This window comes from Pseudonocardia sp. DR1-2 (assembly GCF_023717215.1).
In the GTDB taxonomy this organism is placed as follows: Bacteria; Actinomycetota; Actinomycetes; order Mycobacteriales; family Pseudonocardiaceae; genus Pseudonocardia; species Pseudonocardia alni.
In genome coordinates this window covers 287,737-345,407 of record NZ_JAMQOF010000003.1, presented here as the reverse complement: position 1 = coordinate 345,407, position 57,671 = coordinate 287,737, and the positions used below count along the sequence as shown (strand labels likewise).

General features: G+C 75.2%; 47 protein-coding genes (2 of these 47 only partly in view). 23 read left to right on the top strand and 24 right to left on the bottom strand.

What is annotated here, in order from left to right; genetic code table 11:
• Nucleotides 1-56 carry the 3' portion of a protein meaA gene (locus ND486_RS10415; protein ID WP_062397343.1) on the top strand. The gene continues 1,963 nt to the left of window position 1, outside the view, so only the last 56 of its 2,019 coding nucleotides appear in the window; the start codon falls outside the window, past its left edge; it ends in the stop codon at nucleotides 54-56.
• Nucleotide 57: 1 nt separating this feature from the next.
• Here ND486_RS10415 and ND486_RS10410 read toward each other — a convergent pair whose 3' ends face one another.
• The 5 genes from ND486_RS10410 to ND486_RS10390 are packed head-to-tail and all read right to left on the bottom strand — an operon-like array spanning nucleotide 58 to nucleotide 5,610.
• Entirely contained in the window at nucleotides 58-1,965 is a 1,908-nt protein-coding gene (locus tag ND486_RS10410; RefSeq protein WP_251784120.1) for a serine/threonine-protein kinase, read from the bottom strand.
• Complete coding sequence (locus ND486_RS29010) at nucleotides 1,962-2,699, bottom strand: FHA domain-containing protein (RefSeq protein WP_285898499.1); 738 nt, start codon at nucleotides 2,697-2,699, stop codon at nucleotides 1,962-1,964. The genes ND486_RS10410 and ND486_RS29010 overlap by 4 nt, the downstream gene beginning before the upstream one ends.
• Before the next feature lie 19 nt (nucleotides 2,700-2,718).
• Nucleotides 2,719-3,873: a hypothetical protein gene (locus tag ND486_RS10400; RefSeq protein ID WP_251784118.1), complete on the bottom strand. Its 1,155-nt coding sequence runs from the start codon at nucleotides 3,871-3,873 to the stop codon at nucleotides 2,719-2,721.
• A gap of 34 nt (nucleotides 3,874-3,907) precedes the next feature.
• Nucleotides 3,908-4,813, bottom strand: a complete 906-nt coding sequence (locus ND486_RS10395) for a transporter substrate-binding domain-containing protein (RefSeq protein ID WP_062397335.1) — start codon at nucleotides 4,811-4,813, stop codon at nucleotides 3,908-3,910.
• Between the two features lie 23 nt (nucleotides 4,814-4,836).
• Nucleotides 4,837-5,610, bottom strand: coding sequence for an enoyl-CoA hydratase-related protein (locus ND486_RS10390; protein ID WP_251784115.1), 774 nt, complete (start codon nucleotides 5,608-5,610; stop codon nucleotides 4,837-4,839).
• 102 nt (nucleotides 5,611-5,712) lie between these two features.
• Here ND486_RS10390 and ND486_RS10385 point away from each other — a divergent pair, with 102 nt between their 5' ends.
• Both ND486_RS10385 and ND486_RS10380 read left to right on the top strand, forming a co-directional pair.
• The gene (locus ND486_RS10385) at nucleotides 5,713-6,432 is read left to right on the top strand and encodes a TetR/AcrR family transcriptional regulator (protein WP_251784113.1); all 720 of its coding nucleotides are present in this window, start codon (nucleotides 5,713-5,715) and stop codon (nucleotides 6,430-6,432) included.
• A 29-nt stretch (nucleotides 6,433-6,461) separates the two neighbouring features.
• Nucleotides 6,462-7,700, top strand: a complete 1,239-nt coding sequence (locus ND486_RS10380) for a cytochrome P450 (protein ID WP_251784111.1) — start codon at nucleotides 6,462-6,464, stop codon at nucleotides 7,698-7,700.
• 58 nt (nucleotides 7,701-7,758) lie between these two features.
• Here ND486_RS10380 and ND486_RS10375 read toward each other — a convergent pair whose 3' ends face one another.
• A complete protein-coding gene (locus ND486_RS10375) occupies nucleotides 7,759-8,253 on the bottom strand; it encodes an NUDIX hydrolase (protein WP_285898572.1) in 495 nt (164 codons plus the stop codon).
• 87 nt (nucleotides 8,254-8,340) lie between these two features.
• Between ND486_RS10375 and nucS the strand changes: the two genes are divergently transcribed.
• From nucS to ND486_RS10355, 4 genes are all read left to right on the top strand, one after another.
• On the top strand, nucleotides 8,341-9,000 hold the full coding sequence (gene nucS, locus ND486_RS10370) for an endonuclease NucS (protein WP_251784096.1): 660 nt from the start codon (nucleotides 8,341-8,343) through the stop codon (nucleotides 8,998-9,000).
• Between the two features lie 62 nt (nucleotides 9,001-9,062).
• Entirely contained in the window at nucleotides 9,063-10,595 is a 1,533-nt protein-coding gene (locus ND486_RS10365; RefSeq protein ID WP_374231396.1) for an aldehyde dehydrogenase family protein, read from the top strand.
• A gap of 140 nt (nucleotides 10,596-10,735) precedes the next feature.
• Nucleotides 10,736-12,520: a 3-hydroxybutyryl-CoA dehydrogenase gene (locus ND486_RS10360; RefSeq protein ID WP_251784094.1), complete on the top strand. Its 1,785-nt coding sequence runs from the start codon at nucleotides 10,736-10,738 to the stop codon at nucleotides 12,518-12,520.
• A 113-nt stretch (nucleotides 12,521-12,633) separates the two neighbouring features.
• Entirely contained in the window at nucleotides 12,634-12,870 is a 237-nt protein-coding gene (locus tag ND486_RS10355) for a hypothetical protein (RefSeq protein ID WP_083474308.1), read from the top strand.
• 112 nt (nucleotides 12,871-12,982) lie between these two features.
• Here the strand turns inward: ND486_RS10355 and ND486_RS10350 are convergent, their stop codons facing one another.
• The 3 genes from ND486_RS10350 to mce all read right to left on the bottom strand — a co-directional run bounded on the left by ND486_RS10350 (nucleotide 12,983) and on the right by mce (nucleotide 16,439).
• Nucleotides 12,983-14,329 carry a hypothetical protein gene (locus ND486_RS10350; RefSeq protein ID WP_251784092.1) on the bottom strand — a complete coding sequence of 449 codons (1,347 nt, stop codon included), beginning with the start codon at nucleotides 14,327-14,329 and terminating at the stop codon, nucleotides 12,983-12,985.
• Nucleotides 14,330-14,459: 130 nt separating this feature from the next.
• Nucleotides 14,460-15,791 carry a crotonyl-CoA carboxylase/reductase gene (gene ccrA, locus ND486_RS10345; RefSeq protein ID WP_062397321.1) on the bottom strand — a complete coding sequence of 444 codons (1,332 nt, stop codon included), beginning with the start codon at nucleotides 15,789-15,791 and terminating at the stop codon, nucleotides 14,460-14,462.
• A gap of 189 nt (nucleotides 15,792-15,980) precedes the next feature.
• Entirely contained in the window at nucleotides 15,981-16,439 is a 459-nt protein-coding gene (mce, locus tag ND486_RS10340) for a methylmalonyl-CoA epimerase (protein WP_062397320.1), read from the bottom strand.
• 138 nt (nucleotides 16,440-16,577) lie between these two features.
• Here mce and ND486_RS10335 point away from each other — a divergent pair, with 138 nt between their 5' ends.
• Nucleotides 16,578-17,765, top strand: a complete 1,188-nt coding sequence (locus tag ND486_RS10335; protein WP_251784090.1) for an acetyl-CoA C-acetyltransferase — start codon at nucleotides 16,578-16,580, stop codon at nucleotides 17,763-17,765.
• Between the two features lie 75 nt (nucleotides 17,766-17,840).
• Nucleotides 17,841-18,833: a methylmalonyl Co-A mutase-associated GTPase MeaB gene (gene meaB / locus ND486_RS10330; protein WP_251784088.1), complete on the top strand. Its 993-nt coding sequence runs from the start codon at nucleotides 17,841-17,843 to the stop codon at nucleotides 18,831-18,833.
• A gap of 13 nt (nucleotides 18,834-18,846) precedes the next feature.
• Here the strand turns inward: meaB and ND486_RS10325 are convergent, their stop codons facing one another.
• Nucleotides 18,847-19,950: a hypothetical protein gene (locus ND486_RS10325; RefSeq protein WP_251784086.1), complete on the bottom strand. Its 1,104-nt coding sequence runs from the start codon at nucleotides 19,948-19,950 to the stop codon at nucleotides 18,847-18,849.
• An 84-nt stretch (nucleotides 19,951-20,034) separates the two neighbouring features.
• Between ND486_RS10325 and ND486_RS10320 the strand changes: the two genes are divergently transcribed.
• Nucleotides 20,035-20,229 (top strand): hypothetical protein, encoded by a 195-nt coding sequence (locus ND486_RS10320; RefSeq protein WP_145983083.1) that lies wholly within the window; start codon nucleotides 20,035-20,037, stop codon nucleotides 20,227-20,229.
• Between the two features lie 10 nt (nucleotides 20,230-20,239).
• Here the strand turns inward: ND486_RS10320 and ND486_RS10315 are convergent, their stop codons facing one another.
• Nucleotides 20,240-20,743, bottom strand: a complete 504-nt coding sequence (locus ND486_RS10315) for a MarR family winged helix-turn-helix transcriptional regulator (protein ID WP_062397315.1) — start codon at nucleotides 20,741-20,743, stop codon at nucleotides 20,240-20,242.
• A 65-nt stretch (nucleotides 20,744-20,808) separates the two neighbouring features.
• Here ND486_RS10315 and ND486_RS10310 point away from each other — a divergent pair, with 65 nt between their 5' ends.
• Nucleotides 20,809-21,123, top strand: a complete 315-nt coding sequence (locus tag ND486_RS10310) for a thiamine-binding protein (RefSeq protein ID WP_020623304.1) — start codon at nucleotides 20,809-20,811, stop codon at nucleotides 21,121-21,123.
• Nucleotides 21,120-21,923 (top strand): alpha/beta fold hydrolase, encoded by an 804-nt coding sequence (locus ND486_RS10305; protein WP_251784084.1) that lies wholly within the window; start codon nucleotides 21,120-21,122, stop codon nucleotides 21,921-21,923. The genes ND486_RS10310 and ND486_RS10305 overlap by 4 nt, the downstream gene beginning before the upstream one ends.
• A gap of 163 nt (nucleotides 21,924-22,086) precedes the next feature.
• On the opposite strand, the gene ND486_RS10300 is transcribed toward ND486_RS10305, so the two are convergent.
• Nucleotides 22,087-22,332 (bottom strand): hypothetical protein, encoded by a 246-nt coding sequence (locus ND486_RS10300; protein WP_062397308.1) that lies wholly within the window; start codon nucleotides 22,330-22,332, stop codon nucleotides 22,087-22,089.
• A 473-nt stretch (nucleotides 22,333-22,805) separates the two neighbouring features.
• On the opposite strand from ND486_RS10300, the gene ND486_RS10295 reads away from it, so the two are divergent.
• From ND486_RS10295 to ND486_RS10285, 3 genes are all read left to right on the top strand, one after another.
• On the top strand, nucleotides 22,806-23,753 hold the full coding sequence (locus tag ND486_RS10295; RefSeq protein ID WP_251784082.1) for a tetratricopeptide repeat protein: 948 nt from the start codon (nucleotides 22,806-22,808) through the stop codon (nucleotides 23,751-23,753).
• Between the two features lie 117 nt (nucleotides 23,754-23,870).
• A complete protein-coding gene (locus ND486_RS10290; RefSeq protein ID WP_251784080.1) occupies nucleotides 23,871-25,190 on the top strand; it encodes a glycosyltransferase family 87 protein in 1,320 nt (439 codons plus the stop codon).
• 43 nt (nucleotides 25,191-25,233) lie between these two features.
• Nucleotides 25,234-26,490 carry an aromatic acid/H+ symport family MFS transporter gene (locus ND486_RS10285; RefSeq protein WP_251784078.1) on the top strand — a complete coding sequence of 419 codons (1,257 nt, stop codon included), beginning with the start codon at nucleotides 25,234-25,236 and terminating at the stop codon, nucleotides 26,488-26,490.
• A 262-nt stretch (nucleotides 26,491-26,752) separates the two neighbouring features.
• Here ND486_RS10285 and glgB read toward each other — a convergent pair whose 3' ends face one another.
• The 6 genes from glgB to ND486_RS10255 form a co-directional block, all read right to left on the bottom strand.
• Nucleotides 26,753-29,341 (bottom strand): 1,4-alpha-glucan branching protein GlgB, encoded by a 2,589-nt coding sequence (gene glgB, locus ND486_RS10280; protein WP_251784076.1) that lies wholly within the window; start codon nucleotides 29,339-29,341, stop codon nucleotides 26,753-26,755.
• 87 nt (nucleotides 29,342-29,428) lie between these two features.
• Nucleotides 29,429-30,529 carry a glycosyltransferase family 1 protein gene (locus tag ND486_RS10275; RefSeq protein WP_208823512.1) on the bottom strand — a complete coding sequence of 367 codons (1,101 nt, stop codon included), beginning with the start codon at nucleotides 30,527-30,529 and terminating at the stop codon, nucleotides 29,429-29,431.
• Nucleotides 30,526-31,389: an alpha/beta fold hydrolase gene (locus ND486_RS10270; protein ID WP_251784074.1), complete on the bottom strand. Its 864-nt coding sequence runs from the start codon at nucleotides 31,387-31,389 to the stop codon at nucleotides 30,526-30,528. Before ND486_RS10270 ends, ND486_RS10275 begins: the two co-directional genes overlap by 4 nt.
• Nucleotides 31,386-32,633 (bottom strand): glycosyltransferase, encoded by a 1,248-nt coding sequence (locus tag ND486_RS10265; RefSeq protein ID WP_224401580.1) that lies wholly within the window; start codon nucleotides 32,631-32,633, stop codon nucleotides 31,386-31,388. Before ND486_RS10265 ends, ND486_RS10270 begins: the two co-directional genes overlap by 4 nt.
• The gene (locus tag ND486_RS10260) at nucleotides 32,621-33,268 is read right to left on the bottom strand and encodes a hypothetical protein (protein WP_208823506.1); all 648 of its coding nucleotides are present in this window, start codon (nucleotides 33,266-33,268) and stop codon (nucleotides 32,621-32,623) included. The genes ND486_RS10265 and ND486_RS10260 overlap by 13 nt, the downstream gene beginning before the upstream one ends.
• 168 nt (nucleotides 33,269-33,436) lie before the next feature.
• Nucleotides 33,437-34,792 carry an aminoglycoside phosphotransferase gene (locus tag ND486_RS10255; RefSeq protein WP_251784072.1) on the bottom strand — a complete coding sequence of 452 codons (1,356 nt, stop codon included), beginning with the start codon at nucleotides 34,790-34,792 and terminating at the stop codon, nucleotides 33,437-33,439.
• A 394-nt stretch (nucleotides 34,793-35,186) separates the two neighbouring features.
• Here ND486_RS10255 and treS point away from each other — a divergent pair, with 394 nt between their 5' ends.
• A complete protein-coding gene (gene treS, locus ND486_RS10250) occupies nucleotides 35,187-37,505 on the top strand; it encodes a maltose alpha-D-glucosyltransferase (RefSeq protein ID WP_251784070.1) in 2,319 nt (772 codons plus the stop codon).
• 88 nt (nucleotides 37,506-37,593) lie between these two features.
• Here treS and ND486_RS10245 read toward each other — a convergent pair whose 3' ends face one another.
• Nucleotides 37,594-39,585 (bottom strand): alpha-1,4-glucan--maltose-1-phosphate maltosyltransferase, encoded by a 1,992-nt coding sequence (locus ND486_RS10245; RefSeq protein WP_251784068.1) that lies wholly within the window; start codon nucleotides 39,583-39,585, stop codon nucleotides 37,594-37,596.
• 257 nt (nucleotides 39,586-39,842) lie between these two features.
• On the opposite strand from ND486_RS10245, the gene glgP reads away from it, so the two are divergent.
• Nucleotides 39,843-42,416 carry an alpha-glucan family phosphorylase gene (glgP, locus tag ND486_RS10240; protein WP_251784066.1) on the top strand — a complete coding sequence of 858 codons (2,574 nt, stop codon included), beginning with the start codon at nucleotides 39,843-39,845 and terminating at the stop codon, nucleotides 42,414-42,416.
• Here glgP and ND486_RS10235 read toward each other — a convergent pair.
• From ND486_RS10235 to glgX, 4 genes are all read right to left on the bottom strand, one after another.
• Nucleotides 42,413-43,072 (bottom strand): hypothetical protein, encoded by a 660-nt coding sequence (locus tag ND486_RS10235; protein WP_251784064.1) that lies wholly within the window; start codon nucleotides 43,070-43,072, stop codon nucleotides 42,413-42,415. The genes glgP and ND486_RS10235 overlap by 4 nt on opposite strands.
• 161 nt (nucleotides 43,073-43,233) lie before the next feature.
• Complete coding sequence (locus ND486_RS10230) at nucleotides 43,234-43,737, bottom strand: hypothetical protein (RefSeq protein ID WP_251784063.1); 504 nt, start codon at nucleotides 43,735-43,737, stop codon at nucleotides 43,234-43,236.
• A 90-nt stretch (nucleotides 43,738-43,827) separates the two neighbouring features.
• The gene (locus ND486_RS10225) at nucleotides 43,828-44,055 is read right to left on the bottom strand and encodes a zinc ribbon domain-containing protein (RefSeq protein WP_251784060.1); all 228 of its coding nucleotides are present in this window, start codon (nucleotides 44,053-44,055) and stop codon (nucleotides 43,828-43,830) included.
• A gap of 64 nt (nucleotides 44,056-44,119) precedes the next feature.
• Complete coding sequence (gene glgX, locus ND486_RS10220; RefSeq protein ID WP_251784059.1) at nucleotides 44,120-46,141, bottom strand: glycogen debranching protein GlgX; 2,022 nt, start codon at nucleotides 46,139-46,141, stop codon at nucleotides 44,120-44,122.
• A gap of 100 nt (nucleotides 46,142-46,241) precedes the next feature.
• Here glgX and ND486_RS10215 point away from each other — a divergent pair, with 100 nt between their 5' ends.
• The 5 genes from ND486_RS10215 (at nucleotide 46,242) to mycP (ending at nucleotide 55,008) form a co-directional block, all read left to right on the top strand.
• Nucleotides 46,242-47,012, top strand: coding sequence for an ABC transporter ATP-binding protein (locus ND486_RS10215; RefSeq protein ID WP_251784429.1), 771 nt, complete (start codon nucleotides 46,242-46,244; stop codon nucleotides 47,010-47,012).
• Between the two features lie 191 nt (nucleotides 47,013-47,203).
• Complete coding sequence (locus ND486_RS10210) at nucleotides 47,204-49,204, top strand: hypothetical protein (RefSeq protein WP_251784447.1); 2,001 nt, start codon at nucleotides 47,204-47,206, stop codon at nucleotides 49,202-49,204.
• Between the two features lie 1,144 nt (nucleotides 49,205-50,348).
• A complete protein-coding gene (locus ND486_RS10205; protein ID WP_208823527.1) occupies nucleotides 50,349-51,203 on the top strand; it encodes a MinD/ParA family protein in 855 nt (284 codons plus the stop codon).
• A gap of 125 nt (nucleotides 51,204-51,328) precedes the next feature.
• Nucleotides 51,329-53,716, top strand: a complete 2,388-nt coding sequence (locus tag ND486_RS10200) for a hypothetical protein (protein WP_251784057.1) — start codon at nucleotides 51,329-51,331, stop codon at nucleotides 53,714-53,716.
• Between the two features lie 131 nt (nucleotides 53,717-53,847).
• Nucleotides 53,848-55,008 carry a type VII secretion-associated serine protease mycosin gene (gene mycP, locus ND486_RS10195; protein ID WP_251784055.1) on the top strand — a complete coding sequence of 387 codons (1,161 nt, stop codon included), beginning with the start codon at nucleotides 53,848-53,850 and terminating at the stop codon, nucleotides 55,006-55,008.
• Between the two features lie 83 nt (nucleotides 55,009-55,091).
• On the opposite strand, the gene ND486_RS10190 is transcribed toward mycP, so the two are convergent.
• A complete protein-coding gene (locus tag ND486_RS10190) occupies nucleotides 55,092-56,525 on the bottom strand; it encodes an aspartate ammonia-lyase (RefSeq protein ID WP_251784428.1) in 1,434 nt (477 codons plus the stop codon).
• A gap of 116 nt (nucleotides 56,526-56,641) precedes the next feature.
• Here ND486_RS10190 and ND486_RS10185 point away from each other — a divergent pair, with 116 nt between their 5' ends.
• Nucleotides 56,642-57,671 carry the 5' portion of a dicarboxylate/amino acid:cation symporter gene (locus ND486_RS10185; protein ID WP_251784054.1) on the top strand. Its footprint extends 482 nt past the window's final position, so the window shows 1,030 of its 1,512 coding nt (coding positions 1-1,030); it begins with the start codon at nucleotides 56,642-56,644; its stop codon lies off the right edge, out of view.

The window sequence follows — 57,671 nt, the reverse complement described above, 5'->3', positions numbered from 1 at the left end:
CCGGGATGATGGACGAGATCGTCACCCTGATCCGGCGGTCCCAGGGTCTGGACTGAGTCAGCCCAGCCGCGTGCGCGCGGTACCGGCGAGGCGGGCGGCCAGGTCGCACAGCTCGCCGGTACCGAGGCCGCCCTCGGCGGTCTTGACCCGCAGCACCTCCGACATGGGCCGCCCGTTGGTGCCGACGAAGTCCCGGACGGGCACCTCGGCGTTGCAGGCGGTGTCGCCGTCGGCGCGTGTCCAGGTGTCGGTGCCCGGGCCCCGGCGGGCGTCGGTGCCCCGCGGGTCGTCGTAGCGGTCGAAGGACAGGGTGATCTGCAGGGCGTCGACGGCGTCGCCCGCGTCCCAGTCGCACCGCCAGCCCGCCACGTCGCGGAAGAACTCCGAGCGGTTCGGCCCGGGCAGCACGGTCAGGTCCTCGGGACGCAGCAGGGTGCACGCGTCCGCGGCCCACAGTGCGCTCGACGTGGGCGGGGTGCGGCGGGGCACACCGCGGGCCAGGGTGGCCGCCGCCGACGCCGCGGCCGCCTCGGCGGGGGCGCACGGGTCCGGGGCCGCCTGTGCCGCGGCCGACGGGGCGAACCCGCTCTGCACCTGCACCACGGTGCCGTCGGCCAGCCACAGGTAGCGCTCGCAGTCGGTGCCCTCGGCGGGGCGCCGGATCACGGTGAGCTCGCCGCGGCGTTCCCGTGCGCCGTCGGGCGGGTCGTCGGTGCGCTGCTGGTAGCGGACCGACACCCCCACGGTGTCGGTGCCCTCGCGGAAGGCGTCGACGTCGCAGGAGGCGAAGCCGCCGTAGTCGGGGACGGTCTGCGGCGCACCCCACGGCGCCAGCACGGCCGGGTCCACCAGGCAGGGATCGGCGGTGCGCTGGTCGCCGACGGCCAGGGCCGGTACGGCCTCCGGGAACCCGCCGGGTGCGGCGGTGGTGTCCGGCCGGTCGCCGGGGAGCACCAGGGTCGTGCCGACGACCGCGGCCGCGGCGAGCACCACGGCCGCGCCGACCAGCAGGGCCCCGCGTCGTCGCGGCCGCGGGTCCGCGACGCCGTGATCGGGCCCGGCGGTGACGTCGTCGGGACGGGTCGGGGACCCGTCGCCCGGCGCGGGTGCGGCCGGTACCGGCTCGGGCCGGTCGGCGAGCGCCCACAGCGCCCGTGCCGCCTCGGCCGCGGTCGGCCGGGCCGCGGGGTCGGTGGCCGTCATCGCGGTCAGCAGCTCCGGTACCGGACCCCGGCCCGACGGGGCCGGTACCGGCTCCTCGGCGATCCGCCGGATGAGCGCGAGCGGGCTGTCCTCGGCCCAGCCGTAGGGTGGCTCGCCCTCGGTCAGCACCCGGAGCGTGGCCCCGAGGGAGTAGACGTCGGCGGGCGGGGCGGGGTCCGCGCCGCGGGCGGTCTCGGGTGCGAAGTACGCGGGGGTGCCCAGGGCGCCGACCGTGTGCGCGTGCCGGGTGGGGATGAGCGCGATCCCGAAGTCGGTGAGCTTCACCGGGCCGTCGGCGGAGACCAGGACGTTCGCGGGCTTGACGTCGCGGTGCACGATCCCGTTCTCGTGCAGTGCCGCGAGTGCCTCGGCCACCTGCGCCCCGATGCGGGCGGCGACGCCGGACGGCAGCGGTCCGGATCGGAGGAGCAGCGCCGCGAGGCTCTCCGCGGGCACGTACTCCATGACCAGCAGCGGGCCGCCGTCGAGCTCCAGGACGTCGAAGACGGTGACGATCCGGCCGTGGTGCAGCTGCGCGGCGACCGCGGCCTCCCGGCGCAGCCGCCGGGTCGCCGCCGGACCGGCCCCGTCGGACCCGCCCGGGTGGCCGTCGTCGGGGAGCAGGACCTGCTTGAGCGCGACGTCGCGCTGCAGCACGGTGTCCCGGGCCCGGTGCACGAGGCCCATCCCGCCGGCGCCGAGCCGCTCGCCGACGGTGTAGCGCCCGGCGACGACGGCGCCCGGGACCAGGACCGTGCTCACGGTGTCTCCCGGTCCAGTGCGTCGAGGTCGGCCGCGGTGATCGAGCGGCTGCGGACGAGCTCGGCGACGAGGTTCTCGTTCAGCGCGTTGCCGACCGGCGGCTCCACCTCCTCGGCGAGCAGCCCGGCGACACCCGCGGCGGAGAGCCGCTCGCGGACCGCACGCACGGTGTGCTCGGCCCGTCGGTGGGTCCAGCCCGCCTCCGGGTCCAGCGCCTGCATGCCCTCCCCGACCTGCCGCCAGCTCTGGGGCGTGGGGCGGGAGTCGCCCTGCAGGTAGCGCCGGGCCAGCAGTACGACGACCCGGCGCTCGTCGGGGTCCAGCGGCCAGACCGGGGGCTCGTAGGTGTGCGCGTCGGGTGGGAGGGCGCCGGTGCCACCCGGTTCCGGGCCGCTCACCCGGACCTCCAGGGCGTGCTCGCGCCCGGGGGAGCCGAGCACGGTCAGCAGCGTGTAGCCGGCCGCCAGCGGCACGGGGGGATCGCCCGGGCGCAGCTCCGTGCCCGAGGGCAGCCGGATCGCGGTCCGGCCGCCGTTGTGCACCCACCACCGGCCGTCGTCGAAGCGCAGGAGGCCGTGCTCACGGCTGATCCGCAGGTCGTCGACGCCGAGCGCCAGGTGCACCAGCGGCCGGTTGCGGCCGAAGACGACCTCACGGCCCTGGCGCGGACCGAACGTCGCGCTGCTCTCGAGGGTCCGTGCGTACAACGTCTGCTCGCCGCAGGTCCGGTCCACGCCCCGTCCTCCCGGTGGGTCAGCTCTCGTCCTTCTCACTGCCCCGGCGGCTCAGCAGCTTGAAGCCGGGGATCCCGATGATCGCCTGCCGGACCTCCTTGAGCACGTCCAGGAGCTCGTGCACGTCCGGTCCGACACGGTCGAGCGTCGTGAGGATCGGCATGATGTCCTCCTCCATGTGCTCGGTGAACTTCGGCAGCTGGTCCACCAGCCGGATCGCGGCGCGCACCTCCTCCTCGGAGAGCTCGTCGACGAAGCGCTGGGCCAGCGGGGCCGCCCGGCGGGCCAGCGGGCCGTAGAGGTCCAGCAGCTCACCGGCCTGCTCGCTGGCGCCCGCGGCCTGCCCGACGACTTCGCCCGCCCGGTCGGACACCGCCTTCGCCGCGGTGACGACACCGGTCGCGTCGGTGGTGACGGTCTCGACCTGCCCGATGAGGCCGCCGGCGCGCTCGCTGATCTCGCCGACGGTCCGGATGAGCCCGCCCGCCTCGCCGGTGACGGTGTCGACCCGCGCGAGCAGCCCGCTCGCGTTCCCGGTGACCACCGACACCTGCTCGACGATGCCCTCGGCGTTCTGCGAGACCGTGGTGACCCGCCGGACCAGGTCGCCCGCCTCCTCGGAGACGGTGGTGACCCGGCGGACCAGGCCGTCGGCCTGCTCGGACACGGTGGTGACCTTGCGGACCAGGGTGTCGGCCTCGTCGGCGACCCCGCCGACCCGCGCGACCAGCTCCTCGGCGTTCCCGGCGACGCCGGTGACCCGCCCGACCAGCTCCTCCGCGTTCCCGGCGACGCCGGTGACCCGCCCGACCAGCTCCTCCGCGTTCCCCGCGACGCCGGTGACCCGGGCGACGAGCGCCTCGGCCTGCTCCGCGACCGGGCGGACCCGGGCCACGAGCCCGGTCGCCTCCCCGGCGACGGTGTCGACGGTCCCGATCAGCCCCTCGGCCCGGTCGACGACGCCGTCCACCCGGTCGAGCAGCTGCTCGGCGCGGGTCGCGATCGTGCCGATCCGGCCGACCAGCGAGCCGACCTCCTCCAGCAGCTCCCCGGCCCGGGCGGGCAGCCCGGCGACGGTCCCGGCGAGGTCGCCGGTCGCCTCGACCACGGAGGCCGCGCCGGAGAGCAGGTCGGACGGGCCGGGAACGTCGATACCCGCGATGCGCAGCGCCATGGCCCGGATCATTCCAGTCCGGCGGCCGCGCGGCTCAGGAGTCGGGGGTGCGGGCGCAGAGCTCGTCGACGGTGAGGTCGCGTGGCGGCAGGTTCGCCGCGGTGAACCCGAACGGCGCGGCGAGCTCCAGCCAGCGCCCGGAGTCCTGCAGCGCGGTGAGCCCGCGGTCGAACTCGTCGCGGAAGGCACCGTCGGCGGGGCGGAACGCGAACGCCCCTGCCCCGACGACCGGTCGTCCCGCCACCTCGGGGGCGAACGCGGCGGTCACCTCCAGACCGATGCCCGCGTTGCGGCGGACCTCGTCGAGCAGCGAGATGCGGGTGAGCGCCCCCACCTGCGCACCGCCGTTCGCGACCTCGCGCACCAGCGCGCCCTGCGAGTCGACGGTGACGATGTGCTCGGCCCGGATGCCGGCCGCGAGCGCGTACTCCTGCTCGGCGCTGCCGTCGAGCACCGCCAGCGTCGCCCCGGACCGGCGGACCCCGGCCAGTGTCGCGACGCCCAGCGGGTTCCCGGCCGGGACCACCAGGCCGGTACCCGCCACGTAGTCGGGGCGGGAGAACGCGACCTGCTGGCAGCGCAGCGCGGTGATCGTCAGCCCGACCGCGATGACGTCGAAGCGGCCGTCGAGCAGGCCGGGGACGAGCTGGTCGAACCTCGTCTGGACCGCGGCCAGGCCGCTGCCGCCGAGGCCGGTGACCACCGCGCGGGCCACCTCCGGGCTCTCCCCGGTGGCCCGGCCGGAGCCGTCGGTGTAGCCGAACGGGCGCTCCCCGGACAGCCCGACGACGACGTCGCCGCCGGCTCGGAGCCGGGACAGCGGGTCCGACGGCCCCCCGCAGCCGCCCAGCAGCGGCCCGGCCAGCGCCGTCCCGCCGAGGGCGGCGGCCGCCCCCAGCAGGCGCCGCCGGCTCAGCCGGGTGGTGGTGCGGATCTGCATGGTCCCGCGAGCCTAGGTGTCGATCAGTCGGTCCACTCCGGGGCCCGCTTCTCCAGGAACGACGCCATGCCCTCGCGGGCGCCCCCGGACTGCGACATCGACGCCATGACCTCGGCCGCGACACTGTAGGCGTCGGCCTCGGGACGGTCGAGCTGGGCGTAGAGGGTCTGCTTGCCGACGGCCTTGGACAACCTGCTGCCCCGGGTCGCACGGGCGAGCAGCTCGTCCACGCGGGCGTCGAGGTCGCCGTCGGGGACGGCATAGTTGATCAGGCCCCAGTCGGCGGCGGTGGCCGCGTCGACCGGGTCCCCGGTCAGGGCCAGCTCCATCAGCCGCTTGCGGCCGATGTTCCGCGCGACCGGGACGGCCGGGGTGTGGCAGAACCAGCCGCCCTTGCCGCCGGGCAGCGCGAACGTCGCGGACTCCGCGGCGACGGCGAGGTCGCAGGACGCGACGAGCTGGCAGCCCGCGGCCCAGGCCGTCGCGTGGACCCGGGCGATCACGACCTGCGGCACCTCCTGCACGGTGCGCATGACCGTCGTGCACAGCCGCAGCAGGGAGCGGACCCCCGCCAGGTCGCGGGCGGCGACGTCGCCGAAGTCGTGGCCCGAGGAGAAGGCCTTGCCCTCACCGGCGAGCACGATCCCGGTCGCGTCGCTGCGTCCGGCGCTCTCGAAGGCGTCCAGCAGCTCGCGCAGGTGGTCCTCGGTGAGGGAGTTGCGTCGCTGCGGGCGGTTCATCGTGATCCGGACCGTGTCGCCGTCCTGCTTGACCAGCAGGTGCTCGTAGTCGGGCATGGGTCGACGGTAGCCCGGAAAACCCTCGACGCCGAGACCCGTCGGGGCTAGCCTGACCGCATGACCGGATTCGTGGATCCGGTCACGAGGTCGGGAGGTGGCGTGACGGCAGTGGTGCCGGCCGGGGACGGGGCGGACCTGGCGCGGATGGAACGGGTGCTCGACGCGGCGGCCGAGCTGCTGGTCCGCCAGGGCTACCGGCGGGTCACGGTGGAGGACGTCGCGCGCCGCGCCGGCGTCGGGAAGGGCACCGTCTACCTGCACGTCCGCAGCAAGGACGCGCTGTTCCTCACCGTGCTGCTGCGGTCGCAGCGGCGGCTGTTCGCCGAGCTGGCCGACCGGATGCTCGCCGAGCACGTCGTCGCCCTGCCCTGGGGGATGTCGCGCGTGCTCTACGAGCGGCTGCGCGCCGACGAGGTCGCCCGGGTGCTCTACCTCGGCGACACCGAGGTGCTCGGCCGGCTCGCGCACGAGGCCGCGGGGACCCTGGGGGAGCTCGGGCGCCGCCGCGACGCCGTGGTGCGCGAGCACTTCCGGCTGCTGCGCGCGGCCCGCCTGGTCGACGACGACATCGCCGCCGACGAGCAGATCCACGCCTGGGGCGCGGTGACCTGGGGGTACTTCCTCGCCGAGGGCACCGAGAGCGCGTTCGCCCCGGCCGGCCCGGCGCGCACCGCCGCACTGATCGAGCACGGCCTGGCCCGGCAGCTCGCCGGGCCCGCCCCCGCGTCCCGCGCCGCGGACCTCGCGGGGGAGGTCGCCGCCCTGTACCGGCCACTGGTCGCCCACATCGACGACGAGTGGAGACGTCGCGTCCGCTGACCCGGGCGCGCGAGGAGAGGAGCCCCGAGATGGTCGCACCGAGTGCCGTGGACCTGATGGACCCGGCCGTCACCGCCGACCCGTACACCGCCTACGGGCGGATGCGCGAGCAGGCGCCCACCACCACCGTGACGATGCTGGGCAGCCCGCCCGCCGTGCTCGTCACCCGCTACGACGACGTCCGCACGGTCCTGACCGACCCGCGGTTCGTGACCGATCCGGCGCTCGCGGGCGGGCCGGACATCCGCGAGAAGATCATGGCGACGATGGGGGTGCCCGACGACGTCGTGGGCTACCTGGCGCGCACCATCCTCACCGTCGACGGCGACGAGCACACCCGGCTGCGCAAGCTCGTGTCGCGCGCGTTCACGGTGAAGCGGGTGGCGGCGCTGCGCCCGCGGGTGGAGGAGATCACCGCCGCCCTGCTCGACGACGTGGCCGCCGCCGGGGCCGGTGGCGCGCCGGTGGACCTGGTGGAGGCGCTGGCCTACCCGCTGCCGATCACCGTGATCTGCGAGCTCGTCGGGGTGCCCGGGCCCGAGCGTCCGCAGTGGCACGAATGGGGCGCGGTGCTGACCACGATGGACCGCGAGCGGACCGGGCCCGCGCTGCGGGCGGCGATCGCCCACGTGCACGCCCTCATCGACGCCCGCCGGGCCGAGCCCGCCGACGACCTGGTCAGCGCTCTGATCTCCGCCCAGGACGACGACGGCGACCGCCTCTCGGACCGCGAGATGGTCACGATGATCTTCGCGATCGTCATGGCCGGGCACGAGACGACGGCGCACCTGGTCACCAACGGCGTGCTGGCGCTGCTGGGCGCCCCGGACCAGCTCGCCGCGCTGCGGGCCGACCCGGCGGGCTGGCCGGGCGCGGTGCACGAGCTGATGCGCGCCCGCGGCCCGGTGCAGTTCACCCAGTTCCGGTACCCGACCGTCGACGTCGAGCTGGGCGGCACCGTCGTGCCCGCCGGTACCCCGGTCATCGCCGGGCTGCTGCCGGCCAACCACGACCCGCGCGCCTACGACCGGCCCGACGAGATCGACCTCGCCCGGGAGACCGGGCGGGGCGAGGGACACCTCGGGTTCGGGCAGGGCGCGCACTACTGCCTGGGTGCCGCGCTGGCCCGGCAGGAGGGCGAGGTGGCCTTCCGGATGCTGTTCGAACGCTTCCCCGGCCTGCGGCTCGCCGTGCCGGCCGCGGAGGTCACCTGGCTGCCCCGCCCCGGGTTCAGCCGGGTGGCGGCGTTGCCGGTGCTCACCGGGTGATCGCCGGGAGTGGAGCGTCGAGGCCGGTGCACTGCGTCCTGCGCTCCACTCCCGCCGATCATGCCCGCGCGTCGTGCAGGATCAGCAGCGTCCAGGCGGCGAGCGACTGGGCGTCGGTCAGCTCGCCGCGGCGGACCATCGCCTCGAACCCGTCCGGGGTGAACCAGGCGGCGCGCATGTCCTGCTCGGAGTGCTCGCGGCGCGGCGGGCCCGCGGTCAGCCCGGTCGCGAGGTAGACGTGACCGCGCTGGCTGGACATGCCCGGCGCGCAGTCCAGCGTGCCGAGCAGGGTCATCCGCGCCGCGGCCAGCCCGGTCTCCTCGACGAGCTCGCGCACCGCCAGCTCGGCCGGGTCCACGTCGGCCCGGTCGGGCGCGGTGCCCGCCGGGAACTCCCAGCGGCGGCCGCCCACCGGGTAGCGGTACTGCTCGACCAGGTGCAGGCGGCCGTCGTCGTCGCGGGGGATCACCAGGGCGTAGGTGGGCTTGTCGACGACGCCGTAGATCCCCCGGGTGCCGTCGGCACGCCGGATGCCGTCCTCCCGGACGGTCATCCAGTCGTTGGCGTACACCCGGCGGCTCGAGGTCTGCTCGATCACCCGCCCAGGATGATCCATCCACCCGGCCTTACAGTGAGCCGGGTGCGTCTCGTCATCGCCCGCTGCCAGGTGGACTACGTCGGACGGCTGACCGCCCACCTGCCCATGGCCCTCCGTCTGCTGCTGGTCAAGCGGGACGGCTCGGTGAGCATCCACGCCGACGACCGCGCCTACAAGCCGCTCAACTGGATGTCGCCACCGTGCTGGCTCACCGAGGAGCCCGGCGTGTGGACGGTGCGGAACAAGGCCGACGAGTCGCTGGTCATCACCATCGACGAGGTGCTGCACGACTCCAGCCACGAGCTCGGTGTGGACCCCGGCCTGGTCAAGGACGGAGTCGAGGCGCACCTGCAGGAGCTGCTCGCCGCGCACCCGGAGACCTTCGGGGAGGGCCACACGCTGGTCCGCCGCGAGTACATGACCGCCGTCGGCCCGGTCGACCTGCTGCTGCGCGACGGGAACGGCGCGCACGTCGCGGTCGAGGTGAAGCGCCGCGGCGAGATCGACGGCGTCGAGCAGCTCACCCGGTACCTGGAGCTGATGAACCGCGACCCGCTGCTCGCGCCGGTGCACGGGGTGTTCGCGGCCCAGCAGATCAAGCCGCAGGCCCGCACGCTGGCCGTCGACCGCGGGATCCGCTGCGTGACCGTCGACTACGACGCGCTGCGCGGGATGGCGCGCGACGACCTGCTCCTGTTCTGAGGCGGCCCCGCCGGGCCAGCGCAGGCCCGGCCGGGCCCTGCCACGGCGTCTAGCCTGACCACGTGAGTGCCACCGCCGCTGACTCCGCCCGCACGACCGCCGCCGTGCCCGCCTCGGGGGACTTCGCGTCCCTCTCCCCGCGCACCGGGGAGGAGCTCGCCCGCTACCCCGTCCACGACGGCGAGCACGTGCGTGCCGCCGTCCGCGACGCCGGCGAGGCCGGGGTGTGGTGGGACGGGCTCGGGTTCGCCGAGCGCCGTCGCCGGCTCGCGGCCTGGAAGAAGGTGCTGGTCGCGCAGCTCGACCGGGTCGCCGGTGTCGTCGCCGCCGAGACCGGCAAGCCGCTCGACGACGCCCGCCTCGAGGTCGTGCTCGCCATCGACCACCTGGACTGGGCCTCGGCCAACGCCGCGAAGGTGCTCGGGAAGCGTTCGGTGTCCCCGGGCCTGCTGATGGCGAACCAGGCGGCGTCGGTGGCGTACCGCCCGCTGGGCGTCGTCGGCGTCATCGGGCCGTGGAACTACCCGATCTTCACGCCGATGGGCTCGATCGCCTACGCGCTGGCCGCCGGCAACACCGTGGTGTTCAAGCCCTCGGAGCTGACCCCGGGAGTCGGGCACGAGATCGCCCGCACGCTCGCCGAGGCCGTTCCCGAGGTGGGCCGCCACCCGCTGCTGACCGTCGTCACCGGGTTCGGGCCGACCGGCGCCGAGCTGTGCCGCGCCCCCGGCGTCGGCAAGATCGCGTTCACCGGGTCCGCCGCGACCGGCCGCCGGGTGATGGCCTCCTGCGCGGAGAACCTGGTTCCGGTGCTCATGGAGTGCGGCGGCAAGGACCCGCTGATCGTCGACGCCGACGCCGACCTCGACGCCGCCGCGGACGCCGCCGTCTGGGGCGGGATGTCCAACGCGGGCCAGACCTGCGTCGGGGTCGAGCGGGTCTACGTCGTCGAGTCCGTCGCGGGCCGGTTCCTGGAGAAGGTGCGGGCCTCGGCGTCGAAGCTGCAGGTCGGCACGGCCACGAACGAGGGTGACCTCGGGCCGATGACGATGCCGTCGCAGACCGAGATCGTGCGCCGGCACGTCACCGACGCCCTGGAGCGCGGCGGCCGCGCGATCGTCGGCGGCGCCGACTCGGTGCCCGCCCAGGGCGGGTCGATCTCGCCGGTCGTCATCGCCGACGTGCCCGAGGACTCCGTCGCGGTCACCGAGGAGACCTTCGGCCCGCTGGTCGTGGTCAACCGGGTGCCCGACGTCGACGAGGCGGTCCGCCGCGCCAACGCCACCGGCTACGGCCTCGGCGCGACCGTGTTCTCCGCGAAGCACGGCGAGCAGATCGCCGAGCGGCTCCGCTGCGGGATGGTCTCGATCAACGGCGTGATCTCCTTCGCCGGGATCCCGTCGCTGCCCTTCGGCGGGGTGGGGGAGTCCGGCTTCGGACGCATCCACGGCGCCGACGGCCTGCGCGAGTTCACCCGCGCCCAGTCGATCGCCCGGCAGCGGTTCGGGATGCCGATCGTCGTCACCAGCTTCCGGCGGACCGCACGGACGATGCAGACGCTCGTCGGGATCGTGAAGGCCCGCCACGGGCGCTGAGGGACCCCCTCACCCGACGACCAGGACCGTTCCCGCACGTCGGGGTGGTCCTGGTCGCATGTTACCCACTGGTAGCACCTCTGGATGACAGGATGCGCGACGACGCGGAAGACAGGGTTGTCGAACCAGGAGGTTGCAGCGTGACACGTGAGTTCCGGACCGTCGGAGTGGTCGGCCTCGGCACGATGGGGGCGGGCATCGTCGAGGTCTTCGCCCGCAACGGTCTCGACGTGGTCGCCGTCGAGGTGGACGAGGCGTCGGGAGAGCGCGGCCGGGCCCACCTGGCGGCCTCGACCGACCGCGCCATCGAGCGCGGCAAGCTCACCCGGGAGCAGGCGGACGAGCTCCTCGGTCGCATCACCGTCACCACCACCCTGGCCGACCTGGCGCCGGCGCAGCTGGTCGTCGAGGCCATCCCGGAGAGCCTGGACGCCAAGACCGCGCTGCTGGCCGAGGTCGACAAGGTCGTCGCCGAGGACACCATCCTCGCCTCGAACACCTCGTCGCTGTCGGTCACCGAGTTGGCCGTGCGCACCACCCGGCCCGGCAAGGTCGTCGGGATGCACTTCTTCAACCCGGCACCGGTGCAGAAGCTGGTCGAGGTCGTGCGGACCGTCGTCACCGAGCCCGACGTCATCTCCGACGTCCAGGCGTTCGCCGACTCCCTCGGCAAGGTCCCGGTCGTCATCGGCGACCGCGCCGGCTTCATCGCCAACGCGCTGCTGTTCGGCTACCTGAACCACGCGGCGAAGATGTACGCCGAGCGCTACGCCAGCCGCGAGGACCTCGACGCCGGCATGCGCTACGGCTGCGGCTACCCGATGGGTCCGCTGGCCCTGCTCGACCTCATCGGCCTGGACACCGCCTACGAGATCCTCGAGACGATGTACGGCGAGTCGCGCAACCTGATGCACGCGCCGAACCCGGTGTTCAAGCAGATGATCACCGCCGGTCTGCTCGGCCGGAAGACCGGGCGCGGCTTCTACACCTACTCCGCCCCGCACAGCTCCACCGTCGTCGCCGACGGCGAGACCCCGGCCTCGGCCGTGCCCGACGACGTGACCCTGCGCGACGTGCAGCGGGTCGGCGTGATCGGCACCGGCACCATGGCCTCGGGCATCGTCGAGGTGTTCGCGAAGGCCGGCTACGACGTCGTCGTCCGCGGGCGCAGCGACTCCAAGGTCGAGGGCTCGGTCGCGCTGGTGCGCAAGTCCCTGGACAAGGCGGTCGCCCGCGGCAAGCTGGACGAGGCGGGCCGCGACGCCGTCCTCGCCCGGATCAGCGGCACCACCGCGCTGGAGGACATGGCCGAGGTCGACCTCGTCGTCGAGGCCGTCGCCGAGGAGCTCGACGTCAAGCGGGCGATGTTCGGCGCGCTCGACGAGATCTGCAAGCCGGGCGCGATCCTGGCGACGACGACGTCCTCGCTGCCCGTCGTCGAGTGCGCCGCGGTCACGAGCCGCCCCGGCGACGTGATCGGCATGCACTTCTTCAACCCCGCACCGGTGATGAAGCTGGTCGAGGTGGTGTCCACGATCGGCACCTCGCGCGATGTGGCCGCCACGATCCTCGACGTGTGCCAGAAGCTGAAGAAGGTCCCGGTCAGCTGCGGTGACCGGGCCGGGTTCATCGTCAACGCGCTGCTGTTCCCGTACCTGAACGACGCGGTCAAGATGCTGGAGGCGCACTACGCGACCGCCGACGACATCGACGCCGCCATGAAGACCGGCTGCGCGCTGCCGATGGGCCCGTTCGAGCTGCTCGACGTCGTCGGGCTCGACGTGTCGCTGGCGATCGAGAAGTCCCTCTACGCCGAGTTCCACCAGGCCGGGTTCGCCCCCGCGCCGCTGCTGGAGCACCTGGTCACCGCGGGCCGGCTCGGGCGCAAGACCGGTCACGGGTTCCGGGACTACACCAAGCGCTGAGGGATCCCGGCGCCCCTGGGACACTGGGGGGCATGGCAGGACGGCGTGCGCGACGGCCCCGCCCCTCGGAACGGGGGCGGGGCCGTCCCGTCGCGCCACCGCTGGGCAGCGGCATGACGACCGACCTGGAGAGCGGCCGCGACGGCGAGCACTACGTCCGCCGGGTGCCGGGCGGCACCACCGTGAAGCACTACCGGTGCCCCGGCTGCGACCAGCTGCTGCCCTCGGGGATGCCGCACGTGGTGACCTGGCCCGCCGAGGACGGCCGCGGGGTCGAGGAGCGGCGGCACTGGCACCTGCCGTGCTGGAACGCGCGCGACCGTCGGCGGGCGGGCTTCCGGCGGCACTGAGCGGCGCGGTGCCGGTTCCCGGCGGTACCGAGCGGCGCGGTGCGGCCCGCGGCGGCCCCGCGCCGCGCGGGGCCGGGTCCCGGCCGTACCGCGCCGCGCGGACGGGTCCCGCTCAGCGGGTGCGTGCGGTCCGCTTGCTGCCGCCGTAGCTGCTGCGGGCCCGCGGCGAGGGCCGGGGGCGGCCGGACCCGGAGCTCCCGCTGCCCGTCGGCCCGGCCGGGGGCTCCGGCTCGCTCCCCGCGGCGGCGGGCCGGCGCTCCGTCGCCGCGACGGCCTCCTCGACCGTGCGGGGCGTGCTCGGGGGGGTGTCGGCCGCGCCCGGCGCCGTGGGGGCCACGGTGGTCGGCGGCTCGGCGATCCCGGCCGCGGGCTGCTCGACGGGGGCCTGCCCCGCGGGCGGCCCGTCGGCGGGCAGGTCGGCCAGGGCCGGGCCCGCATCGAGGTCGTCGACGCCGGACTCGATGAGCGACCGCGCGCCACGCAGCTGCTCGGCGACCCGGGCGCGCAGCCCGATGAGCTGCTCGACGCGGCGCTGGGCGGCGGAGGTGGTCTCCTCGGCCTCCCGGCGGGCGTCGGACCGGATCTTCTCGCCGTCGGTGCGGGCCTGGTCCAGGTCGCGGCGGATCCGCTCGGCGGCCTCGCGCTCACGGCGCGAGATGTCGGCCTCGAGCGCGTCGCGCTCGGCGAACAGCGAGGTCAGCGCCTCGGTACGGCGCTGGTCCATCGCGATCCGGAAGTCGTGCTCGACCTGCTCGCGGTTCTCCCGGGCCTCGGTGTCGGCGCGGGTGATCCGGGCGGTGACGGTGCGCTCGGCCTCGGTGAGCTCGCGCTCGGTGGTGCTGCGCTGCTCGGCGAGGTCGCGCTCGGTCGTCGTGCGCTGCTCGGCCAGTTCGGCCTCGGTGACGCGTCGCCGCTCGGCGAGCTCGGCCTCGGTGCGCTCCCGCAGCGCCGCCAGCTCCCGCTCGACGCGGGACTGCTTCTCCTCGGCGGCGCGCTCCCGCTCGGCGGACCGGTGCGCGGCCTCCGCGGCCGTGGCCTCGGCCTGCGCGACCGTCTGCTCGGCCCGGACACGCGCGTCCTCGACGACGGCGCGGGCGTGCTCCTCGGCCTGGCGGCGCTGCTCGGCGATCTCGCGGTTCGCCGCGGCGTGCATCTCGGCGACCTCGTCCTCGGCGAGACGCAGCATCGACCGGAGCCGCTCGCTCATGCCCTGCACGCTCTGCGGCGGGCCGGCGAGCCGGTTGACCTGCTGCTGCATGGCCTCGGCGCGGGTACGGGCGTCGTCGAGCTCGCGGCTCAGCCGGGTGTTCTGGGCGACCGCCGCGTCACGGTCGGCCGCCAGCATGCGTACCTCGGCGTCGAGCCGGCGCAGGTGGCTGTCGACCTGCGCCTGGTCGTAGCCGCGGCGCGCGATCGAGAAACCGGTCCGGGGTACGGGCACATCGTGGTCACCGGCCATGTCGTTCACCGTACCGTCGCCGACGTTCCACAGCCGTGAGTTCGCACCGAGGGTCACGGGGTTCACCCCGCTATGGACAGAGGCCCCGTCCGTGTGACACGGACGGGGCCTCCGGACGACCGATCGGGGGTCAGACGCCCCGGAACCGGTTGATGCCGGACAGGTGCTTCTCGCGCTTCTCCGGGTTCGTGACACCGAGTCCCTCCTCGGGAGCCAGCGCGAGCACGCCGACCTTGCCCTGGTGGAGGTTCTGCTTGACGTCGTTGGCGGCCTGGCCGGTCTCGGTCAGCGGGTACACCCGCGACAGCGTCGGGTGGATCATGCCCTTGGCGACGAGCCGGTTGGCCTCGTAGGCCTCGCGGTAGTTCGCGAAGTGCGAGCCGACGATCCGCTTGAGGTTCATCCACAGGTAGCGGTTGTCGAACTCGTGCATGTAGCCCGAGGTCGAGGCGCAGGTGACGATCTGGCCGCCCTTGCGGGTGACGTAGACCGAGGCGCCGAAGGTCTCGCGGCCCGGGTGCTCGAAGACGATGTCGGGGTCCTCGCCGCCGGTGAGCTCGCGGATCTTCGCGCCGAGCCGCTTCCACTCCTTCGGGTCCTGGGTGGTCTCGTCCTTCCAGAACTTGTAGCCCTCGGCATTGCGGTCGATGACCAGCTCCGCGCCCATGTCGCGGCAGATCTGGGCCTTCTCCTCCGAGGAGACGACGCAGATCGGGGTGGCGCCGCCGTTGAGGGCGAACTGGGTGGCGTAGGAGCCGAGGCCGCCGGAGGCGCCCCAGATCAGCACGACGTCGCCCTGCTTCATGTCGGCGCCGTTCTTCGACACCAGCTGGCGGTAGGCGGTGGAGTTGACCAGGCCCGGGGACGCGGCCTCCTCCCAGGTAAGGTGGTCCGGCTTCGGCATCAGCTGGTTGGACTTGACCAGGGCCAGCTCGGCGAGGCCGCCGAAGTTGGTCTCGAAGCCCCAGATGCGCTGCTCCGGGTCCATCATCGTGTCGGAGTGCCCGTCCGGGCTCTCCAGCTCGACCGAGAGGCAGTGCGCGACGACCTGGTCGCCCGGCTTCCAGCTGTTCACGCCCGGCCCGGTCCGCACGACGACGCCGGCGAGGTCGGAGCCGACCACGTGGTAGGGCAGGTCGTGCCGCTTGGCCAGCGGCGAGAGCTTGCCGTAGCGCTTGAGGAAGCTGAACGTCGAGACCGGCTCGAAGATCGAGGTCCAGACGGTGTTGTAGTTGATCGCACTGGCCATGACGGCCACGAGCGCCTCACCGGGGCCGAGCTCGGGGACCGGGACGTCCTCGACGCGCAGGCTCTTGCGCGGGTCCTTCTCCTTGGTGGTCAGACCCTCGAACATGTCCGCGTCCTCGGCGCGGACGGTGACGCCCTGGTAGTGCTCGGGCACCTCCAGGCCTCCGACGTCGGTGAACCGTCCGGCGAGGATGGCGTCGCGGATGTCCTTCACTGCTGGCCTCCGATGGCGACGTTGTCAGGGGAGTCGGGTGGGCTCACCCGATGATGCTTGGGATACCGCAAGTTACTGCGTAGTATCTTAACCGTAGGTCGCCGGTGAGGGTGATACCCGAAGTGCGCTTCGTGATGCACCCCACCGGACGTCCGTACTGTCCTTCGGGACGGGGTCGTGCGTCGTCCGTCAGTGCGCGTCCGCGGCCGGCTCGACGAGCTCGACCAGCACCCCGCCGGCGTCCTTCGGGTGCACGAAGTTGACCTTCGAGTTCGACGTGCCGCGGCGCGGGGCGTCGTAGAGCAGGCGCAGGCCCTTCGCCCGCAGCGCGTCCGCCGCGGCGGCGACGTCGGTGACCCGGTAGGCGACCTGCTGCAGCCCCGGGCCGTTGCGGCCGATGAACTTCGCGATCGTCGAGTCCTCGTTCAGCGGGGCGAGCAGCTGCACCTTCGTGGCGCCGGCCGCCTCGCCGGGCGCCCCGAGCATGGCCTCGCGCACGCCCTGCTCGGTGTTGGTCTCGGTGTGCACCGCGACCAGGCCCAGGTTCTCCGCGTACCAGCGGATGGCCTCGTCCAGGTCGGGCACCGCGATGCCCACGTGGTCCACGGCCACGACCAGCGGCGACAGGGCGTCCTCGGTTGTCGTCATGGGGGCAGAAGCTACCGGTTCTACTCGTCGGTAGGTGCCTGTGCCACTGGTCACCCCCACCGTTCGGTGCGTCCGGACGGGTCGTGGCCGTGGGTATGGTGGCGGCCCACCTGACAACGAAGCCTGATGGAGGACCCCGTGTCCGGAACCGTGATCGTCGCCGGCGCCCGCACCCCGATGGGCCGTCTGCTCGGCTCCCTGAAGGGCTTCTCCGGGGCCCAGCTGGGCGGCGTGGCCATCAAGGCCGCGCTCGAGCGCGCCGGTGTGGCCCCCGACCAGGTCCAGTACACGATCATGGGGCAGGTCCTCACCGCCGGCGCGGGACAGATCCCGGCGCGTCAGGCCGCCGTCGAGGCCGGCATCCCGATGGACGTCCCGGCGCTGACCATCAACAAGGTCTGCCTGTCCGGTGTCGACGCCATCGCGCTGGCCGACCAGCTCATCCGCGCCGGCGAGTTCGACATCGTCGTCGCCGGTGGCCAGGAGTCGATGACCCAGGCCCCGCACCTGCTCGCCAAGTCCCGCGAGGGCACCAAGTTCGGTGACGCCACCCTCACCGACCACATGGCCTACGACGGTCTGTTCTGCGCGTTCGACCAGGTCGCGATGGGCGCCTCCACCGAGAAGTACAACGAGCGCTACGGCCTGACCCGCGAGGAGCAGGACGCCTTCTCCGCCCGCTCGCACCAGCGCGCCGCCCGCGCCGCGCAGGACGGCACGTTCGACCAGGAGATCGCCCCGGTCGAGATCCCGCAGCGCAAGGGCGACCCGGTCGTCTTCTCGACCGACGAGGGCGTGCGCGGCGACACCACCGCCGAGGGCCTCGGCAAGCTCCGGCCCGCCTTCGCCGCCGACGGCACGATCACCGCGGGGTCGGCCTCGCAGATCTCCGACGGCGCGGCCGCCGTGGTCGTGATGAGCAAGGCCAAGGCCGAGGAGCTGGGCCTGGACTGGATCGCCGAGATCGGCGCGCACGGCGTCGTCGCCGGTCCGGACGCCTCGCTGCACGAGCAGCCGGCCAACGCCATCGCCAAGGCGTGCGAGAAGGAGGGCATCCAGCCCGCCGACCTCGACCTCATCGAGATCAACGAGGCGTTCGCCGCGGTCGGCATCGTCTCCGCCCGCAAGCTCGGCATCGACGAGGAGAAGGTGAACGTCGACGGCGGCGCCATCGCCCTCGGCCACCCGATCGGCATGTCCGGCGCGCGGATCGCGCTGCACCTGGCGCTCGCGCTCAAGGCGCGCGGTGGCGGCGTCGGCGCGGCCGCGCTGTGCGGCGGCGGTGGCCAGGGCGACGCGCTGATCGTGCGCGTCCCGAAGGCCTGATCTCCGTGTAGTCCACGTCGGCCCCCGCCTCGGCGGGGGCCGACGTGCATCCGCCCCCCGACAAGGAGGCCGACCGTGCCCGGACCGCCGGACCCCCGTGACCTGGTGGAACGCGCCCGCCGCGGCGAACAGCTCGCCGTCGCCCGGCTCATCTCGATGGTGGAGAACGCCGGCCCGCAGCTGCGGGAGGTGTCGGCGGCGCTGTCGCCGCACACCGGGCGCGCGCACGTCGTCGGGCTGACCGGGTCCCCGGGGGTGGGCAAGTCGACGTCGACGTCGGCGCTGGTCACCGAGCTGCGGACGCGCGGACGCCGGGTCGGGGTGCTGGCGGTGGACCCGTCCTCGCCGTTCAGCGGCGGGGCGCTGCTGGGCGACCGGGTGCGGATGGGCGACCACGCCGACGACGACGGCGTCTTCATCCGGTCGATGGCCACCCGCGGGCACCTGGGCGGGCTGTCCTGGGCGACGCCGCAGGCCCTGCGTGTACTCGACGCCGCGGGCTGCGACGTCGTGCTGATCGAGACCGTCGGTGTCGGGCAGTCCGAGGTGGAGATCGTCGGGCTCGCCGACAGCACCGTCGTGCTGCTCGCGCCCGGGATGGGCGACGGCATCCAGGCGGCCAAGGCCGGGATCCTGGAGATCGGCGACGTCTTCGTGGTCAACAAGGCCGACCGCGAGGGGGCCCGCCGCACGGTGCGCGAGCTGCGGAACATGCTGCACCTGCGCACGCCGGACGGTGCCGAGAGGAGCGCAGGCGGAACGAGCATCGGCACCGAGCCGTGGGAGCCGCCGGTGCTCTCGACGGTCGCGTCCCGCTCGGAGGGGATCGGGGCCGTCGCCGACGCCCTCGACGAGCACCTCGCCTGGGCCGAGAAGTCCGGTGAACGGGAACGGCGGCGCCGCGAGCGGGCGCGTCGCGAGATCGAGGGCATCGGGATGGAACAGGTCCGGGCCCGGATGGAACGGGTGCGTGGCGGCGACGCGCTCGACACCCTCACCGAGCGGGTGCTGGGCGGCGAGCTGGACCCGTGGGCCGCCGCCGACGAGCTGCTGGAACAGTCGGGCTGAGCCGGTACCCCGGTCAGGGGGGCGTGGCCCCGGGCAGCGTCGCGAGCCGGTCGAGGACGCGCTGCGACCCGCTGCGCAGGGCGAGTGCCCGGGCCCGGGCGTGGGCGGCCCGCGCGGCGGGGCCGTCGCCGTCGCGCAGGGCGGTGAGCACCTCGTCCAGGGCGAGGTCGGTGCGCTCGCGGACCGGCCTCTGCGGCGGGCCGTCGGCGACGGTGAGCCACGCGGGGGCGGTGTGGACGTCGACGGTCGGGCAGGGCCCGGGGTCGGCCCGCCCGGTCTCGCCACTGTGCCCGGTCTCGCCGCTGTGCCCGGCCTCGTCCCCGGGAGCTGCCTCCCCGGGCCCGGCGGCGCCCGTCGAGGTGGCCGCGCGCCGTCCGGTGGAGCCGTGCGGTCCGGCCGGATCCGGAGCGCCGTCCTGCGCGTCGACGGCCGGCAGCTCGGCCAGCAGCCGCTCCCGCCGGTGCCGGGCCTCGTCCGCGGTCCCCGGGTCACCGGCTCGCAGGGCGGCGGACTCCGCCTCGACGTAGGCCGCCCACGCCCGGTCCGGGGCGGCACGGTCGCGTTCCTGGTCCCCGAGCCGCAGCGCGGCCGCGGCGAGCAGCCCGGTGAGCGCCCGCACCCGGCGCGGGTCCCGCGCGTGCGCGGCCGGCTCGCGCAGCTGGGCGACCACGGCGGCCACCGCGTCGTGGGCGGCGGCCGTGCCCAGCCGGTCGTCCAGCGCGGTGGTGGCGGCCCACTGGGCGCGCAGCAGGTCCAGCTCCTCCTCCCCGACGGCGGCGGCCCGCTCCAGCGCCGCACGCAGCCGCGCCGCCCCGTCGAGGGGGTCCGGCCCGGTCGCGTCGGAGAGGCCGAGCCCGGCGGGGGTGCTGTCGTACAGCTCGGCCAGGAGCGCGCGGTGCGCGGCGTCCGGGACGGCGTGGTCGTTCTCCCAGCGCGACAGCTGGGTCTTCAGGCTCGCGGCCCGCGCGGTGCCGCCGCTCCCGGCGACGAGCGCGGCCAGCGCGCGGGCCGCCTCGGACTGGGACCAGCCCCGCCGGTCGCGCGCCGCCCGCAGCGCCGCGCCGGTACCGGGCCGGGCGGGGGAGGGCCGGTCGGTGGAGGGCGGTGGAGCGTGCACGCGACCGATTCTGTCGGTGCCCCGTCGTAGGGTCAACACCGTTGACGCAACCCGCGTCACCACCATCCCCGAATCCTCCGGAGCGTGCCCGTGGACCTCATCGACTACCTGGCGTGCGTGGGTCTGTCCGGCCTCAGCGGAGCGCTGGCCGGGCGGGCCGCGGTGCGGCGGATGCTGTGGCCCCGGCCGCCCCGCGGATCGGTGATGCGCAGCTGGCGCGGCCCGGGACACGGCGGTCCGCCACCGGGCGGGCCGCGACGGCGGAGACGGGCCGGCTGAGGTGCGGGGGTCAGGCGAAGTCGCCGGCGGCGCGGCGCACCGAGCGCAGCAGCGCGGTCAGCTGCTCCTCCTCGGCCGGGTCCAGCCCGGACAGGCCGAAGTCGATGCCGGTCACCGCGGCCGTGGCCTTCTCCAGCCGGGCGCGTCCCTCGGTGGTCAGCTCGACCAGGGTGGCGCGGCGGTCGGTGGGGTGCGGCATCCGCCGGACGAGGTCGTCGCCCTGCAGCCGGTCGACGATGTTGGTCACGCTCGTCGGGTGCAGCTGCAGGCGCTCGCCCATCACCCGCATCGGGAGGCTGCCGCGGCGCGCGAAGTCCAGCAGCACCAGGGCCTCGTAGCGGGCGAAGGTCAGCCCGTGCGGCCGCAGCGCCGCGTCGACGGCGGAGAGCAGGATCTGCTGCACCCGCATCACGCTGGTGACCGTCGCCATCGTGCGCGCGGGGCCGACCCGCTCCTCCCAGAGCTCGGCCGCACGCTGGATCGGGTCGAAGGGGAGCGACCCGCGGGATGCCATGGCCCGACGCTAGCAAGTGCCGTGACCGGATCCGTTCCGTATGCCGGGCGTGGCACGGTGTCGGCATGCTCTTCGCCTTCAGCATCGCCCCGTCCGGATCGGACTCCGGGGACGGCAGCGTCGGTGCGGCCGTCGCCGAGGCCGTCCGGGTGGTCCGCGAGTCCGGCCTGCCGAACGAGACCACCTCGATGTTCACCACGATCGAGTCCGAGACCTGGGACGAGGGGATGGCGGTGGTCAAGCGCGCCGTCGAGGCCGTCACCGCCGTGTCGCCGCGGGTCAGCCTGGTCCTCAAGGCCGACATCCGGCCCGGGTACCGGGGGCAGCTGCAGGCCAAGGTGGAGCGGGTCGAGGAGCACCTGCGCGGGGGCGGCGCGTGAGCGCCCCGGCCGGACCGGGGGCCGGGGGACCCGGTCCGGCACGGGTCGTGCTGGTCCACGGCGCCTGGCACCGCGGGGTGTCGTGGGCGCCGGTGACCGAGGCACTGGCGGCCCGGGGTGTGGCGGCGGTCGCGCCGGACCTCCCGTCCGACGAGCCGGGGGTCGGCCACGCCGAGCTCGTCGGCGCGGTCCTGTCCGGGGCCGGCGACGGGCCGGGCGGACCCGGTCACCGGGGCGACGGTCCGCCGCTCGTGCTGGTCGGCCACTCGCTCGGCGGCCTCGTGGCCACCGCGGCCGCCGGCCGGATCGCCGACCGCGTCCGGGCGCTGGTCCTGGTCGCGGCGCTCGTCCCCGAGCCGGGTCGTCCCTACCGGGACCGGATGCGTGCCGAGCGCGACCTGATGGTCGCCGGCTACGACGCGGAGGTCCGTCGCGGCCCGGGGGTCAGCACGTACTGGCCGGACGCACGGACCGTCGCCGACGGGCTCTACCGGGGCGTCGCCGACGAGCTCGACGCGGCGGGACGCGACGGGCGGGCCGTGGTCGCGGACGCGGCGGCGGAGCTGCGCCCGCAGGACTGGTCGCTGCTCGCCGAGCCGTGCCCGGTGTCGTCGTGGCCCGCGGTGCCGACGGTGTCGGTGGTGTGCGCGGAGGACCGGGTCGTCAGCCCCGTCGCGGGACGGCGGGAGGCGGACCGGGTCGGCGCGCGGCTCGTGGAGCTCGCGGGCGGGCACTTCCCGATGCTCACCCGGCCGGAGGAGACGGCGGAGCTGCTGGCCGGGCTCGCCGCGCCGGCCTGACGACGGGCCCTGCCGGCCGACGCGCACCGGGGCGGGGCCACCGGAGCGCCGGTGGCCGGGACGACGACGGCCGGTGACGGGAGACCCGTCACCGGCCGTCGGGCGTCCGGACCGGGTCCGGAGGCCGTGTCGTCGTCGCGGCGTACCGCGAGGAGAGCCGTCGTCAGCCCGCCATGATCGTCGAGAAGTAGTACACGCCGGCGAGGATGCCGACGAAGCTGACGGTCATGCCGATCTGGGCGAGCTTGGCCATGCCCGGCTTGCGGTAGGCGAGGAAGCCGGTGACCAGGCCCGCGGCACCCAGGATCCAGGCGGCGATCGGGACGAGGAACGCGGCGATCGCGATGATGCCCAGCGCCAGCGACGCGTAGGCCAGGGTCGGCTTGTCGGTCGTCTGCATGTTGCTCATCGGGTTGGAGCCCTCCGTTGTGCGCCGGGGTGCCGGCGGTCGTTCTGTCGGGGAAGGGGACCGCGGGGTGGGGCAACCGGGGGAACGCCCCGCCGCGGTCACGCAGAGTCAGCATCGAGTCCCTGCAGGGTGTTCAACGAGTGACGACGCCCGGTGTTGCTCCGCCGGTCCGGTGATCGTGGGAGCGCCGTCGTCCCCGCCGTCGGCCGTGCGGCCCGGTACCGGGGCCGGGCCGGCGACCGAACGGCGCAGGGGCGGCCGGACGGAGCAGCGTCGTCCGGGGTGGGGAGGGGGCGGGCCGGGAGCGGACGAGGGCCCGAGCCGGCGAGGGGATGACGCCGACCGGCCGGTGGCGCACGCGTCGCGCGGGGGCGCGTGTCACCGGGCGGGGCGTGTCACGCCGGACACCCGGACGTGCCAGGATGGACGGCGTGTCTCGCCCAGATCCTCGTCAGGCGGCCCAGCGTGCGGCGATGTCCTCGGCCATGGCCGGGGCGGTCGACCTCTCCGGGCTGAAGGCCCGTGCCGATGCGGCGAACCGTCCCGCCCCGTCCGGCGGTGCCGCGGGTGGTCCGCCCGCGCCCGGCGGGGGCGACGGCTCCTGGGTCGTCGACGCGACCGAGCAGGGCTTCCAGAACGAGGTCCTCGAGCCGTCGCTGCAGGTCCCGGTCGTCGTCGAGCTGTGGGCCAGCCGCTACCCGCGCGAGGAGCAGCTGTCGGCGGAGCTGGAGCGGCTCGCCTCGACCGGCGGCGGCGCCTGGCGCCTGGCCCGGGTCGACATCGACACCCAGCCCCGGGTCGCCCAGGCCTTCGGCGTGCAGCAGGTCCCGATGCTGGTCGTGCTCGTCGGCGGTCAGCCGGTCGACGCGGTCAACGGCGCGATCCCCGAGGACCGGGTCGCCGAGTGGGTGACGTCCCTGCTCGACGCGCTGCGCGACCGGATGCCCGCCATCGCCGAGGGGGAGCGCCGGGCGGCCGCGGCCGGTTCGGACGAGCCCGTCGAGGAGCCCGAGGACCCGCGCTTCACCGCCGCCGAGGACGCCCTGGAACAGGGTGACTACGCCGCCGCCGAGGCCGCCTACACCGCGATCCTCGACACCGAGCCCGCCAACGAGCAGGCGAAGGCGGCGCTGGCGCAGGTCCGCTTCCTCGCCCGCGCCGAGCAGGCCGACCCGTCGTCGATCGAGCGGGCCGACGCCGCGCCCGACGACGTCGACGCCCAGCTCGCCGCGGCCGACGCCGAGCTGGCCGCCGACCGGGTCGAGGCCGCCTTCACCCGGCTGGTCGGCACCGTCGCCCGGACCGGGGGCGAGGACCGTGACCGGGCCCGCGGGCACCTCGTCGGGCTCTTCGAGCTCTTCCCGGCCGACGACCCGCGGGTCGCCACGGCCCGGCGCGCGCTCGCCCGCGCCCTGTTCTGAGCCGGACCCCGCCCCGATGACCCACCGGCCGCCGGAGGTCCGCCTGCGGACCCCGCGGCCGCCGGATCCGGTGCCCACGAGGACCGGGTCGGCATCGGCCGGTCGGCGGGACACGCGGTGACCGCGGACCTCCGGTCGGGCCCCGCCGCGGCGGACCCCGTGCGGACGGGGTGGACCGGGCGGACGGCGCGGCGGGCGCTCGCGGTGCGCGACGCCGTGCACCGCCTCGCCCGGCCGGTGGCGCCGGTCGTCGCCGTCGCCGCGCTGGTGACCGCGGCACTGCTGTTCCTGCTGGGCGGCCCGCCGTTGCTGCGCTGGATCCCGGCGACCGACATCGCGCGGATGCACGTCGACTTCGACACCTTCCGCGCCTCGGCGTACGCGCTGGTCCGGCACGGCCCGGGCAGCGCCGCGATCTACGACACCGGCGCCCGCCTGCACAACCTCAACCCGCCGCTGCTGTCGGTGCTGCTCGCGCCGCTGGCCCTGCTCGACCCGGTCACCGGCTACCGGCTGCTGACGGCGCTGTCGGTGCTGCTCGTCGCCGGGTCGGTGCTGCTGGTCTGCCGGGAGCTGCGGCTGGGCCGCCGCTGGACGACCGGCGCGCTCGTGGTGGTGCTGGCGTCGTCGCCGCTGCACGGGACGCTGCTGCTGGGCCAGATCTATCCGCTGCTGCTGGCCGGGCTGACCGCGGGCTGGGTCGCCGAACGTCGCGGGCACCCGCTGCTGGCCGCCGCCTGCTACGGCGTGACGGTCGCCCTCAAGCCCTCGCTCGCGCCGGTGCTGCTGCTCCCCGCCGTGCAGGCCCGGTGGCGGCCGTTCGCGGCCGGGATCGCCGCCGCGGCGGTCGCGACGCTCGTCGGCGTCGCCGTCGCCGGGTGGCCGACGGCGTTCCAGTGGCTGGCGATGGCGCTGGCCGAGCCGGTCGGCCCCACCCCGGACAACGCGTCGCTCCCGGGCCAGGCGCTGCGCTGGGGGATCCCGACCGTCGTCGGGACCCTCGTGGGCGCGGGGGTCGCGGTCGGCACGCTCGTCCACCTCGGGCGGCGTACCCGCCGGTACGGAGCGGGCCCGGCCGCGGGCACCGACCCGGGCGGGACGGCGCTGTTCGCGGTGCTCGCCACCGGTCTGCTGGCCGCGCCGATCGCCTGGCACAACTACCTGCTGCTGCTCGTGCCCGGGCTGCTGGCGCTCGTCGCGTCCGGGGAGGCGGGGGACACCCGCCGCCGGGTCGTCGTCGCGGTCGGGTGTCTCGCCGTCGTCCCGGTGAGCTGGTCGGACCTGTGGGCCGACGGCGGCTGGGCGACCCCGCTCGGGCGGGCGCTCTACACGGCGGTGCTCCTGGTGACCTGGTGGTCGCTGCTGCGTCCGGCGACCGGACCGGTTCCCGGCGGGTCCTTCCGCTCTGCGGAAGAGTCGGCCCGCGCACCGGCCTGACGGTCCAGACTCCGCGCCACCCGAGACGCAAGGAGGCTCCCGGATGGCGCAGACGTCACGGCCCGACCCCGCCCGCGGACCCACCACCGCCCCCGACGCCGTCCGCCACGGGGGCTGGGTGGCCCCACTGTGCTGGGCGGCGGTGGCGCTCGAGGGCTTCGACCTGGTGGTGCTCGGCGTCGTGCTGCCGTCGCTGCTGGAGGAGCCCGCCTGGGGCCTGACCCCGGCGACGGCGTCGCTGGTGTCCACCGCCGGGCTGCTCGGTGTGATGGCCGGCGCCCTCTCGGCGGGCCCGCTCGCCGACCTCGTCGGACGGCGCCGGGCGATGCTGGCGACCGTCGTCGCGTTCTCCGTGCTGACGCTGCTGTGTGCGGTCGCGACCGGTCCGTGGACGTTCGGCGCGCTGCGCTTCCTGGCCGGGCTCGGCCTGGGCGGGGTGCTGCCGGTGGCGCTGGCGATGGTGAACGAGCACAGCAGGCCCGGGCGCGGCGGCAGCGCGACCACGACCCTGATGACCGGCTACCACGTCGGCGCCGTCGCGACCTCGCTGCTCGGGATCCTGGTCATCCCGGTCTGGGGCTGGCGGCCCATGTTCGTGCTCGGCGCGCTCCCGGCGATCGTGCTGGTCCCGCTGCTGGCCCGGTACCTGCCGGACACGCTGCCCGCCGAGGCCCGCGCGACGGCCGCACCGGCCGGGCCGCGGTCGCGCAACCCGGTCGCCCAGCTCGTCCGCGACGGCTACCTGCGCTCGTCGGTGGCGTTCTGGGTCGCCTCGTTCATGGGGCTGCTGCTGGTCTACGGCCTCAACACCTGGCTGCCGCAGATCATGCGGGTCGCCGGGTACGGGCTCGACGCGGCGCTGGCCCAGCTGCTCGTACTGAACGTCGGCGCGATCGTCGGTCTGCTCGTCGCGGGCCGGGTCGCCGACCGGATCGGGCTGCGCACGGCGACGGTCGGCTGGTTCGCCGCGGGCGCGGTCTTCCTGGCGCTGCTCGCGGTGCCGCTGCCCGGCGGCGGGATCTACGTCAGCGTCCTGCTCGCGGGCGTGTTCGTGTTCAGCTCGCAGGTGCTCGTCTACGCGTTCGTCAGCCGGCACTACCCGGACCACGCCCGGGCCTCGGCGCTCGGGGCGGCCAGCGGGATCGGCCGGCTCGGCGCGATCTGCGGGCCGCTCCTCGGCGGTGTGCTGCTCACCGCGGGCCTCGCCTACCCGTGGGGCTTCTTCGCGTTCGGGGCGGTCGCCGCGCTGGGGGCCCTGGCGGTACTGGCGGTACCCGGCGACCGGCGCGTGACGGGGTGAGCCGATGGCACGCGTGTGGATCGGCCCCGACGACGAACCGTCCCGCAGGTCGCCGGCACGGGGCGACCGTCCGCCGGCGGACGACACGGTGACGCGACGACCGGGCCCGGTGCGGCCGACCCCGGCCGCCCCCGACCGCTCCGGTGCGGAGGTGCGCCACACCCGCCACCGCGCCGACCCGTACCGGACCGGCGGGGGACCCCGCACGACCGACCGCTGACCGCGACCGGCCCGGCGAGGGGCCGGTCGCGGTCAGCGGAGCTCAGTCGCCGGCGGTGGTCCCGGTGTCCGACGCGCCCGTCCCGGAGCTCCCGTTGACGAACGTGCCGGTGCGCACCGCCCGGACACCGACGGTGCCGGGCGCGGGCGCGACCGAGGTGGAGACCGGATCGGCGCCCGGGACGTCCTGTGAGTCGTCCGGCCCCGGGTCGACGAGGCCGGCCGGGTCCGCCGGGGCGGCGGAGACCCGCAGGTCGTCGTCCGGGGTCACCGGTGCCTCGACGTCGGTGTCCTCCGGCTCGTCGGGCAGCGCGGCGGCGGGCAGCGGCCGAGGGACCGTCGCGGCCGGGGCCGCCTCCTGCGCCGGGGCGGACAGCACCGGGCCGCCGGTCTCCTCCGGCACGAGCCACAGCACACCCGACGGCGGGAGCCGCAGCACCGCCGACGCGGGCTGGCCGTGCCACATGACCTGCTCGCCCCTGACCCGCCCGAGGTTGCCCACCCCGGACCCGCCGTAGGCCGACGCGTCGGTGTTGACGACCTCGGTCCAGTTCCCGGCGAACGGCAGCCCCACCCGGTAGTCCTCGCGGGGGGAGCCGGAGAAGTTCGCGACGCAGGCCAGCACGGTGGCGCGGCCCTCGGCGTCGACGCCGTGGCGCAGGAACGAGAACACGTTGCCCTGCGCGTCGTTGGCGTCGATCCAGCCGAAGCCGTCCGGGGTGGTGTCGCGCGACCACAGCGCGGACTGCGCGCGGTAGGTCCGGTTCAGGTCCCCGACGAGGGTGGTGATCCCGCCGTGCAGCGGGTCGTCGCTCTGCAGGTGCCAGTCCAGCGACCGCTGCTCGGACCACTCGCGCAGTTGCCCGAACTCGCCGCCCATGAACAGCAGCTGCTTGCCCGGGTGCGCCCACATGTAGGCCAGCAGTGCGCGGACCCCGGCGGCCTTGTTCCAGTCGTCGCCGGGCATCCGGGTCCACAGCGACCCCTTGCCGTGCACGACCTCGTCGTGGCTGATCGGCAGCACGTAGTTCTCGCTGAACGCGTACATCAGCGAGAAGGTCATCTGGTTGTGGTGGTAGCTGCGGTGGATGGGGTCGCGCCCGGTGTAGTCGAGCGTGTCGTGCATCCAGCCCATGTTCCACTTGAGCCCGAACCCGAGACCGCCCATGTAGGTGGGCCGGGTGACGCCCGGCCAGGCGGTGGACTCCTCGGCGATCGTGACGACACCCGGGTGCTCCCGGTAGACGGTCGCGTTCATCTCCTGCAGGAACGCCACCGCGTCGAGGTTCTCCCGGCCACCGTGGACGTTGGGCAGCCACTGGCCGTCGGCGCGGGAGTAGTCCAGGTAGAGCATCGAGGCGACGGCGTCGACGCGCAGGCCGTCGATGTGGAACGACTCGAGCCAGTACAGCGCGTTCGCGACGAGGAAGTTGCGGACCTCGTTGCGGCCGAAGTCGAACACGAGCGTGCCCCAGTCGGGCTGCTCGCCGCGGCGCGGGTCGGCGTGCTCGTAGCAGGCCGTGCCGTCGAAGCGGGCCAGCGCCCACTCGTCGCGCGGGAAGTGCGCGGGCACCCAGTCGACGATCACGCCGTAGCCCGCGCGGTGCAGCCGGTCGACGAAGTACCGGAAGTCGTCGGGCGTGCCGAACCGCGAGGTCGGGGCGAAGTACGAGGTCACCTGGTAGCCCCAGGACCCGCCGAACGGGTGCTCGGCCACCGGCAGCAGCTCGACGTGGGTGAACCCGGTGGTGTCCAGGTAGGCCACCAGCCGCTCGGCGATCTCCCGGTAGTCCAGCCCCGGCACCCAGGAGCCGAGGTGCATCTCGTAGACGCTCATCGGTTCCGCGTGCGGGCGGCGCCGGGCGCGGTCGGCCATCCACGCGTCGTCGGTCCACTCGTGGACGTCGCGGGTCACGACCGACGCCGTCTGCGGCGGGATCTCGGTGGCGAAGGCCATCGGGTCGGCCTTGTCCCGCCACCGGCCGTCGGGGCCCAGGATGCGGAACTTGTAGCGGTCGCCGACGCCGACGCCGGGCAGGAACACCTCCCAGACGCCGGAGCTGCCCAGCGAGCGCATCGGCAGCGCCCAACCGGCCCAGCCGTCGAAGTCACCGGTGACCCGCACACCGCGGGCGTTCGGCGCCCAGACGGCGAAGCTGGTCCCGGCGACCGGGCCGGAGGGGGTGTCGTAGTCCCGGACGTGTGCGCCGAGGACGTCCCACAGGCGTTCGTGCCGTCCCTCGCCGATGAGGTGCAGGTCCATGTCGCCGAGCGTCGGCAGCCAGCGGTACGGGTCGTCGACCGTCTGCTCGGTCGTGCCGCCGGCGCCGTCGCCGTAGGTCACGAGCAGCCGGTAGTCGCCGCCGGAGCCGGGGACGAGGCCGGAGAACAGTCCGGCGTCGTGCACCCTGGTCAGCTCGCAGGCCTGCGCGCGGTCACCGTTGGGCAGCACCGCCACCGAGACGGCGTGCGGCCGCAGGACACGGACCACGGTGCCGTCGACGTGCGGATGCGCGCCGAGCACCGAGTGGGGGTCGTGGTGGGCACCGCCCAGGAGCCGGTCGGTCGTCGCCTGGTCCGGTGCGTACGCATCGGTCTCGGAGCGGGTCGCTCGGGTCTCCTCGGAGGTCACTGCGGAACCGTACTGCGGGTGACGAACGTCCGCCGCGCGCGGTCGCACAGTGTTGCCGGATCGCAGTCGAGCGTGAGCGGGGCCGCGTCATCCCCGCCCGCGCCGGCGCCGGTGACGGGCCAGCGCCCGTTCCAGGACCGCCTGCAGCGCGCCGGCGGCGCCGTCCCAGGTCTGCTCGGCGGCCCGGGCGCGCACCGCGTCGGAGCGCTGCGTCCACGTCGTGTCCAGCGCGCGCACGGCGGCGGCGAACCCGGCGTCGTCGCCCGGCGCGACGAACACCCCGGCGTCGCCCGCGACCTCGCGGAAGGCCGGGATGTCGGTGACGACGACGGGGCAGCCCCGCGCCATGGCCTCCAGCACCGGGAGGCCGAACCCCTCGTCGCGGGAGGCGGAGACCAGCGCGGTGGCGCCGTCGAGCAGGGCGCGGTAGCCGTCGTCGTCGACGCCGTCGTGGAACACCGGCCGGGCCGGCGCGGCGAGCCGCTCCAGCTCCGCGCGCACCCCGGGCGGGACGGGGGAGACCAGGTGGAGCTCGTGGCCGGGCAGCCGGGCCGCGGCCCGGGCCAGGGTCGCGACGTCCTTGTAGGGCATGAACGACCCGGCGTAGACGATCCGGTTCCCCGGCGGCCGGGACCGCGTCGGCGTGCCGGGCGGCAGGTGGAAGTCGGTGGCGTCCGGGACGACGGCGACCTCGCGCCGGGACAGCCGGTGCGCCGCGACCAGGCCCGCGGTCGCGCCGGACACGCACGCGACGGCGTCGGCGCCGGCGAGCAGCAGCCGCTGCGGCCACCACGACAGGTGGTAGGCCCGCCACACGGCCCGCACCGTCGCGGGCAGCCACGGCGGCGGCGCCGGGTGCCGGTAGTAGATGAGGTCGTGCACGGTGAGCACCACCGCGTAGCGGCGCCCGAGCGTGCCCATCGTCTGCATCGGGCTGAAGACGACCGCATCGGGTGACCCGGCGACGATCCGGTTCACCCGCCGCGCGACCAGCGGCTCCCCGGCCCCGGTCGGGGCGGGCAGGGTGTGCGCGGGCCGGTCGGGCAGCCCGTCGCGCTGGCGCGGGTCGGACACCAGCAGCTCCACCGGGGCGATCCGGTCCAGCGCGCGGACCAGCCCGGTGGTGTAGCGGCCGATGCCGTCCGGGCGTCCGGGACGGATGTAGCGGCAGTCGACGAGCACCCTCACCGCGCCACGAAACCCCGGATCTCGCGGGCCGCCCACGCCGGGGCCTCGTAGTGCACGAGGTGGCCGGTGCGCGGCAGCAGGACCAGCCGGGCGTCGGGGAAGGCGGCGGCGAGCGCGTGCTGCCCGGCCGGTGGGGCGACCCGGTCGCGGGCCCCGGCCAGCAGCAGTGTCGGCACCGTGATCCGGGGCGCCCAGGGCCGCACCGAGCCGGAACCGGCGGCGCGGAGGCACTCCAGCAGCGACGCCGTCGTGGCGAAGGTGCCGAAGTGGGCGCGGTGCTCGTCGGCGATCCAGTGACGCAGCAGCGGGTCGCGGGTGGTGGTCATGGAGACGGTCGCGGCGTCGGCGAGCAGCCGGTGGCGCAGCAGGTCGTCGAGGCCGAGCCGGGCGGCACCGGAGTGCAGCAGCGCGGTGGCGGCCGTCCCGAGGCCGGTGACGCCGCCGGCGCCCGAGGCGGGCTCGGCGATCGGGTTGACCAGGACCAGCGCCCGCGGGGTGGTCGCGGCGGCGGCGCAGACGGCTGCGGCCACGATCGACCCGAACGAGTGCCCCAGGAGCACCGTGTCCGGGCCGAGGTCGGCGAGCAGCGCCGAGGCCCAGCGGGCGTAGCCGTCGACGTCGTGGGTGCGGTCGGTGAACGGCGGCGACGCCCCGAACCCGGGCAGGTCCGGCACGACGACGCGGTACCCGGCCAGTCGCGACGCCAGCGGCGCGAGCCCGTGGTGGCTGCCGCGCAGCCCGTGCAGCGCCAGCACCGGCGCCCCGTCCGGGTCCCCGAGGGTGTGGACGACGGTGGGCGCGCCGTCGACGACGTGCACGGGAGAAGCCACCGCGAGGGCGGGCGCCGGCGTCGCGGTCACCGCCGGGTGTCCGCGTGCCGGCGGGCGCGGCGCGCCGAGCGGAACGCGCGCACCGGCACGACCGGGCGGGCCTTCGTCCGGTACAGCTCCTCGAAGGTGTCCACCGTGGCCGCCAGTGAGTGCTCGGAGGCGATCTGCAGGCTCGCGGCCCCCAGCTCGGCCGCGCCGTCGGGGTCGTCGAGCACCCGGGCCAGCCGGTCGGCGAGCGCGGCGACGTCGCCGTGCGGGTAGCGCCAGCCGTTCACCCCGGGGCGGGCCAGGTGCGGCAGCGCACCCGCGTCGACGGCGACGACCGGCTTCCCGGTCGCCATCGCCTCCAGTGTCACCAGGCTCTGCAGCTCGGCGGTGCCGGCGTTCACGAACACGTCCAGGGCCGGGTAGACGTCGGGGATCTCGTCGTCGGTGAGCCGGCCGGTGAAGGTGACCGCGTGCTCCAGGTGCTCGGCGCGGACCAGGGCGCCCAGCCGGGCCCGCTCCTCGCCGTCGCCGACGACGACCAGCTGCGCGTCGGGTACGGCACCGGCGCGCAGCAGCGCGGTGGCGCGGACCAGCTCGTCGACGTGCTTCTCCCGGTCCAGCCGCCCGACGAAGCCGACCAGCGGCACGCCCTCGGCGATGCCGTGCCGGGCGCGGAACGCGGGCCCGCGACCGGTGGTGTCGGGCCGGAAGCGGCCCAGGTCCAGGCCGTTGGACACGGGCAGCACCGGGCCGGGGACGCCGCCCTGCTCGGCCATCGACGCGGCCAGCGGGGTGGGCGCGGTGACCAGTCCGGCCCGGCTGAGCACGCGCACCGCGTCCCACCAGAACAGCTTCTTGAGCCCGGACTCCGGCAGGTGCAGGAAGCTGATCGCCGGGATGATGTTCTCCGGGATCATGTGCGTGGTCGCCATCGACGGGATCCCGAGGTCGGCGGCCGCGGTGAGCAGCATCCGGCCCAGCACCATGTGGCTCTGCACGTGCACGACGTCGGGCCGGACCCGGCGCAGGATCGCGCGGCAGGTCCGGCGCAGCCCGGGCGGCGGGCAGAGCCGGAAGTCCGGCGGCTTGGGGACGCGGCAGGAGCGGACCCGGTGTTCGGTCACCGGCCCGACCCGGCGCGGCGGGAGGCTGCGCAGGCCGCGCGACGGTGCGACCACGTGCACCTCGTGCCCACGGGCGGCGAGCTCGGCCGCCAGCCGCTGTCCGGCGTAGCTGGCCCCGTTGACGTCCGGTGCCCAGGTGTCGGCCCCGATCAGGACGCGCACACGTTCTCCTTCCGCGAGGTCCTGGCACGCACCCACAGCGCGCGCCCGGCCACGAGCACCAGGCCCACGCCCAGCCCCACCGCCACGATGATCCACGGCCGGTCGGCCAGCTCCGCGGCGAACCGGCCCCCGACCACCCAGCCGATCCCGACCAGCAGTGCCGAACGCACCGCCGTCAGCGGGACCACCCAGGCCACGAACCGCCGGTACGACACCCCGGCCAGGCCGATGGCCAGGAACGCGGGGATCGCGCCGACGTCCACCAGTTTCGCGCCCAGCACCAACCGGCCCGGACGGCCCCCCACCTTCGCGCGCAGTGCGTCCCAGCGACGCTCGGTCAGACCCAGCCGGACCAGCAGCGGAGCGACGGCCGGGCGGCGCCCGCCGCGGCCGAGGACGTAGAAGGCGGTGTCGGCGACGACGTCGGCGGCGAACGCCACCAGCCACACCACCCACCAGTCGAGCAGCCCGGCGCCCGCGAGCGAGCCCGCGACGACGCTGACGACCGGCCCCTCCACCAGCACACCGAGGAAGAGCACGGCCAGCGTCACGCCGAGCGTGGGCCCGTCGGGGCGCTGGACGAGGCCCAGGACGCCGTCCAGACCGTCCACACCGAGCAGACCGGCCGGGGTCACGACAGGTCCTCGGGCCGGGCGGGGGGTGGTCGTCTCACGGTGGGTGTCCTCCTGGTCGGGGAGGATTCCACGATCCCGCGCCGGGCCGCCCGGGGAGTCGGGCGTCGCCCCGGCGTCGACGGCGGGAAGGTCCGGTGACCACCGGGTGTCGCCGACGGCCCGGACGTGCTACGCGGTACCGCGCGCGATCGCGGTGAGCGGGATCGGCAGCCAGGTCGGACGGCTGCGGGTCTCGTAGAGCACCTGGTAGACGGCCTTGTCCAGCTCGTAGGCGCGCAGCAGCGCGGCGTGCGCGCGCGGGTCCTCACCGGCGCGGGCGGCGTAGCCGGCGCAGAACGCGTCACGGTTCGCGGCCGACCAGTCGTGAGCGAGGCGTGCCTCGGCGGTGTCCGAACCGAGACCTGCCCCGGGCGTGTCGGACCGGGTCAGCAGGTGGTGGAAGGCGGCGTAGTCGAAGGAGAACAGCATCCCGACGACGTCGCGCACCGCGGAGTCCGGCGCGCGCCGCTCCTCGGGCGAGGCGGCCGGCTCGCCCTCGAAGTCGATGACCAGCCAGCGGCCGTCCGGGCGGCGCAGCGTCTGCCCGAGGTGCAGGTCGCCGTGCACCCGCTGCACGACGACGGGCGCGCCCAGCGCGGCCACCTCGTCGTAGACGGCGCGGATCGCGGGCACGTGCGGGGCGAGCACCGGCACCTGGTCGGCGACCTCGGCGCACCGCCGGGTCCAGTACGCCGCCAGCTCGCGCGGGTCGGCCTCGGAGGTGCCGAGCTCGGCGCGCAGCGCGACGTGCACGTCGGCGAGCGCCTCACCGAGCGCGCGGGCGTCGCCGGTGAAGTCGGTCCGGTCGCGGACGGCCGCGGTCGCCCGCTCCCAGCCGTCGTGCGAGCCGGCCGCGAACTCCTGCAGCAGCGCGAAGGTGGCGGGCTCGCCGTCGAGGACACCCTCGATCCCGCCCTGCAGCGCCGCGACCGACGTCGACCCGGCCGCGCGCAGCGCCCGGTGCAGCTCCAGGTCGGGGTTCAGACCGGGGGACAGGCGCCGGTAGACCTTGAGGATGGAGCGCTCGCCCCAGCGGACGGAGGTGTTGGACTGCTCGGCGTCGACGACGCGGCCGGTCTCGGTCAGCGGCAGGTCCGCGCCCGGCTCGGGCACGAACGACAGGGCACCGACGGTCGCGCCCTCGGCGATCAGCCGCAGCAGCAGCGCGGTGACGCGCCCGTCGTGCAGGCCGTCGTAGAGGACCTGCCCGTCGTGGTCGCCGATCGGGGCGGCCCCGGCCGGGGCGTGCGGGGCGCGGGCCAGGAGCAGCTGGTAGTGCCGGTCCGGACCGTCGGCGAAGGACACCGCGAGGACCAGCACCTCGAGCCCGGTGACACCCTCGGTGGCGGGCAGCGGGTGCCGCGACGCGACGGCGACGCCGGTCAGCGGGCGCCCCTTCTCGGCGAACCAGCGACGCCCGGGCAGCCAGTCACGCAACAGGCCCGGGAGCGCCGTCAGGTCCTCGGAAGCTCCGGTCGGCCGCACGCGTCGTCCCCCTCCTGCCGGGCGTCCGCCCGGCCTGTGAACACCACCGCGGACCGGTCGCGGCCACCGCCCGCACCACGTCGGGGTACCGGTCGGTGCCACCCGGGCCCGCAGGCGAAAACCCTAACCGGGACAGGCCGACCCGGCCGGGTCAGGAGGTCGGGTGGGCGGTACTGTCCGTGTCGGATCGACCACCCGTTGGTCACGGGCGGTGATCACGCTTCTGCCCGGCATCCCCGTGCCGGGAAACCCATACTGGACGTGGTGCCCGCGGGTACCCCGCGACGGTGCGCACGCGCCCGCGTGCGGATCGCCGTCGCAGGGCGCACCGTGGGCCGGACATGCCCAGAACCTGCCCTGACCTGCCCCCCACAGCGACCGGAGGACCGGCGGCGTGACCGAGCGAGAGCCGAAGGCCGACATCCCCCCGACGATCCCGGAGACCCAGGCCCGGATCGCACCGGCCGATCCGCTCGCCGCCGTCGAACCGGTGCCCGCCGAGGCCGAGCACGTCCCGGAGCCACCGGACGTGAACTTCGCCGAGTACTACCACGAGGCGCGTCCGCGCACGCTGCGTCACCGCGCCCGGGTGCGGTCCACGGTGCGGCGCCGGTCGGTGTCGCAGGACGGCCCGGCATCGGGGGAGAACCCGGTCTACGTGTCGTGGCTGCTGTCCCAGTCGATGCTCGGCCACGCCGACGAGCTGGCCCGCCAGTTCTCCGGGCAGGGCTCGATGTGGCAGAACCCCTACGCCAGCCCCGGCCCGCGGCACGCGGTCGAGACGGCGTCGGTGTGGTTCACCGCCTACCCGATCTCGCTGATCACCGCCTCCGGCGAGTCGTTCCTGGCGGCCCTGGGCGACGAGGCGCTGTGGCAGGCGTTCGAGACGATCGGCATCGAGGGTGTCCACACCGGGCCGGTGAAGAAGGCGGGCGGACTCTCGGGCTGGCAGCCCACCCCGAGCGTCGACGGGCACTTCGACCGCATCTCCAACGAGCTCGACCCGGCCTTCGGCACCGAGGACGAGTTCCGCGCGATGTGCGCGACCGCCACCTGGCACGGCGGCACGATCATCGACGACATCGTCCCCGGCCACACCGGCAAGGGCCCGGACTTCCGGCTCGCCGAGCTCGCCTACGGCGACTACCCGGGCATCTACCACATGGTCGAGATCGAGCAGTCCGACTGGGGGATGCTGCCGGACGTGCCGCCGGGGAAGGACTCGGCCAACCTCGACGCCGCGACCGAGGAGGCACTGGAGAAGGCCGGCTACATCGTCGGCCGGCTGCAGCGGGTCATCTTCTACCGCGAGGGCGTGAAGGAGACCAACTGGTCGGCGACCGGCGAGGTCACCGGCGTCGACGGCGTCGTGCGGCGCTGGGTGTACCTGCACTACTTCAAGGACGGCCAGCCGTCGGTCAACTGGCTGGACCCGACCTTCGCGGGCATGCGGATGGTCATCGGCGACGCCCTGCACTCGCTGGCCGACCTCGGCTCGGGTGCGCTGCGCCTGGACGCGAACGGCTTCCTCGGCGTGGAGAAGGCGGGCTCCGGGAACCCCGGCTGGTCCGAGGGGCACCCGCTGTCGGAGGCCGCGAACCACCTCATCGCGAGCATGGTGCGCAAGGTCGGCGGGTTCACCTTCCAGGAGCTGAACCTGACCGTCGACGACATCAAGGTCACCTCCGAGGCGGGCGCGGACCTGTCCTACGACTTCATCAACCGCCCCGCCTACCACCACGCGCTCGCGACCTCCGACACCGAGTTCCTGCGGCTGACCCTGCGCACCGCGCTGGATCTGGGCGTCGACCCGGCGTCGCTGGTGCACGCGCTGCAGAACCACGACGAGCTGACCTACGAGCTCGTGCACTGGACCGCGGGCCACACCGACGAGCTCTTCCACTTCCGCGGCGAGGACATGCGCGGCGGGGATCTGGCCGACACGATCCGCCGCGACCTGTGCGACGTCCTCACCGGACCGGACGCGCCGTACAACCTGATCTTCACGACGAACGGGATCGCCTGCACCACCGCGACCGTCATCGCCGCCTCGCTCGGCATCTCCGCGCTCGACGACATCGGCCCCGACGACGTCGAGCGCATCCGGCGGGTGCACCTGCTGCTGGTCATGTTCAACGCCTTCCAGCCCGGGGTGTTCGCGCTGTCGGGCTGGGACCTGCTGGGCATGCTGACGCTGCCGCCGGACTCGGTCTCGGACCTGCTGAACTCCGGGGACACCCGGTGGATCTCGCGGCCGGCGCACGACCTGATGGGGCACCGGCCGGACGCCGAGCGGTCCTCGTCGGGGATGCCCCGCGGGCGCAGCCTCTACGGGTCGCTGCCCGACCAGCTGACCGACGAGACCAGCTTCGTCCGCCAGATGCAGGCGATCCTGGCCGTGCGCAAGCGCTCCGGGGTGGCGACGGCCCGCCAGGTCGACGTGCCGGACGTGTCGCACCGCGGCCTGCTGGTGATGGTGCACCTGCTCGACGACGACCGGACCAGCGTGACCGTCCTGAACTTCGCCGACGAGCAGGTGGACGCGTTCGTGCGGTCCGAGCACCTGGCGCCGGGCGCGACGGTCACCGACCTGTTCTCCGGCGAGACCGTCGGCACCGTCGACGACCTCAACGGGTTCCGGATCGGGATGGCCCCGTTCCGGGCGACCGCCGTGGTCCTGGAGCCCCCGGCGGACGACGCCGACGAGGACTGAGCGTCCACACCCGTCCGCCGCCGTCCACACCCGTCGCGACGGGTGTGGACGCCCGGCAGGGGGTGTGGACGGCGGCGGCCGGGGCGGGTCAGAGCAGCGGGGCCTGCGCGGGCAGCGTGATCACGTGCGCGACGTGGTCGGTCGGGACCAGCCGCACGAAGTTGTACTCGCCCCAGCGGTAGGTCTCGCCCGACACCTCGTCGTGCACCTCGACGACGTCGGTGTACCGCAGCCCCAGCGCCGGCATGTCCAGCTTCAGGGTGCCCTGCTGCGGGGCCGCCGGGTCCAGCGTGCAGACCACGAGCACCTGGTCACCGGTGGACGGGTCCAGCTTCGAGTACGCGATGATGTTCGTGTTGTCCACCTCGTGGAAGTGGATCTCGCGCAGCTGCTGGAGCGCCGGGTGGGCGCGGCGGATCTCGTTGAGCCGGGTCATGTACGGCTCCAGCGAGCGCCCCTGGTTCAGGGCGGACTCGAAGTCCCGCGGACGCAGCTCGTACTTCTCCGAGTCCAGGTACTCCTCGCTGCCCGGCTTGACCGGGGTGCCCTCGTACAGCTCGAAGCCGGAATAGACGCCCCAGGTGGGCGACATCGTCGCGGCCAGGGTCGCCCGGATCGCGAACATCGCCGGGCCGCCGGTCTGCAACGACTCGTGGAGGATGTCCGGGGTGTTGGTGAACAGGTTGGGGCGGCACTCGTCGGCGTGCTCGGCGTGCATCGTCGCGAAGTCGGCGAGCTCCTCGGCCTCGGTCCGCCACGTGAAGTACGTGTAGGACTGGGTGAAGCCCAGCCGTGCCAGCCCGAACAGCCGGGCCGGGCGGGTGAACGCCTCGGCCAGGAACAGCACCTCCGGGTGGGTCCGCTTGACCTCCCAGATCAGCCAGTGCCAGAAGTTCGGCGGCTTGGTGTGCGGGTTGTCGACCCGGAAGATCGTCACCCCGTGCTCGACCCACTTCAGCACCACGCGCAGGCACTCGGCGTAGATGCCGGCCGGGTCGCGGTCGAAGTTCAGCGGGTAGATGTCCTGGTAGCGCTTCGGGGGGTTCTCCGCGTAGGCGATCGTCCCGTCCGGGCGCACGGTGAACCACTCCGGGTGCTCGGTGACCCAGGGGTGGTCGGGCGCGCACTGCAGCGCCAGGTCGAGCGCGATCTCCATGCCGAGCTCGTTCGCCCGCGCGACGAACGCGTCGAAGTCGTCGAAGTCGCCCAGCTCCGGGTCGATCGCGTCGTGCCCGCCCGCGGCGGAGCCGATCGCCCACGGGGAGCCGACGTCGCCCGGCTCGGCACGGGTGGAGTTGTTGCGGCCCTTGCGGTGCACCGTGCCGACCGGGTGGATCGGCGGCAGGTAGACGACGTCGAAGCCCATCCGCGCGACGCGGTCGAGCTCCTTCGACGACGTCGCGAACGTGCCGTGCACCGGGCGGCCGGTCTCGTCGCGCCCGCCGGTGGAGCGGGGGAAGAACTCGTACCAGGACCCGTAGAGCGCGCGGGGCCGGTCGACGAAGATCGTCCGCTCCGGGCCGCGGGTGATGAGCTCCCGGACGGGACGCTCGACCATGATCGCGACGACGGCGTCGAACAGGGCGGGGGCGACCCGCGCGCGCAGCGGCAGCGCGGTGTCCCGCAGCGTGTTCGCGGCGCCGAGCAGCAGGTCGCGGCTGTCCTTCTCGGCCGGGCGACGCCCCACCCTGGCGAGCAGCCGGGCGCCGACCTCGAGGTCGTTGGCCAGCTCCTCGGCCGTCTGGCCCGCGGCGATCTTCTTCTCCACGCCCGAGCGCCAGGTCGCCCACGGGTCGCTCCACGCGTCGACGCGGAAGGTCCAGCGACCCTCGGCGTCGGGGCGGACCCAGGCCACGAAGCGGTCGGTGCCCACCCCGTCGGGCTGCATCCGCACGTACTGCGCGTCGCCCGGCGTCCCGTCGGCCGACAGCGGGGTGAACACGACGTTCGCCGCGACGGCGTCGTGTCCCTCCCGCCACACGGTCGCCCGGATCGGGACGACCTCGCCGACCACGGCCTTGGCCGGGTCTCCGCTCTCCACGAACGGGGTCACGTCGTCGATTCCGAGCCGACCGGTCATCGGCTGCACCCCCAGGAAATTGTCACCGTCGGTAGAAGTCCCACCAGAGTCGAGACGGTCAGTCTGACGCCGCCACGTCACCTGTCGCCACACCCGCGGGACCATCGGCGTGAACGGATCGGAACGGATGTGGACGGAACCGATTCGACGTGCACGGACCCACCGGTCCCGCGGCAGTGCGACCCTACCGGTGGGACCCCGTCCCGGCCGGGCGGGACACCGCGTGCGTGTCGGGGTTCCCGGCTACCCTCGCGGCCGTGAGAGCCCTCCGTCGTTTCACCGTCCGTGCCCAGCTTCCCGCTCCGCTCGCGCCGCTGCAGACACTGGCGACGAACCTGCGGTGGACCTGGCACGCGCCGACCCGGGACCTGTTCGCCTCCCTCGACCCCGCCGCCTGGGACGCGAGCGGGCAGGACCCGGTCCGCCTGCTCGGCGAGATCCCCACCGGGCGGCTCGCCGAGCTCGCCGCGGACGACGCGGTCGCCGCCGAGGTCGCCGAGCGGGCCGCGGAGCTGGAGACCTACCTGTCCGAGCCGCGCTGGTACGACGAGGCCGACGGCGCCGGCAGGCCGTCGGCCGTCGCCTACTTCTCGATGGAGTTCGGCGTCTCGGAGGTGCTGCCCAACTACTCCGGCGGTCTCGGCGTGCTCGCCGGCGACCACCTGAAGGCCGCCTCGGACCTGGGCGTCCCGCTCGTCGCGGTGGGGCTGCTGTACCGGTCGGGGTACTTCCGTCAGTCCCTGTCGCTCGACGGCTGGCAGCTCGAGCACTACCCGGCGATCGACCCGCAGGGGTTGCCGCTGCAGCTGCTCACCGACGCCTCCGGCGAGCCGGAGCTCGTCGAGGTCGCGATGCCGGGGGACCGCACGCTGCACGCGCGGATCTGGCAGGCCGCGGTCGGGCGGGTCCCGCTGCTGCTGCTCGACACCGACATCGAGGAGAACGCCGGTTCCGAGGGCGGGGCCGACCTGCGCGGGGTCACCGACCGGCTCTACGGCGGCGACCAGAACCACCGCATCCAGCAGGAGATCCTGATCGGTGTCGGCGGTGTCCGCGCGGTCCGCGCGTTCTGCCGGCTCACCGGGCACCCGACGCCGGAGGTCTTCCACACCAACGAGGGCCACGCCGGGTTCCTCGGCTGCGAGCGGATCCGCGAGCTGTGCACCGGCTCGGCGGTGTCGTCCAACGGCGCGGGACCGGCGACGGCGTCCGCGTCGTCCGGCGGGCTGGACTTCGACGAGGCGCTCGCCGCCGTCCGCGCGGGCACGGTGTTCACCACCCACACCCCGGTGCCCGCCGGGATCGACCGGTTCGGCCTGGACCTCGTGCGGCACTACCTCACCGACCGGCTGCTGCCGGGCCTGCCGACCGACCGGCTCCTCGCGCTCGGCGCCGAGGAGGATCCGGAGACGTTCAACATGGCGCACATGGGTCTGCGCCTGGCCCAGCGCGCCAACGGTGTCTCCCGGCTGCACGGGACGGTGTCGCGGGAGATGTTCGGCGGGCTGTGGGCCGGGTTCGACCGCGAGGAGGTGCCGATCGGCTCGGTCACCAACGGCGTGCACGGCCCCACCTGGGAGGCCCACCAGGTCACCGAGCTGCTCGGGGAGCCCGGCAGCAGCACCGCCGAGGTGTCCGACGCCGACGTGTGGGGCCTGCGCAACACGCTGCGGTCCCGGCTGGTCGACGAGGTCCGCCGCCGGGTGCGCGCCGCGTGGCTGGAGCGGGGCGCGTCCGAGCCGGAGCTGGGCTGGACCGACCACGTCTTCGACCGCGACGTGCTCACCGTCGGCTTCGCCCGCCGGGTCCCGACCTACAAGCGGCTCACGCTGATGCTGCGCGACGCCGACCGGCTCCGCAGCCTGCTGCTCGACCCGCACCGGCCGGTGCAGCTCGTCGTCGCGGGGAAGTCGCACCCCGCCGACGACGGCGGCAAGGCGCTCATCCAACAGATCGTGCGCTTCGCCGACGACGCCGGCGTGCGCCACCGCATCGTCTTCCTGCCCGACTACGACATGTCGATGGCCCGCTACCTCTACTGGGGCTGCGACGTCTGGCTGAACAACCCGCTGCGCCCGCTGGAGGCCTGCGGCACCTCCGGCATGAAGTCCGCGCTCAACGGCGGGCTGAACCTGTCCATCCGCGACGGCTGGTGGGACGAGTTCTACGACGGCGCCAACGGCTGGGCCATCCCCACCGCCGACGGCGTCGAGGACCCGACCCGGCGTGACGACCTCGAGGCCAACGCCCTCTACGAGCTCATCGCCACCCAGGTCGGCCCGGCGTTCTACGACCGCGTCGACGGCGTCCCGCACCGCTGGGTCGAGATGGTCCGCCACACCCTCGCCACCCTGCGGCCGAAGGTGCAGGCCACCCGGATGGTGCGGGAGTACGTGCAGGACTGGTACACCCCGGCCGCCCGCGCCGCCGCGGACGCGGCCGCGTCGGACTACGCCGTCGCCCGGGACATCGCGCAGTTCCGGGCCCGGCTGAACAAGGCGTGGAACCACGTCCGGATCACCGGTGTGGACGCGTCCGGGCTGCCCGACACCCCGGTCGTGGGGTCGCCGATGACGGTCCGGGCGGGGGTGGACCTGGCCGGGCTGGACCCGTCGGACGTGACGGTCGAGGCCGTCGTCGGACGGGTCGACTCCTCCGACGAGCTGGCGGACCCGGTGACCGTCGCGATGGAGCACCGCGGCGACGGGTCCTGGGAGGTCGCCGTGCCGCTGCCGCACGCGGGGCTGACCGGGTACACGGTGCGGGTGCTGCCGCACCACCCGCACCTGGCGTCCTCGGTCGAGCTGGGGCGGATCGTCCTGGCGGGCTAGCGCAGCGTGGTCCGGCTCGTGGTGTGCTCACCCCGCGGGGCGACGGTGGTCAGCGCGAGCTCCCGCGGTCCCGGGGGCAGCGCGCCGACCACGATGTCCCGGGTGGTGGCGTCGCCGCCGCAGGTGCCCGACCAGAGCACCCGGCCGGCCGTCGCGAGCGTGCAGGGCCCGGAGACGTACGGGTCGACCGGGGCCTCGCGGTCGGCGCGCACGTGCACGGTGCCGTCGGCGGCGCGGGCCGCGGTGATCGACATCGTGAGGGCGCACGGGGCCTGCTCGCCGAACGTGGTGAGGACGGCGGGCCCCGGCTCGGACCGGCTCTCGTCGACGTCGCGGGTCACCGCGCGCACCGACACCGTGAACGGCGCGAGGCAGTAGTCGCCGTACACCGGTGCGCTGGTGGTGGTCTCGGTCGAGGCGGAGTGGAGGACGCCGCCCGCGTGGTCGCGGACCTCGACGTCGTAGTGGGTGCGCAGGGCGCCCTCGTTCCGGACGGGCGGCGACCAGGACACCTGCAGGCCGAGGCCGCGGGCGCCGCCGCCGGGCACGGGGGAGACCTGCAGGGCCTGCACCGGGCCGGGCGCCGGGAGCGCCTCGGCCGGCGGCGACGGCGGGGCGGGGGTCGCCGCCGTCGTGAGCAGGGCGGTGGTGGCCACGGCGGCGACGGCGGTGGCGGCACGGAGGAGACGGGGGAGCGCTCGGGGCACGTGGACTCCAGTTCCACGGGGACAGATGCACTCGGCGTATCGGAGCAGTGATGAGCTACGTCACACGATGGAGCAGGATACGCCCGTTCGGCCTAGCAACGGTGGGGCGGTCAGTCGCCGCAGACGGGCAGCGGGGTGTGGGCACCGGGGACCTCGCCGTGCTGGGGGAAGTACCAGGTCAGCGTGCGGTAGGCCGGGCGCCCGGCGCAGGTGCCCGGGTCGGCCGCGACCACCGTCGCCCGTTCCCGGGTCGCGGCGGCGAGCGGCTGCCCGGGGGCGGCGTAGGCCGCCGTCCCGGTGCCGGTGGCGGTCGGGCCGCCCCAGCTCTGCCACGTCAGGTCCTCGACGATGCCGGTGGAGCTCGCCCCGCCGAGGTCGACCAGCGACGGCTGCGCGGTCCCGAGACCGCGGGCCTGCGGCCGGTCCGGGCTGCCGAGCACGATCGTCACCGGCGGCCCGGTGCCGGTCGACGCGGAGTCCGACGGTGCGGCGACGTCGGACGCGCTCGGGCCCGCCGCGGTCTCCGCGCCGCGGGTCGGGGCGAGCGGGGAGGGAACCGCACAGCCCGCGCCCAGGACACCGACCAGCAGGACGGCCGGGAGTACGAGCGCCACACGCGGGGCCGTCCGTGACGTCCCACCGCCCGCCGGACCACCGCCCGCCGGACCGCGGTCCGAGGGGGCGGGACCCGTCGTCGGCACGGGTCAGCCGCCGCAGCACCCGCCGCCGCAGCAGCCCCCGCCGCCACCGGCCGGGGCCATCGCGGGCCGGGGCGCGGCACCGGACCGGCCGCCGAGCGCGATCGTCGAGAGCAGCTTGACGGTGTCCGCGTGCCCGTGCGGGCAGTCCGCCGGGTCCGCCGACGCGGCCATCGGCCGGTCGACCTCGAACGTCGTGGCGCACTCGCGGCAGCGGAACTCGTAGCGCGGCATGCGCGGAGCCTACGCCGCCCGGCCCGCCGGACCCAGCTCCCGGAACCCGGCTGGCCGGGGCCGGTCAGCGGCTGCGCAGCAGGTGTACCGAGCGGGGCGGCAGGACGACCGTCGCCCCGGCGTCGAGCGGGGTGGTGTCGGCGGGGGTGCCGTCGGGCGCGGTCGAGTCCAGGACCGGGTCGAATCCGTGGTCGCTGGGCAGCACGCAGTCGGCGGGCTCGTCGCCGGCGTGCAGGACCAGCAGCCAGTAGTCGGCCAGCAGCAGCGCGAGGGTGCGGCGGCCGCCGTCGTGCCAGTCCCCGGGCTCCATCGGCCGCCCGGACGGGTCCCACCAGAGGACCTCACCGTCGACGTAGAACTGGTCGCGGTGCAGTACCGGGGACTCGCGGCGCAGCGCGGCGACCTTGGCGGTGAACGCCTCCATCGCCGTGGTCTCGTCGGTGCGGGTCCAGTCCACCCAGGAGGTCTCGTCGTCGCGGCAGTAGGCGTTGTTGTTGCCGCCCTGGGTGCGCCAGCGCTCGTCGCCGCCGGTGATCATCGGGGTGCCGATCGACAGCAGCAGCGTCGCCATCATCGCCCGGGCCGTGGCCTGCCGGGCGGCGCGGATGCCGGCGTCGTCGGTCGGGCCCTCGGCGCCGTGGTTCTGCGAGCGGTTGTCGTCGGTGCCGTCGCGGTTGTTCTCGCCGTTGCCCTCGTTGTGCTTGCGCTCGTAGGACACGAGGTCGCGCAGGGTGAAGCCGTCGTGGGCGGTGACGAAGTTGACCGAGGCCCACGGGCGACGCCCGGAGAGCTGGTAGATGTCGGAGCTGCCGGTCAGCCGCGACGCCAGCTCGGCGACGCCGCCGTGGCCGCGCCAGAAGTCGCGCACCGCGTCGCGGTAACGGCCGTTCCACTCCGACCACGCCACACCGAACCCGCCGACGCGGTAGCCCTCGCCGGTCGCGTCCCACGGCTCGGCGATCAACTTGGTCGTCGACAGGGTCGGGTCCTGGGCGATCGCGGTGAGCAGTGCGGAGTCCGGGGAGAACGGGCCCGACCGCGGGCGGCCGAGCACCGAGGCGAGGTCGATCCGGAACCCGTCGACGCCGTAGGCGTGCACCCAGTGCCGCATGGCGTCGCAGACCAACCGGATCACCGTGGGGGAGCCGGCGTCGAGGGTGTTGCCGGTGCCGGTGATGTCGGCGTCGTGCCCGGACCCGCCGAGCGAGTAGTACGCCGGCGCGTCCAGCCCGCGGTAGGACAGGGTGGTGCCGCCGACCCCGCCCTCGCAGGTGTGGTTGGGGACGATGTCGAGGATGACCTCGATCCCGGCCGCGTGCAGGGTGTCGACGAGGTAGCGGAACTCCGCGACCTCGTTGCCGGGGTCCGAGGCGTAGCCGGCGTGCGGGGCGAGGAAGCCCAGCGTGGCGTAGCCCCAGTAGTTCGACGCGCCGCGCTCCAGCAGCGGCGGCTCGGGGGCGTTGGCCTGCACCGGGAGCAGCTCGACGGCCGTCACCCCGGTCCGCTGCAGCTGCGCGATCACCGCCGGGTGGGCCAGCCCCAGGTAGGTGCCACGGTGGGCCTCGGGCACCTCGGGGTGGAGCTTCGTCCAGCCGCGCACGTGGATCTCCGAGATCACCGTCTCCGACCACGGCACGTCCGGGCGGGGCGGGCGCGGCGCGGCGTCGGTGGCGGTGACGACCGACAGCGGCACCGAGCCGAGCGAGTCGACGGTGCTGGGCCGCCCGGACATCGGGTCGCCGTCCCACCCGCGGGCGGCGACGACGTCGGTCACCAGGCCGGTGATCCGGGCCGCGTAGGGGTCGACGAGGATCTTGTGCGGGTTCGCGCGGAGTCCCTCGAACGGCCGGTAGGGGCCGTGTACCCGGTAGCCGTAGCGCTGCCCGGGCCGCACCCCGGGCACGTGGCCGTGCCACACGCCGAAGGTGTGCTCGCGCAGCTCGACGCGCCGCTCGGTGAGACCACCGCCGTCACCGTCGGCGGCGCCGTCGATCAGGCACACCTCGACGGTCTCGGCGCTGGTGGTGGCGACCGCGAAGCGGGTCCCGTGGTCGTCGGGGTGGGCACCGAGGGGGAAGACAGGCACGATCGGCCAGGATAGGGGGGTGACTTCGCCCCGAACCCCGTCCGCGCCCGGTGTCACACCCGTTTCCACCCCGATCGACGACGAGGACGTGGTCGTCGGGATGGACGGCGCCACCGTCCGCCGCGGCGACACCACCCTGCTCGATGCCGTCGACTGGCGGGTGGAACTCGACGAGCGCTGGGTCGTCCTCGGCCCGAACGGCGCCGGCAAGACGACCCTGCTCCGTCTCGCCGGTGCCGAGCTGCACCCGACCTCCGGCACCGTCCACGTGCTCGGTGAGCGCATGGGCCGGGTCAACGTCTTCGAACTCCGCACCCGGATCGGTCTCACCTCGGCGAACCTGGGCGTCCGGATCCCGGGCGACGAGATCATCTCCGACGTCGTTGTCTCCGCGGGCTACGCGGTCCTCGGGCGCTGGCGCGAGGAGTACGAGCGCGACGACACCGGCCGCGCCGAGCAGCTGCTGGGCCAGCTCGGCATGGCGGGGTTCGCCGGGCGCGCGTACGGCACGTTGTCCGAGGGCGAGCGCAAGCGGACCCTGATCGCCCGCGCGCTGATGACCGATCCGGAGCTGCTGCTGCTCGACGAGCCCGCCGCCGGGCTGGACCTCGGCGGCCGCGAGGACCTCGTCACCCGGCTCGCCGACCTCGCCGACGACCCGTACGCCCCGGCGTCGGTGCTGGTCACCCACCACGTCGAGGAGATCCCGCCGAACTACAGCCACGGGCTGCTGCTGCGTGAGGGGCGTGTGGTCGCCGCGGGGCTCCTGGACGAGGTCATGACCTCCGAGCCGCTGTCGGAGACGTTCGGGCTGCCGCTGACCGTCGAGCGCCGCCGCAACGGACGGTTCACCGCCTACCGGCGCGGCTGACGCCGGGGCCCCGTGGGCCGTCCGGCCCAGCCGGGAGCAGCCGTCCGCGCCGCCGGTTGGCGAGGGATCCCCCTCGGATGGGCCGTCCGCCGCCTTCGCGACGTACGTCCGGGCCGGTCGCACGCGATGGTCGTGATCAGCTGTGGGCCGGAGAACCCGGCCGGCACGACGACCGGACGGAAGGTGCACCGATGTCGGCTCCCCGACGCGACGACCCCACGCGGCCCCAGCGCCGCTCTGCGGCCCCGCGGCAGTCGCTGGTCGCAGGACTGACCGCGCTCACCGCCGTCGGGGTGTTCGGGGCGGCCATGGCCGGTGCGCCGGCCGGGAAGGCCACCGACTCCACCGAGGAGTGGGCCGCCTGGGCCGCGGGTCAGCGGAACGAGGCGCGGCAGCCGGACGACGCGGAGATCCTGGCAGCGCGCGACGCCGCCCCGGAGTCCGCGCCGGAGTCCGCCCCGTCCCCGTCGGCCGCGGCCGGGCCGAAGCTGCCGTCGCTCGACGGCGTCGGCGTGGACGAGCCGGAGGTCGTGGCCCCCGAGGCGCTGCTGCCGGCGGTGCCCCCGGCGCCGTCCGTGCTCGGTCCGGTCGTGGCGGCCGCGCCGGTGCCCGTGGCCCCCGTCGCGCTGCCGGCGCCCGTGGCGTCGGCCCCGGTCTCGCTGCCGGTGCCCGCCGCCCCCGTGCGGGAGGTCGTGACTCCGGTGGCCGAGTCGGCCGGAGAGGCCACCGGCACCGTCGGCCGGTCCGTCGCGACGACGCTCGAGCGGCCCGTGGAGACCGTGGACTCCGCCGCCGCGCCCGTCACGTCCCTGGTCGCCGGTGACCGGCCGTCCGACGCGTCCGGTCCCGCGACCTCCGAAGGCGCCGCCGACCTGCCGACCCGCACCGACCGGCAGGAGGAGGTCGCCGAGGCCCTCACGGCGCTGGGCGTGCTGGCCCCGGCCGAGACCCCGGCGTCGAGCGGCCCCGCGCAGCAGACGGAGGAGCTCGTGGCCGAGGGCACGCAGCAGTCCGGACCGGCGCAGACCGCCCCCGAGCAGACCGCCCCCGAGCAGACCGCCCCCGAGCAGACCGCCCCCGAGCAGACCGCCCCCGAGCAGACCGCGCCGGAGCAGACCGCGCCGGAGCAGACCGCGCCGGAGCAGACCGCGCCCGAGCAGACCGCGCCCGAGCAGACCGTGCCGGAGCAGACCGTGCCGGAGCAGACCGCTCCGACGCCGTCCGCACCGGCGGTGCAGGGGGCGCTCGCCGCCGAGGGCACGCCGCAGTCCGCTCCGGTGGCCGCCGCTCCCGAAGGGATCTCCGAGCGGGAGGCGCTCTCGCTCGCCGACCAGTGGATCGCACGGATGACGACCGGGGCGACCGAGCGCGGGCGGCTGCCCGAGCTGCTCGCGCAGGCGCCGTCCCGCGGGACGGCCGTCGCCGGGCAGCCCGAGCGCCGGCTCGGCGCCGAGGACACGTCCGCCCGATCCACCACCGGCTCCGCCGCGGGCGACGCGGCGCCGAGCCGGACCGTCCCGGAGGAGACCACCCGGGACACGACCGGCCGGGACGGATCCGACCTCCCGCGTGCCGAGGAGGCGTCGGACGGCGCGATCGAGCAGCGGGCGGCCGAGTTCATGGCGGCCCAGCAGCAGGTGGCCGAGCAGCAGGCCGCGGAGCGGAAGGCGGCCGAGCAGCAGGCCGCGGAGCGGGAGGCGGTCGAGCAGCGGGCGGTCGAGCAGCAGGCCGCGGAGCGGGAGGCGGCCGAGCAGCAGGCGGCCGAGCGGGAGGCGGCCGAGCGGAAGGCGGCCGAGCGGAAGGCGGCCGAGCGGAAGGCCGCCGAGCGCAAGGCCGCCGAGCAGGAAGCTGCCGAGCGCCGGGCCGAGCAGCGGGCGACCGAACGGCGGGCGGCCGCGGAGCGTGCCGAGCGGCAGCAGGCCGAGGAGGAGCAGAAGGCCTCGGAGCAGTGCTCGACCGATGCGTCGTCGCTGTCGGTCTCGGTGAAGCAGAACGACGAGGGCCAGGTGACGGCCGTTCGCATCTCCGGCTTCGACGAGCACTGCTCGGGCCGGACCGCCCACGTCACCGTGAACACCGAGGACGGCGGCACGTCCGCGACGAAGACGATCAGTGGTTCCTCGGTGACCGTCTCCCTGGACGAGCCGGTCGACCCCTCGTCGGTGAGGTCGACCGAGGTGTCGGTCGGCTGAGGACGGAGGCCGGACTGTGCAGGACCGGACGTCGCAGGACCCGGCGACGGGTGACACCACCGACGAGTGGGTCCCCGTCGACTGGACGGTGACCTGGGATGCGGGGCGCTCGGAGGGGTCCATCGAGGACGCCGGGCGGCCCCACCGTCCGGCAGCGGCGACCGGTCCGGAGCCGGAGCCGCCGGTCCGGTCGTCCCCGGCTCCGACGCCGTCCCCAGGTCCGACGCCGTCCCCAGGTCCGACGCCGTCCCCAGGTCCGACGCCGTCCCCGGGGCCCACGCCGCCCCCGGCGCGGACGTCGTCGACGCGCCCGGCGCCGGCTGCCGGACCGGCATCGCCCACGGATCCGCCGGCGTCGGTCCCCGTGCCACCGGCCCGCGACCAGGGAGGCTCCGCCGACACCGCGGCGCCGGTCCGGGACACCGCCGCGACGGCCGGGTCCGCCGGGCCGCCGGGACCCGCGGGCGCGGCCGACCCCGAGACCCGCGCCCTGCGGGTGACCCCGCCGGCGGCACCCGCGGCGCCTACCGAGCGGGTGGTACGGGCGACCGGGGAGGCCACCGGTGCGCCGCAGGGCGTCGCCGGCACGACCGGTACCGGACCCGCGCCGTCGTCCGACGACCGGCCGGCGTCGGACGGCCCGGACACCTTCGACGGAGCCGGGACCGGGACCACCGCGAGGTCCGGGACGACCGGGGTCACCGGGGGGACCGGGACCGCCGGGGGGACCGCCCCCCCGGCCACGACGGCGATCCCGGTGGTCACGGGCCGCCCCGCCCCGGCCGCCGGGCAGGCCGCCCCACCGGTGGGCACCGGCGCCGCGACCGGTCCGGTGCCCCGCGGCGGAGCCGACCGACCGGCTCCGCCCCGTGAGCGGGGGCACCCGCCGTCCCGGCCATCCGCCTCGCCGTCGGGCGGGCCTCCGCCCGGACCGGGCGCCGGACGACCGCCCGCCGCGCCACAGCGCCCGGACGCGCCGCAGCACCCGGACGCCCCGCCGCACCCGGACGCTCCGCGCCGGCAGCGACGGTCCGCACCGCCCGCCGGCCCGCGGCCCGCACCGGTCCCGCTGCCGGTCGAGCGCGCCGGCCCGGTCCGGCCCGTCGCGCCGAACGCGCCCATCCGCTACGCCGGGGACCAACCGATGCACGGCTGGCGGCGCGGCGTCTACGCCGTCACCGCGGGCCGCTACAACCCCGGGCCGTCCCCGGCCCAGCTCGCCCGCCAGGAGCTCATCCAGCAGATCCGCCGACCGCTGGCCGGGGTCCGGAGGATCGCGGTCGCCTCGATCAAGGGCGGCGTCGGCAAGACCACCGTGTCGGCGTTGCTGGGGCTGGTCCTGGCCGAGAACCGCGGCGACCGGATCGTCGCCCTCGACGCCAACCCCGACGCGGGCACCCTGGCCGACCGGCTCACCGGCGACACGTCCGCGACGGTCCGCGAGCTGCTCGCGGGCGCCGCACACGCGTCGTCGGTCCACGATCTCGACCGCTTCAGCAGCCTGGCCGGACGCCTGCGGGTCATCGCCTCCGAGCAGGACCCGGCGGCGGGGGAGTCGTTCAGCCGGGAGGAGTACGAGGCGGTCTGCGGGCTGATCGGCCGGTTCGCCAACGTGCTCGTCACCGACTCGGGGACCGGCCTCGTGCATTCGGCGATGGAGGGGACGCTGACGCTGGCGGACGCGCTGGTCGTCGTCGGGACTCCGACCGTCGACGGGGCGACCCGGGCGTCGAGGACCCTGGACTGGCTGCACGGGCACGGGTTCTCCGCCCTCGCCGAGCAGGCCGTCGTCGTCCTGTCCCAGGACCGGTGGAGCCGGGAGATCGACCGGGACGTGGTCCGCAGGCACTTCGAGTCCCGTGTCCGCGCCGTCGTGGAGCTGCCGTTCGACCAGCACCTCGCGCACGGTGGCCGGATCGACCTGTCCCGGCTGGCGCCGGCCACCGTCGACGCGGTCCTCCTGCTCGCCGCCCGGATCACCGACGGTTTCGACGGCTGATCCCCGCGGCCGACGGGGGAAACCCCCGTGTTCGGTGTGCGCACGGCGCGCGGAGGGACACCGGCCGCCCGGCGCGGCCATGATCGACGGTGGATCGGGCCCGTCCCGCCGGGGGCGGTGGACGCGTGCCCGAGGAGAGCGAGGTGGGACCGGTGACCGACGCCCGGGCCGAGTCCGTCGTGGCCCCCCTGGTCGCAACCCCGGTCGGGCCGCACGTCCTGATCGCCGACGGGACGGAGGCGTCCCGGGAGCGCGGGTTCCTGTCCAGCCTGGGCTCGTCGGGTCCGCCGGTCGCCATGCTGGTCGGGACCGCCTACCGCAGGCCGGGACTCGCGGCGGAGCTCCTCCGGCTGCTGCACGAGGTGGTGACCGGCCCCGCGGGCGCCGACGGCGAGCTGTGGCTCGCCGTCACCGACATCGCCGCCCTGGGTGCCAGGCTGCAGCAGGTCACCGACGCCACCGGCGTCGCGCTCGTCGCCCCGTCGGGGGCCATGCGGTTCTCCGTCGGCTCCGGCATCCTCACCGGACCCACGGTCGGCGGGACCGGCTGGGTGCGCTTCGCACCGGGATCAGCACCGCAGGCACACGGCACGCGCTTCCCGCGCCCGGACTGGGAGGGGGCGCTGCCCGACGAGCCCGCGGTCGTCGCGGGAGCGGCCGTCGAGCCGGTCCCGGCCGGACTCGCGGTCCGCGGCCTGCCCGCCCCGGAGGAGGGCACGGAGAACGACGACGTGGCGCTGCGTGCCGTTCTCGACCGTCGCTTCGTGCAGCTGCTCGTCGGCGGCACCGGCCCCGTCCCGGCGCCGGAGGCGATCGCCGGCGCCGCCCGGACGATCACCTCCGGGTGCCCCGTGCTGGTCGCGCCGCTCACCCCCGCAGCGCTCGTCGACGGGTTCCCGGCGGCCCTCGGCGAGGCGATCGGCGCGGACTTCGCCCTGGGCACCGGTGTCGCGCTGCGGACGGCGTCGGGGGTGGAGACCTTCGTGGTCGAACCCGGGCGGGAGACCCGGATGCGTCCGTTCCCGACGGTGCTGCGCCAGCGCCCCGACGGGCGGCAGGACGTGTTGTCGGTGGGCCTCCCACCGGCCGGGTGGGACGCGCGGGGGTGCAGCTACGTCCGCGACGACGTCGTCGCCACCGTCGTCCCGTCGGGTCTGGTCCTCGGCGCCGGGGACGCCGGCCCGGTGCCGCCCGACCCGTACGACCCGGCGGTCTGGACCCTCCACCTCGGACACGACGGCGAGCCCGTCGGGGCCGCACTCCTGGCCGCCGCCCGCTCGCTCGTCGACTCCCTCGACGACGAGCGCCGTGCCCGTCACCGGGTGCGGCTCCGCGGGGTCTGGGCCACCCCGGAGGACGCCGAGCGCGCCGTGTCGCTCGGGCTGCTGCCCCGGCCGGCCCCGGCGAGCTGGGACACCACCGTGCCGGACCTGCGGGTCGAGTCGGCGGTGCCCGCGGTGCCGGTCCCGGCCGTCGCGGAACCGCCCACCCCCGGGGAGCCTCCGGCCGTCGACGACGCACCGGAGCCGGGGGATCCCGCCGCCGGCCCGACCGGTGGTGCGGTCCCGCTGCCGGACGCCGACGTCACCCCGCCGGGACCGGCCGCCGACGCCGGGCCGGTCGGCCCCGTCACCGGGGACCACGGCCCCGGGGACACGGACCCCGCGGCCACGGGGGCCACGGACGCGCGCCCGCCGCTCGTCGTCGACGACCGGCCCAGCACGGGCAGGGAACGCGAACGGTTCGTCGCCGCCGCCGGGGACCTGTACACCGAGGCCCTCGCGACGGTCAACGCGGCGCTGGCCTCCTGGCCGTCGCTGCGCACCGGGGACACGTCCGGGGTGAAGACCGACCTGGCCGCGGTGTGCCTGCACCTCGGCGACGGCGAGCGTGGCGGCGGCCCGGTCAACGAGGGCGTCCGGTCCGGCGGCCGCGACCTGCCGGAGGGGCAGCTGGCCTGTCTGGTCTCCGGGCTGCGTCGCCTCCCGACGCACCGTCGACCGGTGCTGCGTCAGGGCCGGGCGCCGGAACCGCCCTCGGACCACACCGTGGTGGGCGGGACACTCGCCGAGCCGGGTTTCCTCAGCGCGGCCGGCGAGCTCGACGTCACCGTCCCCGACGCCGGCTACGACGTCCTGATCTGGCCGATGACGGCCCGCCGCACGAGCGAGCTCGTCGCGGGCCGCCCCGTCGCGGAGGTCGTCTTCCCGGCCGGTACCCGGTTCCGGACGATCGGTGTGCGGGACGCGCCCGCGCCCGAGGACGTCGACGGCGGGCCGGTGGCGCCGCGTCTCGCCCTGCTCGTCCGGGAGCTCGGCGCCGACGAGGGCGAGGGCTCCGGTGGGCTCGGCGAACGCGACCAGGCGGCACTGGCCAGGCTGGAACGGGCCCTGGAGCGGCGACGCCGGATGGTGCTGCGGACGGTGGAGGACCCGGACGTCGTCCGGCGCCTCACCGTCCCGCTCCTCACGGTCGACGCGGGCGCGACCGGCGACTCGGCCGCCGCGTCGTGAGACGGGCGAGGTCCCGCGCCGCCGGACGGGCCCTGGCGCTCGGTGCGGCCGCGCTCGTCACGCTGCTGACGGCCGCCCCACCGGCCCTCGCCGCCCCGGCGGTCCCGCCGGGGTGCCTACCCCCGCCCACGGTGACCGAACCGACGCTGCCCTGGGCACAGCGCCAGCTCGCGCCGCAGCGGGTGTGGCCGGTGACCCGGGGCGCGGGGGTCGTCGTCGCCGTCGTCGACACCGGGGTCGACGCCCGGACCCCGCAGCTCGCGGGCGCGCACGTGCTCCCGGGAGCCGACGTCGTGTCGGACGGCCCGGCGGACGGCGACTGCTACGGCCACGGGACCTTCGTCGGCGGCATCATCGCCGCGCAGCCGGTCGAGGGCAGCGGGTTCGCCGGGATCGCCCCCGACGCGACCCTGCTGCCGATCAGGGTCACGGTCCCGGACGCGGACGGCGACGCCGGCCGGGTGACCGCCGCGTCCCTGACCGCGGGCATCCGCCGCGCCGTGGACGAGGGCGCCCGCGTGATCAACGTGTCGGCCAGCACCAGCATCCCGGACGCCGGGCTCGCCGAGGCGGTGGCGTACGCCGCCTCCCGCGACGTCGTCGTGGTCGCCTCGGCCGCCAACGGGGCGCGCACGGGTGATCCCGTCACCTACCCGGCCTCCTACCCGACGGTGATCGCGGTCGGTGCCGTCGACGCCGAGGGCGGGCGTGCCGACTTCTCCCAGACCGGCCCGTACCTGTCGCTGGTCGGCCCGGGCAGCGACGTCGTCAGCATCGGCCCGGGCGGACCGGGACACTGGCAGGGCAGCGGCACCAGCTACGCGGCGCCGTTCGTGGCGGGTACCGCCGCCCTGGTCCGCGCCTACCGGCCCGATCTGCGGGCCGACCAGGTCAAGCACCGGCTGGAGACGACCGCGACGCACCCCGCGGTCCCGCTCCCCGACCCGGCACTCGGCTGGGGCACCGTGAACCCGGTCGACGCCGTCACCGCGGTGCTGCCCGAGGAGGGGACGGGGCGGGAGGCCGCCGTCGTCGCGCCGCCGGTCCGTGCCCCCGAGCCGGTCGCCCCGTCGTGGGGGCCGCTGACGGCGGTGCTCAGCGTGCTCGCCGCCGCCGGCACGGCCGCGGTGGTCGTGCTGCTGGTCCGGCTGGGCCCGGCCGGGCACCGGCGCGGGTGGTCCCCGCCCCGGCGGGTCGAGATCCGCGGGCCCACCCCGGCCGAGGGTGTCGCGGGCGCCGCGGCGGACGACGGCCGTGTGCCGGAGCGGCCCTCCGGCATCCGGGCCGGATGAACCGGTCCCGGGCCGTCCCGGGACGACGGGGGCCCCGGTGCCCGGTCGTCGACCGCGCACCGGGGCCCGTGCCGGAGCGGCGGTCAGTGCAGGGCGGCGTCCAGGTCGCGTGGCAGCGACCGGGCCGGAGCGGCCAGCCCGGTGAGCGCGGCGGGGGAGAGCAGCTCGTCGACCCGCGTGGCGTCGAGCAGCCCCCGGGACACCGCGATGTCGCCGACCGGGCGCCCGGTGGCCAGCGACTCCTTCGCGATCTCCGCGCTCGTGGCGTACCCCAGCGCGGGGGACAGCGCCGTGACGATCCCGACCGATCCGCGCACGCCCTGCTCCAGGTGCTCACGGTTCGCCGTGATCCCGTCGACGCAGCGGTCCGCCAGCGTCCGCGCCGCGGCCTCCAGGTGCGAGGTCGACCGCATCAGCCCGTAGACGATGATCGGTTCGAAGGCGTTGAGCTGCAGCTGCCCGGCCTCGGCGGCCATGGTGACGGTCAGGTCGTTGCCGATGACCTCGAACGCCACCTGGTTGACCATCTCGGGGATGACCGGGTTGACCTTCCCCGGCATGATCGACGATCCGGCCTGGGCCGGCGGCAGGTTGATCTCGGCCAACCCGACCGACGGGCCCGACGAGGTCAGGCGCAGGTCGTTGCAGACCTTGGACAGCTTCACCGCGACCCGCTTCAGGACGCCGGAGACCTGCACGAACGCCCCGCAGTCCTGGGTCGCCTCGATGGGGTCGCCCGCCGGGACGACCTCCTCGCCGGTGATGTCGCGCAGGTGCGCGCAGGCCACCCGGGCGTAGTCGGGGTGGCCGTTGATGCCGGTCCCGATCGCCGTGCCGCCGAGGTTGCTCTCGCACAGCAGGGCGGCCGCCTCACGCAGCCGCGCACAGTCCTCGCGCAGCATCGTGGTGTAGGTGTGGAACTCCTGGCCCAGCGTCATCGGGACCGCGTCCTGGAGCTGGGTGCGCCCCATCTTCACGACGTCGTGGAACTCCTCGGACTTGCGCGCGAACGCCGCGGCGAGGTGCTCCAGACCGGCGACCAGCTCGCGCAGGTGGGTCAGGATGCAGAGCCGGATCGCCGTCGGGTAGACGTCGTTGGTCGACTGGCCCAGGTTGACGTGCGTCAGCGGGTCCAGCTCGGCGTAGTCGCCCCGCTCGTGCCCGAGCAGCTCCAGTGCCCGGTTCGCGACGACCTCGTTGGCGTTCATGTTGGTCGAGGTCCCCGCCCCGCCCTGGATCGGGTCGATCGGGAACTGGTCGGCCAGCGCGCCCGCGCGCAGCTCCCGGCAGGCCGCGACGATCGCGTCGGCCCGGCGCCCGTCCAGCCGCCCGAGGTCCCGGTTGGCCAGGGCGGCCGCCTCCTTCACCGCGGCCAGGGCGTGCACCAGCCGGGGGAAACCACCGATCGTCTCGCCGGTGACGGCGAAGTTGGCGACCGCCCGTGCGGTGTGCACCCCCCAGTAGGCGTCCGCGGGCACCTCGACCGTGCCGAGGGAATCCCCCTCCGTACGCGTCATCGCGTTCATGGCTGCTCCCCACTCTTGACAACGGCTGCCAGACTACTCAATGTTGGATGCGAAGCGCAAAGCCCAGAGTGCAATATACTGCACGCAAACAGCAGCGAGGAGTCACAATGGCCGTGTCCCCGACGCCGTCGGCGCCCCCGGAGCCACCGCAGCCACCTGCCGGCCGCGGCTCCGTGGCCGCACGCCTGCACTGGCGGTTCTGGCGCTACCCGATCGGTGTCCAGTCGCTGATCGCGGTCGCCCTCGGAGCAGCGGTCGGCTGGGCGTTCCCGGTCGTCGGCGAGGGGTTGAAGATCCTCGGTGACGCGTTCCTGAACGCGGTCCAGATGGTCGTCGTCCCCCTGGTGTTCCCGCTGATCGTGCTGGGCATCTCGCGGATGGAGTCGGTCAAGAAGGTCGGCCGCATCGCCGGCAAGTCGATCCTCTACTTCGAGATCGTCACCACGGTCATCCTGCTGCTCGCGGTCGGCCTGGCGAAGGCGTTCGACCTCGGTGTCGGCGCCCCGACCTCGGGCGGCGACGCGGCCGCGGTGGGCAACCTCCAGCAGGGCGTGGACTTCCACGAGCTGCTCCTGCACGCGATCCCCAAGAACGTGTTCCAGGCGTTCGCCGAGGGCAACCTGCTCGGCGTCATCGTGTTCGCGACGCTGGTGGGCATCGCGCTGGCCGCGCTCGGGGAGAAGGCACGTCCGGTCAACGACGTCCTCGACTCCTTCGCCGGGGCCATGTTCAAGGTCGTCGGCTACGTCATCGCGTTCGCGCCGCTGGGCGTGCTCGGGTTCATCGCCTACGACGTCGCGCACTACGGCTTCGGCAACCTGGTGAGCCTGCTCGGCTTCGTGGGCGTGGTCTACCTGGGGCTGATCCTCGTCCTCGGTGTCGTCTTCCCGGTCATCGCGGCGATCTACGGCGTCCGCTACGTCGCGATGCTGCGCTCGATCGGTGACCTGGCCGGGCTGGCGTTCGTCACTCGCAGCTCGGAGGCGGTGCTGGCGCCGCTGCTGGGCCGGCTCGAGAAGTTCGGGGTGAGCCGCTCGACCTCGTCGTTCGTGGTCCCGCTGGGCTACTCCTTCAACACCGACGGCTCCGTGCTCTACCAGGCCGTCGCCCTCGTGTTCATCGCGAACGCCTTCGGTC

Coding starts and splice junctions, on each gene's coding strand:
- ND486_RS10285 (WP_251784078.1), top strand. CDS start 25,234: ATGGCGCAGACGTCACGGCCCGACCCCGCCCGCGGACCCACCACCGCC.
- ND486_RS10190 (WP_251784428.1), bottom strand. CDS start 56,525: ATGACGCGTACGGAGGGGGATTCCCTCGGCACGGTCGAGGTGCCCGCG.
- ND486_RS10245 (WP_251784068.1), bottom strand. CDS start 39,585: ATGACCGGTCGGCTCGGAATCGACGACGTGACCCCGTTCGTGGAGAGC.
- ND486_RS10225 (WP_251784060.1), bottom strand. CDS start 44,055: ATGCCGCGCTACGAGTTCCGCTGCCGCGAGTGCGCCACGACGTTCGAG.
- ND486_RS10375 (WP_285898572.1), bottom strand. CDS start 8,253: ATGACCGTCCGGGAGGACGGCATCCGGCGTGCCGACGGCACCCGGGGG.
- ND486_RS10355 (WP_083474308.1), top strand. CDS start 12,634: ATGACGACCGACCTGGAGAGCGGCCGCGACGGCGAGCACTACGTCCGC.
- ND486_RS10205 (WP_208823527.1), top strand. CDS start 50,349: ATGCACGGCTGGCGGCGCGGCGTCTACGCCGTCACCGCGGGCCGCTAC.
- ND486_RS10350 (WP_251784092.1), bottom strand. CDS start 14,329: ATGGCCGGTGACCACGATGTGCCCGTACCCCGGACCGGTTTCTCGATC.
- ND486_RS10210 (WP_251784447.1), top strand. CDS start 47,204: ATGTCGGCTCCCCGACGCGACGACCCCACGCGGCCCCAGCGCCGCTCT.
- ND486_RS10380 (WP_251784111.1), top strand. CDS start 6,462: ATGGTCGCACCGAGTGCCGTGGACCTGATGGACCCGGCCGTCACCGCC.
- ND486_RS10310 (WP_020623304.1), top strand. CDS start 20,809: ATGCTCTTCGCCTTCAGCATCGCCCCGTCCGGATCGGACTCCGGGGAC.
- ND486_RS10400 (WP_251784118.1), bottom strand. CDS start 3,873: ATGGCGCTGCGCATCGCGGGTATCGACGTTCCCGGCCCGTCCGACCTG.
- ND486_RS10390 (WP_251784115.1), bottom strand. CDS start 5,610: ATGCCCGACTACGAGCACCTGCTGGTCAAGCAGGACGGCGACACGGTC.
- ND486_RS10315 (WP_062397315.1), bottom strand. CDS start 20,743: ATGGCATCCCGCGGGTCGCTCCCCTTCGACCCGATCCAGCGTGCGGCC.
- ND486_RS10395 (WP_062397335.1), bottom strand. CDS start 4,813: ATGCAGATCCGCACCACCACCCGGCTGAGCCGGCGGCGCCTGCTGGGG.
- ND486_RS10295 (WP_251784082.1), top strand. CDS start 22,806: ATGTCCTCGGCCATGGCCGGGGCGGTCGACCTCTCCGGGCTGAAGGCC.
- ND486_RS10215 (WP_251784429.1), top strand. CDS start 46,242: ATGGACGGCGCCACCGTCCGCCGCGGCGACACCACCCTGCTCGATGCC.
- mce (WP_062397320.1), bottom strand. CDS start 16,439: ATGACGACAACCGAGGACGCCCTGTCGCCGCTGGTCGTGGCCGTGGAC.
- ND486_RS10300 (WP_062397308.1), bottom strand. CDS start 22,332: ATGAGCAACATGCAGACGACCGACAAGCCGACCCTGGCCTACGCGTCG.